The sequence below is a fragment of the Paracidovorax sp. MALMAid1276 genome (assembly GCF_049198005.1).
Taxonomy (GTDB): domain Bacteria; phylum Pseudomonadota; class Gammaproteobacteria; order Burkholderiales; family Burkholderiaceae_C; genus Acidovorax.
In genome coordinates this window covers 1-55,741 of sequence record NZ_JBMIRS010000259.1, presented here as the reverse complement: position 1 = coordinate 55,741, position 55,741 = coordinate 1, and the positions used below count along the sequence as shown (strand labels likewise).

Below are 55,741 nucleotides of genomic sequence, written 5' to 3'. Positions count from 1 at the left end.
ATAGCCCGGCTATTGGCAAGAAAAGCAACGCAGCGGACCGCCCGAGCCCGCGCTATCACGGACCGCAGGGAGTTATGCAGGACATCCCTAGGAGTCTGCGTGGCAGAAGGAGCAGCGGCTGCAACGCATTGCAAACGCATGCAACGGGCGGTGAAAGCCTGCAACGCCCGCCTTGCAAATGCGCCGGTGCGCGCCCACCTGTGCCAGCATCACTGCCCTGCATGCCCATGATCCCACGAGCCCTCGCCTTGCCCATGACCCCCTCTGAACGTCCGATGCACCCTCGCACCGGCAGAGCCCCGACCGCACGCTGGGTTTTGCTGGGAGGGGCGCTGGCGCTGGCCAGCGCCGCCGCCGTGGCCCAGGCGCCCGCAGGCGGCGGCGCCCACCCCTCTGCGGCGCAGGCCCCGGGCACGCCCCCGGCCGTCGCCTCCGGAGAGCCGGGGCTCACCAAGGGCGAGATCAAGGCGCAGCGCGAGTTCAAGATGCTCGACTTCAACAGCGACGGCAAGCTGAGCCGCGCGGAAGTGAAGCTCTTTCCGCGCCTGGCCGCCGCGTTCGACGATGCCGACACCGATGGAGACGGCTATGTGTCGTATGAGGAGGTGCGGGCCTTTGCCGCCAAGTACCGCGCCGAGCGCGACCGACAGAAGGCAGAGCAAGCTGCGGAAGGCACGGGAAGCACGGGACGAAGTGGAAACGCAAGCGTAGGCGCCGCGCCCGCCGCGTCTCGCCAATAGCCAGATGGCCTGGTGTGTCAGCCATCGGGAAGGGCGCTACGAGAACTTGGCCCACCCCCCTGCAGCGCGACGCGCCGTTGAAAATGGGATAAAAAACGCCCTCAGCGCTTATCCATCAACCCCATTTAGCTATCATTTTTGCAGCAATCAAACCGTTTGACCGTTTGATACTGTGCCCCGGCAGGCATGCCGAACTGCGGGCTCACCGGCGCAGCGCAAGCGCCATCACAGGCCGCCCGTGCGCTTGACCTTGGGGTCGGTATAGGTCAAGGGTTCGTTCTTGGCCTGCTGGGCCAGGCGCTCCTGCAGGGTCATCTTGTTGACTTCCTGGGCCGCCTCGATGGCGCTGCCGCTGGCCCGCCACATGGACTGGATGAACTCCAGCAACTGCTTGTACAAGGGCTCTTTCGGGGGTTCCGGCGGCTCTTCCACCGTCTCCTTCTTCTTCACTTCGGTCCAGTCGCGGTTCTGCGTGTCCGGTGCCGAAGGCTTCTCGGGCGTCTTCACGATGGCACCGTCGCCCAGGCGGTCCATGGACTCGACAGGGTTGGCCGCATTGACAGGCCGAACCGGTGGCGCACCCGAGGCGCCAGTGGAATACAAATCAGCGCCCTGAGGACGCCAATTTGGCGATCGATCGACAGGTGGCATTTGCATGGCAGCGGCCCTGTGGGTGGATGAAAGGGGTGGAATGTGGACGCTTTTTCAGCGTCTTCGTACTCCATAACGGCAAAAAGAAGGGGAAATTTAGGTCTTTTTGCGGGATTGGCTGAATTTAAGGGTTTTCACTGACCTTTGGCCAGCAATTCGCCCAGAAAACCACTGTCAGACCGCACCAATTCCGCCTCGACGCGGCCCATTGAACCTGTGGGTGCATTCAAACAACGCCGCGTGGAATGACGCACAACCGCAGAGCTGTGGTTTTCAAGTTGCACCCGCGGCCGCAAATCCGCACAAACGACGGATACCAGCAGCGCCGCGCGCAATGCCGTGCGGGGCGCCGAGCGTCAGAACGCTTAAAGAAAGCGTTCGAGAAGCTTGCGGGACTGGCGGTCCAGCGCCTGGGTGTCGCGCACGCGGAACTGCAGGCCGCCGTCCGCAGCGATCAGCAGATGGGTGCGGCTGCCCAGGCGCCGGATGTCTTCTTCGCCCTTGAGCACGAGGCGCGCCGGGCCCCGGTCGGTCTCCACCTGCCAGGTGCTGGGGGTGGAAAAGCTGGAAACGGCAACGATCTTTTCGATGGCAGGCACGAACTCGCGCGCCTGCAGCTCTTCCTCGATCAGCTGGCGCGCGGGGCCTGCGAGTGCGTCGAGTTGCGGCACCCACAGCAGTTCGTGCCCGTCGGTGCCGACCAGCGAGAGCCCCTCGCCGGGCGCTGCGATGGGAAAGGCGCGCACAGGCGTCACGCCCTCGTGCACCGTGGCGTCAGGCAGCGTCAGCACCAGGCGGCCGTGGGCGTTGCGCTCAAGCTGGAACGAGGATGGAACTGCGGGCGAAGAAGCGGCGTCGGTCATGGCGAAAGCATTCATGGGTTGCCAGCAGGGTGGGCCGGGTGCAGCAGGCTGCTGTCGATGATGACGCCCGCGGCCTGCGCATCTTCTTCGGCGCGGCGCGCCTGGGCTTCATACAGGCGCCAATAGGCACCCTGCTTGTCCATCAGGGCGTCGTGCGGCCCCACTTCCACCACTTCGCCACGGTCCATCACCACCAGCCGGTCGGCCTTGCGCAGGGTGGACAGGCGGTGCGCGATCGCAATCGTCGTGCGGCCCTGCACCAGGTTGTCCAGCGCCTTCTGGATCTCCTTTTCCGTCTCGGTGTCCACGGCCGAGGTGGCCTCGTCCAGGATCAGGATGCGCGGGTCGATCAGCAGCGCGCGCGCAATCGAGATGCGCTGGCGCTCGCCGCCCGAAAGGCCCTGGCCGCGCTCGCCCACCAGCGAGTCATAGCCGTGCGGCAGGCGCAGGATGAACTCGTGGGCGTGCGCGGCGCGGGCCGCCGCGACGATCTCCTCGCGCGTGGCCTCGGGCTTGCCGTAGGCGATGTTCTCAGCAATGGTGCCGAAGAACAGGAAGGGCTCCTGCAGCACCAGGCCAATATGGCGGCGGTAGTCGGCCACGGCAAAGCGGCGGATGTCGATGCCGTCGACCTGGATGGAGCCGTCGCTCACGTCGTAGAAGCGGCTGATCAGGTTGACCAGCGTGCTCTTGCCCGAGCCGCTGTGGCCCACCAGGCCGATCATCTCGCCAGGGCGGATGTCCAGGTCCAGCCGCTTGATCACCGCGCGGCTGCCGTATCGGAACCCCACCCCCTGCATGCTGATGGCGCCTTGCACCTTGTCCACCTGCACGGGCTGGGCGGGGTCGGGCACATTGCTCACATGGTCCAGGATGTCAAAGATGCGCTTGGCGCCGGCCGCGGCCTTCTGCGTGACCGACACGATGCGGCTCATCGAGTCGAGCCGGCCGTAGAACCGCCCGATGTAGGCGATGAAGGCGGTGAGCACGCCCACGGTGATCTGGCTTTGCGACACCAGCCAGATGCCGAAGCCCCACACCACCAGCAGCCCGATTTCGGTGAGCAGCGAGACGGTGGGCGTGAACAGGCTCCAGGTCTTGTTGAGCTTGTCGTTGACTTCCAGGTTGTGCTGGTTGGCGTCGCGGAAGCGCTTGGCTTCGCGCTTCTCCTGCGCGAAGGCCTTCACCACGCGGATGCCCGGGATGGTGTCGGCCAGCACGTTGGTCACCTCGCCCCAGACGCGGTCGATCTTCTCGAACCCGGTGCGCAGGCGGTCGCGCACGGTGTGGATCATCCAGCCGATGAAGGGCAGCGGCACCAGGGTGACCAGCGCCAGCCAGGGGTTGATGGAGAACAGGATGGCCGCCGTCATGACGATCATCAGCACGTCGGTGACGAAGTCGAGCGCATGCAGCGAGAGGAACACGTTGATGCGGTCGGTCTCCGACCCGATGCGCGCCATCAGGTCGCCCGTGCGCTTGCCACCAAAGTAGTCGAGCGACAGCCGCAGCAGGTGCTCATAGGTGGTGGTGCGCAAATCGGCGCCGATGCGCTCGGACACCAGGGCCAGAATGTAGGTGCGCGCCCAGCTCAGCCCCCAGGCCAGCAGGGCTGACAGCAGAAGGCCGCCCAGGTACAGCATCACCAGCGATGGGTCGATCTTCTGCCCGTTCTGGAACGGAATCAGGATGTCGTCCATCAGCGGAATGGTGAGGTAGGGCGGCACCAGCGTGGCGGCGGTGGATGCCAGCGTGAGCGCAAAGCCTGCGGCCAGCTGCTTGCGATACGGCCGGGCAAAGCGCCACAGGCGCAGCAGCACCCAGGTCGACGTCTGCGGGGGCTGCGCGCGCGCGCAGGCAGGGCATTCTTCCGTATCGGGTGGCAGCGGGGTGTGGCAGGCGGGGCACACCGGCTCGTCGTCATCGCTGGCCGCGTTGCCAGCGCCCAGGGCCGTCTGCTGCTCGAAGCGCTGCACAAGCCGCAGTGCTTGCGGATGATGGGCCAGCGTGAAGCGCCACAGCGCCTCCCGCGCCGCGGGGCTGTGCAGTTCCAGCGCCCCGACTCCGCCGTGGTCATGCAGGCGCAGCGCCAGGCCATGGCCCAGGGGCCAGGCGCGCCATGCCGTGGTGCCGGCGTCGCAGGCCAGCAGACGCTCCGAGGTCACCACCACCCAGCCCTCGGCAAACCGCAGTGCGGCGCTCAGGTCAACCTGCAGTGCGGCCAGCACGTTCTCTTGGGGTGCGAGCATGGCCCGCAGATCAGCCCCCTGGGGGCTGGCAAAGACACCCGAGGCGTCCACAGAATGGTGATGTTGCATTATTGGTTGGTTATACCGCCCACAGCGGCGGGTGCCGGCCCGGTCCGCGCAAACGCGAATTCTCCCCGATCCGTCCTGCATCCCATGCCGCAGGGCATCCGCCCCTAACGCCAAAGCCCGGTTTTCGGCTGACATCTGCCGGAACGCCTCCGTCTGGCGCACAATCTCCGGCGACTTCTTCCACGGCATTGGCGCTGACCGGCGCAGGCCACCCTACCGCTGCAATCCATGGCGAAATTCAACGATATCCAACTGCTTCGCATCAATTACCTGCGGGGACCCAACATCTGGACCTACCGCCCCGTGCTGGAAGTCTGGCTTGATCTGGGCGATCTGGAGGACCACCCCTCGCACAGCCTGCCCGGCTTCAACGACCGCCTCACCGCATGGCTGCCCGCCCTCATCGAGCACCACTGCGGCGTGGGCGAGCGCGGCGGCTTCCTGCAGCGGCTGGAAGAAGGCACCTGGTGCGGCCATGTGCTCGAGCACATCGTGATCGAGCTGCTCAACCTGGCCGGCATGCCCACGGGCTTTGGGCAGACGCGCTCTACCTCCCAGCGCGGCGTGTACCGCATGGTGTTCCGTGCGCGCGACGAAAGCGTGGCGCGCGTGGCGCTGGCCCAGGGCCACGCACTCATCATGGCGGCCATCAACGACGAGCCCTTTGACGTGGCCGCTGCCGTGGCCCGCGTGCGCACCGAGGTGGACGACCAGTACCTCGGCCCCAGCACGGCCTGCATCGTCACCGCCGCCACCGACCGGGGCATTCCCCACATCCGCCTGAACGACGGCAACCTGGTGCAGCTGGGCTATGGCGCCAGCCAGCGCCGCATCTGGACGGCCGAGACCGAATACACCAGTGCCATCGCCGAAGGCATCGCCAGCGACAAGGATCTGACCAAGACGCTGCTCAAGTCGTGCGGCGTCCCCATTCCCGAAGGGCAAGTCGTCAACAGTCCGGAAGAAGCCTGGGAAGCCGCACAGGACATTGGCCTGCCCGTGGTGGTCAAGCCCTCCGACGGCAACCACGGCCGCGGCGTGACGCTGGACCTGCGCAAGCAGGAAGACATCGAGGCCGCCTACCACGTGGCCTACCCCGAGGGCAGCGATGTGATGGTCGAGCGCTTCATTCCGGGCGACGAACACCGCCTTCTGGTGGTGGGCGGCAAGGTGGTGGCCGCCGCACGGGGCGAGGTGGTCAGCATCACGGGCAATGGGCGCAACACCGTGAAGGAGCTCATCGACAGCCAGCTCAACGCCGACCCGCGTCGCGGTTATGAGGAGGAGTACCCGCTGGAGATCATCGACATCGCGACCAACTCCAAGGTGCAGCTTGAACTGCAGCGCCAGGACCTTGACGCAGACGCAGTGCCCGCCGCCGGCCGACAGGTCGTCATTGAGCGCAACGGCAACGTGGCCGTGGACTGCACGGACGACGTGCACCCCGAAGTGGCCTACATCGCCCAGCTGGCGGCCAAGGTGGTGGGCCTGGACATCGCCGGCATCGACATGGTGGCGCAGGACATCTCCAAGCCTTTGCACACGCAGGGCGGCGCGATCGTGGAAGTGAACGCCGGCCCCGGCCTGCTCATGCACCTGAAACCCGCCGTGGGCGCTCCCCGCCCCGTGGGCCAGGCGATCGTCGAACACCTGTTCCCCAGCGACGACAGCGACGATGCCGGCCAGGCGGGCCGCATTCCGCTGGTGGGCGTGGCCGGTACGCGCAACACCTCCACCGTCACCCGGCTGGTGGGCTGGCTGCTGCACCTGGGCGGGCACCACACGGGCCTGGCCTGCAGCGAGGGCCTGTTCCTGGACCGCCGCTGCGTGGACACGGCCGACTGTGCGCACTGGGAAGCATCGCACCGCCTGCTGATGAACAAGATGGTGCAGGCCGCCGTCATCGAAAGCAACGCACGCACCATCCTGCGCGACGGCCTGGCCTATGACCGCTGCCTGGTGGGCGTGGTGACCGACATGGACGGCGTGCAGACGCTGGCCGAGTTCGACGTGCACGAGCAGGACCAGATGACCAAGGTCATGCGCACGCAAGTGGACGTGGTGCTGTCGGAAGGCGCCGCCGTGCTCAACGCGGCCATTGCGCAGGTGGCCGACCTGGCCCCGCTGTCGGACGGCGCCGTGGTGCTGTACGCGCAGGACGGTACGCTGCCCGTGATCGCCGAGCACCGCGCCACCGACAACGGCCGCGCCGTGTTCGTGAAGAACGGCCGCGTAGTGCTGGCCACGGGCAGCGCCGAGCACGTGCTGGGCGCGCTGGCCGACCTGACCTTCGGGCGCAACGCCGTGGCGCCCGACACCGATGCGCTGCTGGCCGCCATCGGCGCCGCATGGGCGCTCGACATCGCGCCGGACCTGATCGGCGCCGGCATCAAGACCTTTGAGCCCGACCTGCCCGCCCCCGTGGGGCTGCCCACGTGATCTGCTGCCAACGGAACAAGCCCCGGCACCACGGCACGCACTGAATCGACAGACCGACCCCAGAAAGACACCCATGGATGTATCCCGCACCCGGGCCCTGCGCGGCCCCAACCTGTGGAGCCGCCACATGGCCATCGAGGCCGTTGTGTCCTGCGCTGAATCCGAACGCGCGATGGCGCAGATCGATGGCTTCGAAGCGCGGCTGCGCGCCCTCTTCCCCGCCGTCGGCGTGCTGCACCCCGAGGGCGGCGACACCGACGTCTCGCTGGCCCATGTGCTGCAGGCTGCCGCACTGGCCCTGCAGGCCCAGGCGGGCTGCCCGGTCACGTTTGCCCGCACCGCCGCCACGCGCGACGCAGGCGTGTACCAGGTCATCGTCGAATACAGCGAGGAAACCGTGGGCCGCAAGGCGTTTGAATATGCGCAGCAACTCATCGCCGCCGCGCAGGGCAGCGGCAGCTTCGATGCCGACGCCGTGATCGCCGAGCTGCGCGAGCTGGACGAAGACGAGCGCCTGGGCCCCAGCACCGGCTCCATCGTCGAAGCCGCCGTGGCGCGCGGCATTCCTTACCGCCGCCTCACGCGCGGCAGCCTGGTGCAGTTTGGCTGGGGCTCGCGGCAGCGCCGCATCCAGGCGGCCGAGGTCGACTCCACCAGCGCCGTGGCCGAATCCATCGGCCAGGACAAGGACCTGACCAAACGCCTGCTGCACGCCGCCGGCGTGCCGGTGCCGCTGGGCAAACCCGTGGAGACCGTGGCAGAAGCCTGGAACGTGGCGCTGCAGGTGGGCCTGCCCGTGGTGGTCAAGCCCCAGGACGGCAACCAGGGCAAGGGCGTGACGGTGAACATCACCGACCGCCCCCAGCTCGAAGAAGCCTACCGCAACGCCGCCGAGTACGGCACCGTGATGGTCGAGCGCTTTCTGCCCGGCCATGACTTCCGCCTGCTGGTGGTGGGCGACCAGTTGGTGGCCGCCGCGCGCCGCGAGCCGCCCCAGGTGCTGGGCGACGGCCAGCACACGGTGCGCGAGCTGGTCGAGCTCGTCAACCTCGACCCGCGCCGGGGCGAAGGCCATGCCACGTCCCTCACCAAGATCCGGCTCGACGACATCGCCATCGCCCGCCTGGCCGTGCAAGAACTCACGCCCGACGCCGTGCCCGCCAAGGGCCAGCGCGTCATCCTGCGCAACAACGCCAACCTGTCCACCGGCGGCACCGCCACCGACGTAACCGACGACGTGCACCCCGAAGTGGCCGCGCGCGCCGTGGCCGCGGCCCAGATGGTGGGCCTGCACATCTGCGGCGTGGACATGGTGGCCGAGACCGTGCTGCGCCCGCTGGAAGAGCAAGGCGGCGGCTTTGTCGAAGTGAACGCCGCCCCCGGCCTGCGCATGCACCTGGCACCCAGCTATGGCAAGCCGCGCAACGTGGGCCAGGCCATGGTCGACAAGCTGTATGCCTCGGGCGACGACGGCCGCATCCCCACCGTGGCCGTGACCGGCACCAACGGCAAGACCACCACCGCGCGCCTCATCGCCCACCTGTTCACGGCCCAGGGCCTGCGCGTGGGCATGACCAACACCGACGGCGTGTATGTGAACGGCCGGCAGATCGACAGCGGCGACTGCAGCGGCCCCAAGAGCGCCCGCAACGTGCTGCTGCACCCCGAGGTGGACGCTGCCGTGTTCGAGACCGCGCGCGGCGGCATCCTGCGCGAAGGCCTGGGCTTTGACCGCTGCTCGGTGGCCGTGGTTACCAACATCGGCGCGGGCGACCACCTGGGCATGAACTACATCGACACCGTGGAAGACCTCGCCGTGGTCAAGCGCGTGATCGTGCAGAACGTGGCGCCCACCGGCTATGGCGTGCTCAACGCCGCCGACCCTGTGGTGGCCGCCATGGCGCCGTCCTGCCCGGGCAAGATCATCTACTTTGCGCTGGACCGCCACCACCCCGTGATGGCCACGCACCGCGCCCAGGGCCACCGCACCGTGTATGTGGATGGCGAGACCATCGTGGCGTCCGAAGGCTCGTGGCGCGAGACCATCCAGCTGCGCGACGTGCCGATCACGCGCAACGGCAAGATCGGCTTCCAGGTCGAGAACGTGATGGCCGCCGTGGCTGCCGCCTGGGGCGTGGACATGCCGTGGCAGACCATCCGCCGCGGCCTGTCGGGCTTCGTCAACGACAGCGACAACGCCCCCGGCCGCTTCAACATCATGGACTACCGGGGTGCCACCGTGATCGCCGACTACGGCCACAACCCCGACGCCATGCGCGCCCTGGTGCAGGCCGTGGACGCCCTGCCCGCCAAGCGCCGCAGCGTGGTCATCAGCGGCGCGGGCGACCGCCGCGACGAAGACATCCGCGAGCAGACCGTCATTCTGGGCGCCGCGTTCGACGAGGTCATCCTGTACCAGGACGCCGCCCAGCGTGGCCGCGCCGATGGCGAGGTGATGAACCTGCTGCGCGAGGGCCTGGCCGGTGCGCCGCGCACCACCCATGTCGAGGAAATTCGCGGCGAGTTCATCGCCATCGACACCGCGCTGGCACGCCTGCAGCCCGGCGACCTGTGCCTGGTGCTGGTGGACCAGGTGGAAGAAGCCCTGGCCCACCTGGCCCAGCGCTGCACCGAAGGCGAGGCCACAGCATGACCCGGACCCTGCCACTGCTGCTGCAACGGCCGCTTCGGCCCGCCACCCGTGCGGCCCTGGCGGCCACCCTGGCGCTGACGGGCCTGGCGGCCCACGCCGCCGGCGAAAAGATCGGTTCCGTGGACACCGCCTTCCAGTGGATCGGCCGCGACCACGACATCATCGTGGAGGCCTACGACGACCCCGGGGTGCAGGGCGTGACCTGCTACGTCTCGCGCGCCCGCGTGGGCGGCATCAAGGGCACGCTGGGCCTGGCCGAGGACCGCGCCGAAGCCTCCATCGCCTGCCGCCAGGTGGGGCCCATCAGCTTCCCCGAGCCGCTCAAGAAGCAGGAAGAAGTGTTCAGCGAACGCATGTCCATCCTGTTCAAGCGCCTGCGCATCGTGCGCATGGTCGACCCGGCGCGCAACGCGCTGGTCTACCTCACGTACTCCGAAAAGCTCATCGACGGATCGCCCCAGAACAGCGTGACCGCCGTGCCGGTCGACCGCGCCACGGCCATCCCGCTGCGCAAGTGAACCCTTCAGCGGACGAACGAGCAATCGAACGCACGGACTGGCGCTCGGACGGACGCACGGACTGGCGACGGGCTGACAAGGCCGGGCATCAAAAGCAAAACGGGGCCAAGGCCCCTTTTGTTTTTTGCATGAAAATTGCCTTCAGCGCTTATCCATCAAGCGCCAACAGCTATCAAATTGATAGTATTCAAGCCTGGCTGGCCAACTGCCGCAGCGCCTGCTCGAACACCTCGACGGGCTGCCCGCCCTGGATCAGGTGCCGCTCGTTCACGATGATGGCCGGCACCGAATGGATGCCGTGCTGCAGATAGAACTGCTCCCGCTCACGCACCTCGTCGGCATAGCGGCCCGAGGCCAACACCTCGCGCGCCTCGGCCCCATCCAGCCCCACCTCGCCTGCCACCTGCACCAGCACCTCGTGGTTGCTCGGGTCCTGCCCGTCGGTGAAATAGGCCTTGAACAGCGCTTTCTTCAGCGCGGGCTGCAGGCCCTTTTCTTCGGCCCAGTGCAGCAGCCGGTGGGCGTCAAACGTGTTGTAGATGCGGCTGCGCTTGCCCTTGCCAAAGGTGAAGCCCAACTCGGCGCCGCGCGCTGCAATCGCCTCGCGCGTGCGTTCCAGCTGTTCGGGCGTGGAACCATACTTTTCGTGCAGATGCTCGTTGATCTCCTGCCCCTCCGGGCCCATCTGCGGGTTCAGCTCAAACGGCTGGAAATGCAGGTCCAGCGCGACTTCGCCCTGCAGCCGGTCCGCCGCCTGCTCCAGCGCCTTGAGGCCGATGATGCACCAGGGGCAGGAGACATCGGAGACGAAATCGATTTTGAGGGTGGTGGGCATGGGAGGGTTCCTGCGGGCAAAGACCGCATGGTAGGCGGGGTGGGTTAACCGTGGGGATGGCGGGCTTAATGGTGCAGCGAAGGGGGATTTCGGCCCAACGCGGACATGTTGCCAGAGGCATCCCACGCGGAGTAATGCGCACGGCGACTACAGGAAACAGCTCACGATTGGCCGTCCTGAACCTCTCCGCTACCGGAGTCCATTGGGAGACCCGGATGGTTGTGCCAGTCGCACGCACCGCAGCTGAGAAAGTAATCGCCATCTGGCGGAATGTCGATGTCGAAGAAGGTTCGGATATTTCGTGAGCGACAAGAGGGGCACTCTTCTGCTCCTCCCGTTCTCAGGCGTCCGAGAAGTTGGATGAACGTGCGAAGCGTGGCCTCGCAGCCACCTATCGCAATCTCCGTTGAAACTCGGTCCGCACTCCGTGAGTGCGTTAGCCAGTTCACGAGCTGCCATGTTTCTTTCGCGTGGCTCTTGAGGTACTGGCGTAGACGCTCGTTACTTCCGCCGCCGCAAAGGACATTCAATAGCGCATCCGACCAGGCAACGAAGTTGGCGATTTGCGGAACTTCCACGTCTTGAGGCAAGACAACCCTTCGGTGCACTGCGGTAGTGAGCGAGATCAATCCCTCACGTAGAAGCATTCCGATTGTCTGCAAGTCCTCAACTTCAATTGCGTGCCCAAAACGCTCGCCCGCTTGCTCGAATCTTCTCAAGACCTCGTCGAAGGGTGTCGGGTCGTTCCCATCGGGCGAGCCGGAGCGGCTGCGAACTCTCGCCATCAGTCCAACATGGAACGAAAGGGTGTAGTCCAAGCTTGGAAAGTGCTGCTGCGAATATAGGTTCGTTGGGTTCGTGACGACCCACCACCTGCCTTGGTCAGTAGTCACGTCCCATATCTCATAGGGGTCGCCCATCACGACCTCGCGCTTTACTCGCTCTACATGACTGACGACTTCGTCACGAGCTTGACTATGGACATAGTCGGCAATGTCTTGCTCGGCGAACGGATCGCGCTCGACTGAGTAGCGACGAAGGAGTTCCGCGGGAATCGGATGATCAGGCGGTAGTACGCAGGCATCCTCTGCGTCCAAGAGTGCATTCGGCTTCAAGTTTTCGGCAGTCATCTTGGCTTCCCTAGAGATTGACCATTATGAGTCGGTCGGGCAATGCGTCCTCTTGTACGGGAGCTACTTGCACCGACGCCTGCTTCTGGCCGAAATTAACCGTCCAGTTTAGACGCCACCATCCCCATCCCCCGCAACTCAGTCTTCAACACTTTCCCATAGGCGTTCTTCGGCAGCGCCTCCACCCACCGGTATTCCTTTGGCCGCTTGAACCGCGCAATGTGCTCGAGGCACAGTGCCTCCAGCACCGCATCGCCCACCGCCCCGTCCTCGCCCGCCACCAGGTAGGCCACCACCACCTCGCCCCATTCGGCATCGCGCTGGCCCACCACGGCCGCCTCGCGCACCTGGGGGTGGAGCAGCAGCACCTCTTCCACCTCGCGCGGATAGATGTTGCTGCCGCCGGAGATGATCACGTCCTTGGACCGGTCTTTCAGCGTGAGAAAGCCGTCGGCATCCAGCGCGCCCATATCGCCTGTGCAGAGCCAGCCATCGCGCAGCGTCTGCGCCGTGGCCTCGGGGTGGTTCCAGTAGCCGGGCATCACCGTGTCGCCGCGCACCACCACCTCGCCGGTTTCGCCGGTGGGCACGCTCTGCCCTTGAGCGTCGACCACGCGCACCTCCACCAGCGACTGCGCCACGCCGACGGACGCCATGCGCTCGGCCCAGCGCGGGTGGTTGCGGTCGGCCAGCTGGGCGCGCGACAGGGCGGTGATGGTCATGGGGCTTTCGCCCTGGCCGTAGATCTGCGCAAAACGGTTGCCCATCACGGCCAGGGCGTTGCGCAGATCGTCGGCGTACATGGGGCCGCCGCCGTAGACGATGGTCTTGAAGCCGCTCACATCCGCACCCGTGGCGCGCACGTGGTCCACCAGGCGGTGCACCATGGTGGGTGCGGCAAACAGCGTGAGCTGGCCCACCGATGCCGCCAGCTGCACCAGCTCGGCAGGCTCGAAGCCGCCCGACAGCGGCACCACATGCCGCCCGCCGCGCAGCACCTGGGCGTAGTTGTAGAGGCCTGCGCCGTGCGACATGGGTGCGGCGTAGACCATGGCGTCGCCGGGCAGCACGTCGTCCACATCCGTGAAGTAGCAGGCCGTCATGGCCAGCAGGTTGCGGTGGGTCTGCATCACGCCCTTGGGGCGGCCGGTGGTGCCCGATGTGTAGAACAGCGAGGCCACGTCGTTCGGCGCGCGGTCGCATACGTCGATGGGCGCGTGGGCCACGGCCTGCGCGTAGGCGGGCGAACCCAGCACCAGCAGCGCAGACTCTGGGCCACCGGCCTCGCGTGCGGTGGCGGCCAGCGCCTGGGAGACGAGCACCGTGCGTGCGCCGGAGTTCTCCAGCACGTAGGCCAGCTCCTTGGCGTGCAGCTTGTAGTTGACGGGCACCGACACGCCACCGGCCCAGACGATGGCGTGCAGGGCTTCCAGATATTCGGGCGCGTTGGCGGCGTAGATGGCCACGCGGTCACCGGGGGAGATGCCGCACTGCGTGCGCAGGTAGCCCGCCAGCGCGGCGGTGCGGGTGCCCAGCTGGGCGTAGGTCCACAGCGGCTCGCTGCCGTGCAACACGGCGGGCTGGTGGGCGTGCAGCTGCGCGCTGCGGCGCAGCAGGTGGGCGATGTTCATCGTGCGCGCTCCAGCACGCTCACGTAGTTGGCCACGGCCGAGCCTCCCATGTTGAACACGCCCGCCAGCGCGGCGCCCGGCACCTGCAGGTCGCCCGCCTCGCCCACCAGCTGCATGGCAGACACCACGTGCATGGACACGCCCGTGGCCCCGATGGGGTGGCCCTTGGCCTTGAGCCCGCCCGAGGCGTTGACGGGCAAACGGCCGCCGCGCTGCACCGTGCCGTCGTCCAGCACGCGATGGCCCTGGCCGGCGGGCGCCAGGCCCATGGCCTCGTAGGTCAGCAGTTCGGCAATGGTGAAGCAGTCGTGCACTTCGGCCAGCGAGAGGTCGTGCACCGCGCAGCCGGCCTGCTGCAGCGCCTGCTGCCAGGCGCGCCGGGGGCCTTCAAAGCCGACCACGCGGCGGCGGGCCATGGGCAGGTAGTCGTTGACCTGGGCACGGGCGCGAAAGCGCACGGCGCGCGGAAAATCGCCCGCTGCATCGTCGGCCGCCAGGATTAGCGCCGCAGCGCCGTCGGACACCAGCGAGCAGTCGGTCTTGCGCAGCGGGTCGGCAATCATCGGGTTGCGCTCGGACACGGTGTTGCAGAACTCGAAACCCAGGTCCTTGCGCATATGGGCCCAGGGGTTGAGCGCGCCGTTGGCGTGGTTCTTGGCGGCGATGCGCGCCAGGGTGGCCGAATGGTCGCCGTGCGCCGCGAAGTAGTCGCGGGCAATGGAAGCAAAGATGCCCGGAAAACCGCCGGGCGGGTTGCCCGCCTCGCCCGAATATCCGCAGTCGCCCAGGATGCGCGTGGTCTCTGCGCCAGACACCGCCGTCATCTTCTCGGCACCGATGACGAGGGCCACGCGGGTGCGGCCGGCCTCGATGGCATCACACGCCGCATACACCGCCGCCGAGCCCGACGCGCAGGCGTTCTCCAGCCGCGTGGCGGGCTTCCAGCGCAGGGCGTCGTCGCACTGCAACGCCAGCGACGAGGCGAACACGTCGGGCGTGAAGCCGCCGTTCAGGTTGCCCAGCCACACGCCGTCCACCGCCGTGCCGTCCACGCCGGCATGCTGCATTGCCTCGCGCCCGGCGCGGGTGATGAGGTCTTCCAGGCCGAGCCCGTCCAGCCGGCCAAAGGGCAGATGCGCCCAGCCCACGATCGAAACGCCCATGTTCATGCTCCGCAAAAATTCCTAGCGATGCACGGCACTGTAGGCACGCCGTGCGGAGCCGCACAGTCGCCGAACTACCCAAGGGAAAACCCTGCTCCGCATATCCCTACGGCCTGTGGCGTTGAAAGTGGCTTGCCTAGACTGCACGTGTCCCTGCGCACCGTCATGGCCTCGACCCATGACGCCTCCCTCACTCGATCCCCTCGCGGGCAGCACCCATGACCCTGGACCAGCAAAAATCCATCCTCACCATTGCCCTGTTGGCTGCGTTTGCAGACGGCCACAAGGACGACACCGAGCGCGACGAGATCCGCCGCATTGCGCAGTCTCTGGCCAGCGACGCGGGCATGGCCGACCTGCCGCGCATCTACCAGGACGTGCTGCTCAAACGCACCACGGTGCAGTCGGCCGTGGCCGGCCTGGCCGACCCCATGCACCGCCAGCTGGCTTATGAAATGGCGGTGTGCGTGTGCGACGTGGACGGGCGGCAGAGCCCGGCGGAGCGGGAGTTTCTGACCAACCTTAAATCGGCCCTGCAGTTGGGCGCCCCGCAGACGGCGGCGTTCGAACACGAAGCCGATGCGCTGGTGGACGTGGCGGAAACGGCCGTGCCGGTGGCGGCGCCCGTTGCCCCAATGGCTGGCGCTGGCGTAGCGGTAGCGGCAGCTGCGGCAACGCCCACGGCAGGTGCTTCCGCCTCCAGCGCAGAACTGGACCAATCCATCCTCAACTACGCGTTGCTCAACGGCGCGCTGGAACTGCTGCCGCAGTCCTGGGCATCGATGGCCATCATCCCCATGCAGGTGAAGATGGTGTACAGCATTGGCAAGGCCCACGGCGTGGAACTGGACCAGGGCCACATCAAGGAATTCATCGCCGCTGCTGGCGTGGGCATGACTTCGCAGTACCTGGAGCAGTTTGGCCGCAAGCTGCTGGGCGGCCTGCTGGGCAAGGCGGCGGGCAAGACCATCGGCCGCATAGGCGGTGCGGCCACGGGCATGGCGTTTTCGTTTGCCACCACGTATGCGCTGGGCCAGGTGGCCAAGCGCTACTACGCCGGGGGCCGGGTGATGAGCACCGCGATGCTGCGCGAAACTTTCCAGAACCTGCTGGGCCCTGCCAAGCAGATGCAGACGCAATACCTGCCGCAGATCCAGCAGAAGGCCGCCACGCTGGACGCCGGCCAGATCATGGCCATGGTGCGGGGCAGGTAAGGCCTCAATCGAAAACTATCAATTTGATAGCTGTCAGCGCTTACTGGATAAGCGCTAAAGGTGATTTTTATTAGATTTTTTCTGCTCAGCGGTCAATACGGGGCAGCAGCTTTGCTGCGCGTGAGCAACACAACCGGGCCCGTCTCAGCGCGGCGCTGCTGCGTGACAGAATCGGGCCATGCGCGCCACCACGGACCCTGCAGACTCCCTGATCCCGGCCATGTCGCTGGGCTCCCCTTCCGACACCGCGATGACGGCGCTGTATCGCGTGGCGCTCGGCCCCGTCAACACCGACCGCTACCTGCCCATCTTTGCGCGCTTTGATGCCACCGGCCGCACCACCACCAGCTGGAACTGGGCGGCCTGCCTGTGCACGCTGAACTGGATGGTGTTCCGCCAGCTGTGGAGCGCGGCACTGGTGTATGTGGCCGCCGCCGAGGGCCTGGCGCTGCTGGTGTTTGGCCTGGGCCGCTCGTTTCTGCAGTGGCCGCAGGGCGTGGAATGGGGCGTGCTGGGCGCGTTCGCCCTGCTCGCCTTTGCGGTGCCCGGGCTGTATGGCAACGCGCTGCTGCACGCCGACATCCGAAGGCGCATCGCCCGCGCGCTGGCAGCGTCGCGCACAGTGCCCGAGGCCTGCGCGCTGCTGGACCAGCAGGCCAGCACCCGCAAGCGCCTGACCACGGTGGTGCTGGCCAATGGGGTGCTGGCGGCCGCCGCTGTGCTGGCCTACCTGGTGCTGCCCCAGGCCGGCCTCACCCCGCCCGCGTGGGAACAACGCGCGGTGACGGTGGCCGACGCTGCGTCGGCGGCGTCGGCGCCCGCCTCTGCGTCTTCTTCGGCCGCCGCCACGTCGGATGCAGGGGCCACCGCCTCTGGGTTGGCATCCGCGTCCGTGTCGTCGGCCGCTCCGCCTTCCACTGCGGCCGGCACGGCGTCGGCCCCTGGCGCCGGCCCGCCGCCCGTGGCTGCACCGCCCACACCGGCCCAGGCCCCAGCCTCGCCTGCGCCCAAGGCGGCAGCCTCCGCCGCTGCGGCAAGTCCCCGCCCGGCCGCCGCCGCAGCGCCTGCAGCGTCGCGTGCGCCCGCTCCGTCGGCCACTGCGCCAAGCGCCTCCCAGCAGCGTGCCGCCACGTCTGCGGCGTCCCCGTCCTCGAAGGCATCGGCATCGGCCGCGCCCGCCTCGCCGTCCAAGCGGCCTCCACCGCCCGCAGCGGCAGCGCCGAAGGCCTCGGCAGAAGTCCCGGCCACGGTGGGCAGCACACCGGGCTACTACATCAACGTGGGCCTGTTTGCCGACGAAGCCAACGCCCGCAAGGCGCAGGCGCGGCTGTTGAACGAGGGCCTGCCCGCGTTCCGCCAGGAGCTGAACAGCGCAGGCGGCCGCCGCATCCGCGTGCGCACCGGCCCCTACGACACCCGCGCCCAGGCCGACGCCGCCGCCGCATCCATCCGCGCGATGGGGCTGGACGCGGTGGTTTTCCGGCAGGGGCGCTGAGCCGCCAGGGATGTCCCGCGTATCCCTCGTGAGTCCGCGTTTTCACGGACTGCAGGGGGAGGTGCAGAGCATCCCCAGGCATCAGGGTCGCCCGCGTCCGCCAGCGTCCTACGCGCCACCGCCCGGCGCGCCGACACGCGGCGCGCCCGCATGCGACTACGCTGTCGGGGCGTGCCGCTGCGCTGGTGTTCTCGGAGTTTTTGCCCCGTCTTCGCAGCGCATTCCAACGCGGCACGCTGCACAACCATGCCGCACCGACCCAATCCACCTTCACCCTCACCCGCCTCGTCCCGCCCCCGCGCCAGCACACGCCACCTCGCGCTGGCTGCGGCGCTGGCGGCGGGCGCCCTGCTGACCACGGCCTGCGCGCCGTGGCGCCTGTGGAGCACCGCCGAACTGGCGCGCGACGCCCAGCCCTTCACCGCCCACCCACGCCAGCCCACGCGCCGTGTGCTGGTGGTGGGCGACAGCACGGGGGTGGGCACTGGTGCCACTTCGCCCGCGCAAAGCCTTCCCGGCCTGATGGGCCAGCACCATCCGCAGTGGCACATCGACAACCTCGCCGCCAACGGCGCCAGGTTCGCCGACGTGGTGCAGCAACTGGAGCGGGCCGAGCCCGGCTACGACCTGGTGCTGGTGCTGGCCGGCGGCAATGACGTGATCCGCTTCACGCGGCCCGATACGCTGCGCCCGCAGGTGCAGCGCACGGTGGCTTTGGCCCGCCAGAAGGGCGAGCGTGTGGTGATGATGCCCTGTGGCGACGTGGGCCATGCGCCCTTTTTCGCGCCCCCGCTGTCGTGGGTGATGTCGCACCGCTCCGAAACGCTGCACACCCTGGTGCAGCAGGTGGCTTCAGGCCAGCAGGTGCGCTACGTGCGCTTGCTGCGTCCGCGCAGCGAAGACCCGTTTGTAGCCCGCAGCAAGGAGCTGCACGCGGCCGACGGCCTGCACCCGAGCAGCGCCGGCTACGAGGAGTGGTACCGCGAGCTGGTGGCCCAGGGCGGGCTCGCCGGCATGGGCCACCCCTAGTCCACTGAAGCCGAGAAATCGGCTCCAGTGGACTAGACAATTCACAGCCCCGCTTGCGCCCTTCGCAGGCCGGGAATGCGCCGTGCACACGCACCCACCGGGGCGCTCCAAGGCGTGCCCGGCTCCGCGCAGCCGCATGTTTGCTCGGGCACAGCCTCCGTCAACACAGCACCGCATTGGGTCACGGGGCTCCATGCACATTGGCCCGGGTATTGCTTGAAAGCATGCATCTGAATGCAACACGCACAAGGAACACCATGGCAGCCTTCCCCCTCCCTGCACGCACTTCCAGCATGCCCACGCTGTCGTCTTCCACTCAGACTCCCTCGCGCGACGCGGGCATGTCGCTCGTCAACCTGGCGGCGCGCCAGCGCATGCTGTCGCAGCGCATGGTGCTGCAAACCGTGCTGGCGGCACGCGGCAGCGACCTTCACCTGAAGGCCGCGCGCGGTTCGCTCACGCTGTTCACCGACAGCCAAGCGCGGCTGGTGGACACGCCGCGCCACCTGGATGCCACCAGCGCCGAGATCATCCGCAAGGCCTACCACGGCCCCCAGGGGGTGGGCGCCACCATCGAGGCATTTGCACAGCAGGTGGGCACGGCGCTGGATCTGGCCGAGCGCCAGAGCCCGCGCGTGGAGGACGCACTGGCCCGCCTGGTGGAAACCACCGACGGCGTACTGGACGCCCTCAACACGGCCACCACCGCGTTCGACCAGGTGAGCAAGGCGCAGTCCGAAACCCTGATGAAAGAGCTGGCGGGCATCGTGGCCTCGATCCAGACCGTGGCGCGCGAGGCCAAGGTGGTGAGCTTCAACGCCCAGGTGATGGCCGCGCGCGCCGGTCAGCACGGCCGCGAATTCGCGGTGGTGGCCAACGTGCTGTCCGGCATCACCAACGAGATCGACGGGCTGTCGCTGCAGGCGGTGTCCCTGGCCGGGCGCAGCCGCAGCGCGGCCTGACCTGCGGGCTGCGGGCTGATCAGGGCGCGGCGGTCTCGCGCACTTGCGCAAAGCGTTCGGCCAGTTCCTTGCGCAGGGCCTTGCGCAGCAGGGCGGCCTCCCAGCGGCGGCGCTCGTCGGGGGTAGAGGGCGACAGCGGCGGCACCTGCACGGGCTTGCGCGATTCGTCCACCGCCACCATCGTGAAAAAGCAGCTGTTGACGTGGCGCACCACCTGCGACCGGATGTTCTCGGCCACCACCTTGATGCCGACTTCCATCGACGAGCTGCCCGTGTAGTTGATGCTGGCCAGAAAGGTGACCAGCTCGCCCACATGGATGGGCTGCAGGAACATCACCTGGTCCACACTCAGCGTGACGACATAGCAGGCCGAATAGCGGCTGGCGCACGAATAGGCCACCTGGTCCAGCAACTTCAGGATGGCCCCGCCGTGCACGTTGCCCGAAAAATTGGCCATGTCGGGGGACATCAGCACCGTCATGCTGAGCTGGTGTGAGGGGATGTTCATGCGGGCAATTTTAAGGGCCGCCCACCCCCCAAAATGCCCGCCCCACCCCAGGCCGCAGGCCGCGCCCGCGCTGCCTGGGCGGTGTGCGTGCAGGCCCTGCGCGCAACCCGCAACCTCGGGCAAACCCCTGTCACCGGCTTGACTCGCATTGCGCGTAAACCCCGGCGCCGGACGCTTCACCAGCCTCGTACCATTCGTTACATCCCGGCCCCTCCGGCTGCGGACAGGAGGTGTCGATGAAGTCGCCGGTTGCCCCAGGTATCACCCGTCTTGACCATCCCGCAGGCCCAGGCCGGCGCGCGCTGCTGCTGGCCCTGGCCGCCAGCGCGTGCGCCAGCCGCCACGTGGCCGCGCAGACATCCTCGTCACCCGCAGCTGCCGGGCGGGGCGACATCCTCATCGGCCGCACCACGGCGCTCTCGGGCGGCATGGCCCCTTTTCTCGCCCCCATCCACCTGGGCCAGGACGCAGCCATCGCCGACCTGAATGCCCAGGGCGGCATCGGCGGGCGCAAGGTGCGGTTCGTCACGCTGGACGACGGCTTCGAGGCGGCGCGCGCCATCGCCAACGCGCGCACGCTGGGCGACAAGGAGGGCGTGCTGGCGCTGTTTGGCGTGGCCGGAACTTCGCAGGTGCTGGGCATGCTGCCCTATCTGGCCGAGGCCAAGCTGCCGCTCATCTCGGTGTACACCGGCAGCCCCGCCGTGCGCATGCAGGCCAGCCCCTATCTGTTCACCACGCGGGCCAGCTACGCCGACGAGCTGGTGAAGATCGTGCGCAACCTGGTGGCGGTGCAGAGTGCCCGCATCGGCGTGGCCTATGAGAACAACGACTTCGGCAAGCTGCTGCTGCCGCTGGTGGAGAAAGTGCTGGCCGCCGAAGGCGCCACGCTGGCCGGCACCGCCAGCCTGGAGCCCTCGGGCGCGGGTGCGGACGAGGTCGCGCGCAAGCTGGGCGAGCTCAAGCCCCAGGCGGTGCTGCTGGTCGCCGCCGGGCCGCCCGTGGTGACCTTTGTGCGTGCCAACCGGGCCCATGTGGGGGTGCCGGTGTACACGCTGTCGCTCGGCGCAGGCGCCGCCGTGCTGAAGGCGCTGGGCGAAGATGCCCGCGGCCTGGCCGTGGCGCGCACCGGACCATCACCCACCAAGCCCACGCTGCAGCTCACGCGCGACTTCCAGGCATCGATGAAGCGCCACGGCCACGCCATCGACTACGACCACTTCACCGGCTACATGGACGCCCGCGTGCTCACCGAGGCGCTGCGCGCCGCCGGCCCCGGCGTGACCCGGGCCAGCCTGGTACAGGCCATGCAAGGGCTGGGCACGCTCGATCTGGGCGGCTACACCTACCAGTTCAGCCCGCAGAACCGCCATGGGTCCAGCTTTGTGGATATCGCGGTGGTGGGGTCTGGCGGGGTGTATCGGCAGTAGCGGCGCTGGGCGGCATGGCATCCCTGCAGGCCAGGGGCGCTGGTCCCGCCCTGCGCGGCTGGCGTGCGCGCCTGAGGTCTGACCATCTGGCCACTGACGCCAGGCACACGCCACATGCCACATGCCACATGCCACATGCCAAATGCCAAATGCCACATGCCAAATGCCACATGCCATACGCGATATGCCATATGGCGTGCAGGTTGTTGCCACCCGGCAACGAGTGTCTGGAATCGAAGTGCTCGCAACAGGTTAAATTCAAGAATCATTCTCAGTTGCATTTACAATTTGGTTACACCCAGCCAGCCGTGCTCCGATGAACCAGGTCTCCCTGAAAAGCGCTGCAAGCCAGCCCACCCACGCTTTTCACCAGGAGCCCTGCCATGCCTGCGAGCCGTCGGCCGTTTGCCCATTCACTTCACCCTCTCGCCGTCTCTGCGACCCTGGCCGCCTCCATGGCCGGCACTGCCTGGGCGCAACAGCCGGCTGCGGTCCCTCCCGCCCCAGACACACGCGCAGACACACGCACTGAGCCCGGCACCGACCAGGTCGTGCAGCCCCGGGCACTCGACAGCGTGACCGTGTCCGGCGCGCGCGAAAGCGCCTCCACCCGGCTGCAGCTCACCGCACGCGAAACGCCGCAGTCGGTCAGCACCGTCAACCGCGCACAGATCGAGCGCCAGTCGCTCACCAGCATCGACGCCGTGCTGCGCAACGTCACCGGCATTGCCGTGAGCTTCTACGACACGCAGCGCCCGCTGTACTACGCACGCGGTTTTCAGATCACCGATTTCCAGACCGACGGCCTGCCCAGCTACAGCAGCGGCAGCAACCAGGAGTTCGACACCGCGCTGTACGAGCGCATCGACATCGTGCGCGGCGCCAACGGCATCCAGACGGGCGTGGGCGTGCCGTCGGCCACCATTAACATGGTGCGCAAGCGACCGCAGCGCCAGTTTGCGGCGTCCGTGGCGCTCACGGCCGGGTCGTGGAACCTGTACCGGGGCGAGCTCGATATCAATGCGCCGCTGAACAGCGACGGCAGCGTGCGCAGCCGCCTGGTGATCGCCCCGCAGAAGAAGGACAGCTTCCGCGACCGCTATTCCGAAGACAAGACCGCCCTGCTGGCCGCCGTGGAGGCAGACATCGGCCAGTCCACCGTGGTCGCACTCGGCTACCAGCGGCAATCGAACGTGCCCAAGGCGCCCATCTGGGGCACCATCCCGCGCTTTGCCACCACGGGCGCGCCCATCGACCTGCCCGTGTCCACCAGCTTTTCGCCGCCATGGACGCGCTGGGAGCGCACCTCGGGCACGCTGTACGCCACGCTGGACCACCAGCTGAATGACGACTGGAGCCTGAGGGCCGCGTACAACCACACCGAGGGCGACAACTTCAGCCTGCGCACCTACGGCTACGGCGCCACCACCTCCCGCGCCCCCTTCATCAACCCCGAGACCGGCGCAGGCGCCACGCTGTATGGCGCAGTGGGCGGCGGCAGCGAAAAGCAGGACACGGTGGACGCCTACCTGTCGGGCAAGTTCGCACTGGGTGGCCGCAAGCACGACCTGGTGGTGGGCATGAGCTCCACCCGCACCGCCACGCGCACCGATGGCTACACCTCGCTGGCGGGCTGGAGCTACGTCATCCCCAACATCTACACCTGGGACGGCAATGCGCCCATGCCCACGTATTCAAAGACGGGCGCCTGGCGCACGCAGACCACCCAGCAGACGGGCCTGTTCGCGTCGGCGCGCTGGCGCGTGGCCGATCCGCTGTCGGTGCTGACCGGCGTGCGCCTGACCGACTGGCACCGCCACACCGACACCTACAACACCACCGGCGCCTACGTGGGCCAGTCCGCCATCCAGGACGAGAACCGCAAGATCACCCCCTACATCGGCGCGGTGTACGACATCACGCCCACGCTGTCGGCCTATGCCAGCCACACGCGCATCTTCAACCCCCAGAACTACAAGGACCGCAACAACATGCCGCTGTCGCCCGTGATCGGCAGCAACACCGAAGCCGGCCTGAAGGCCGAGCTGTTCGACCGGCGCATGCAGGCGCACTTTGCGGTCTTCCAGACCAAACAGGACAACTACGGCGTGCGCGACAGCGCCATCACCACCCCACTGCCCGACGGCACCCTGCCCTACGTGGCCGTCAACGGCACCAAGGCCACCGGCTTTGAGATGGAGCTGGCCGGCATGGTGAACAGCCGCTGGCGCGTGAGCGCGGGCCTGACACGCGCCAAGGTCACCCGCGCGGCCACCGACCTGATCTACGCCAACCTGCCCGAATACCTGCTGCAGCTGGGCACCGACTACCAGCTGTCGGGCGCGCTGGCTCCGCTGTCGGTGGGCGGCAGCCTGATGTGGCAGAGCACCATCGAAGGCTTCAACATTCCGCACCCCAGCGGCACCGTCACGGTCAAGGAATCGCCCACCGCCGTGCTGAACCTGCGCGCAACCTGGCGGTTCAACCCCAAGCTCAGCGCCACGCTGGCGGTGAACAACGTCACCAACCAGAAGTACTGGGCCAACCTGGACTACGGCAACTACGCCGACCCGCGCAACGTGAGCCTGACGCTGCGGGCGGCGTTTTAGAAGCGACTTCCTGGGCGCTACAGCGAGCCCAGCTCGTCCTCCAGCGCCTTGAGCTGGTCGCGCAGCTCCAGCGTGCGGGCGTCGCAGGCCGCTTTGGCCTTGCGGGCCGCCGCCGCATTCTCCTGCGCGAACTGGGAGCCCGCGCCCAGGCTGCGGCGCAGCGGGCCCGCCTGGGCCACGGCTTCATCGGGGGGCGCCGCGCATTCCCGCTGGTTGCGCTCCATGGCGGCGCGCGCCTGCGGCACGCCCTGGTTCTGCAGATAGTGCTTGCGCTGCCAGGTCGGGCCAAAGGCGCCCTCCTTGGAAGGCGCTTTGGCCGGGGCTGCGGCAGCAGCAGCAGCAGGTGGCGCGGCGCTGCTGGCCGGGGCTGCGGCCGGCAGCGCCGGCCTCACCTCGATCTTTTCCCCCTCTCCAGCACAGGGCGCGTCCTGGAACGAGATCCTGCCCCGGGCGTCGGTGCATTTGTTGATGGCCCAGGCCGGGGCCAGAAAGCCCAGCGCCAGGGCGCAAGTGGCGAAGCGGATCGTCGGGTTCATGGGGGTGGCCTGCCTGGGATCAAAGGCACATGCTACGCCAGCCCTACAATCCGCCGCTTCCATGACCACCCCATTCTTTGACGCCATCATCATCGGCGCCGGCGCTGCAGGCCTGTTCTGCGCAGGCCAGGCCGGCCAGCGGGGTCTGAAGGTTCTGCTCGTCGACCATGCCGACAAGGTGGCCGAGAAGATCCGCATCTCGGGCGGCGGGCGCTGCAACTTCACCAACCGCGACCTGGACCCGGCCGCGCCGCACAAGCACTTTGTGGGGCAGAACCCGCAGTTCTGCCGCTCGGCGCTGTCGCGCTACACCCCGGCCGACTTCATAGCGCTGGTGGACAAGCACGGCATTCCCCACCACGAGAAGCACAAGGGCCAGCTGTTTGCCGACCGCTCGGCCGAGGACATCATCGCCATGCTGCTGGCCGAGTGCGCGGCCGGCGGGGTGACGCACTGGCAGCCCTGTGGTGTCAAAAATCTGGTCTTTTTGCCATCCAGCGCTTATCCATCAAGCGCTGGCAGCTATCAAATTGATACTGACCGCGGCCCGGTGCAGGCCCGCTCGGTGGTGATTGCCACGGGTGGCCTGTCCATCCCCAAGATCGGCGCGACGGACTTTGGCTATCGGGTGGCACAGCAGTTCGACATCCCGCTCGTCGAGCGCCAACCCGGCCTGGTGCCGTTGACCTTTGACGGCGCCGGCTGGGCACCGTATGCGCAACTGGCGGGGCTGGCGCTGCCCGTGCAAATCAGCACCGGGGCCAAAAAACATCGCATGGCGTTCGACGAAGACCTGCTGTTCACGCACCGGGGCCTGTCGGGGCCTGCGGTGCTGCAGATCTCCAGCTATTGGCAGGAAGGTACGCCGCTGTCCATCAACCTCGCTCCCACGGTGGACCTGCCCGCCGCGCTGGCCCAGGGCAAGGCCCGCTCGCGCAAGCTGATCGCCAACGAGTTGGCCACGCTGGTGCCCAGCCGCCTGGCCGATGCCTGGGCGGGGCGCGAGGCCGACTGGCAGCGCCCGATCAACGAGGCATCGGACAAGGCCCTGGCCCGCCTGGCCGAACAGCTGGCGCGCTGGGAACTGACGCCCACGGGCACCGAGGGCTACAAGAAGGCCGAGGTGACGCTGGGCGGCGTGGACACCCGGGCGCTGTCGCAGCAGACCCTGGAGTGCAAGACGCAACCCGGCCTGTATTTCATTGGCGAGGTGGTGGACGTGACGGGCTGGCTGGGGGGCTACAACTTCCAGTGGGCCTGGGCCAGCGCGCATGCGTGTGCGCAGGCGCTGGCGGTGACACCCCCCTGAGGCCCTGCAGGACGGCGCTTGCCCGGCGTCCCTCGCCGGCGCAGCGCATGTTCGGCGGCCAAGGTTCGGCGGCTAAGCCGCGGCAACCATCCTCACGTGCTGCGCCGTGTGCTGTACAGCCCAGGTCTCCAGCTGGTCCCGCGGCAGCGGGCGGCTGAAGTAGTAGCCCTGCAGTTCCTCGCAGTCCAGCGCGCCCAGCACCTGGGCCGTGGCCATGTCTTCGACGCCTTCGGCCACGATGCGCAGGCCCAGCGTGTGGCCCAGCGCGATGATGGCGCGGGTGATGGCCATGTCGGCGGGGTTGGCCAGCATGTCGCGCACAAAGGACCTGTCCACCTTGAGGCGGTCGATGTCGAAGCGCTTGAGGTAGGCCAGGCTCGAATAGCCGGTGCCGAAATCGTCGATGGACAGCTGCACGCCCAGCGCTTTCAGGGCCGCCAGCTGCTGCTCGGCCATGTGGGCGTTGTCCATGAGCTGCGATTCGGTGATCTCCAGCTCCAGCCGGTGCGCGGGCATGCGGGTGCGGGCCAGCAGTGCCTCGATGTCCGGCACCAGCGCGGGGTCGGCCAGTTGCGCGGCCGAGAGGTTGACTGACACCGACACGTCGGCCAGCGGGTGCGCGCCGCCCTCCTGCGGCCGCGCCTGCCAGCGCACCCACTGCTCGCAGGCCTGCTGCAGCACCCAGCCGCCGATGGCGCGGATCATGCCGCTCTCTTCGGCAATCGGGATGAACTCGCTGGGCGGGATGGCGCCCAGCACCGGGCTGTTCCAGCGCAGCAGCGCCTCCACCCCCAGCAGCTGCGCGCCCTTGGCGGACAGGCGCGGCTGGTAGTGCAGGCTCAGCTCGTTGCGCTCCAGCGCGCGGCGCAGCTGCTGCTCCATGGCCTGGCGCGCGACGGCGCGCTGGTCGGTCTCCATCGAATAGAACAGCGCCATGTCGCGGCCCGTGGTCTTGGCCTCGTACATGGCGGCGTCGGCGCGGCGCATGAGTTCGTCGATGTCGCCGCCGTCCTCGGGGTACACGGCAATGCCCACGCTGCAGGACACATTCAGCTCGTGGCCTTCCACCGGATGGCTTTGGCGGATGAGCGGGATCAGGCGGCGTTCCACCAGCTGCTGCACATCCTCGCGCCCGCCCACGTCGCGCATTACCACCACGAATTCGTCACCGCCCAGGCGGCTCACGGTGTCGCGGCTGCGCACGGCCTGCGTGAGGCGCGCCGCCACCGAGCGCAGCAGCCCGTCGCCGATGTGGTGGCCCAGCGTGTCGTTGATGGACTTGAAGCGGTCCAGGTCGATGAACAGCACGGCCACCTTCTCGCCGGTGATGGGCGCCTGGGCCAGCGCCATCTGCAGGCGCTGCACGCACAGCGATCGGTTGGGCAGCTCGGTCAGCACGTCGTGGTGGGCGAGGAACTGGATGCGCTCCTCGTTGTGCTTGCGGTCGGTGATGTCGATGGCGATGCCGATGTGGTTGGCCACGGCGCCCCCCTTGCCCTCGCGCACGGCCGACACCATGAGCAGGGCCGGGTAGGTCTCGCCCGAGCGGCGGCGAAAGCGCACCTCGCCCTGCCACGATTCCTTGTCCTGCATGGTGCGGCTGATCTGGGTGGACAGCGGCTCGCCCACCTGCTCCTCCAGCAGCAGGCCCAGGTCTTCGCCGATGACCTCGTAGAAGTCGTACTGCGTGCTGCGGCAAAAGGCCTTGTTCACGCTGATGATCTGCTGGTCGGCGTTCATGATGATGATGCCCTCGGACGAGGCCTCGAACACCTTGGCCCACAGCTCCAGGCGCTGCTCCATCACCTTGAGCACGTTGATCGGCGTGAAGGCCGTCAGCACCGCATCGCGGCCCTGGAACTGCAGGCGCCGCGCCGACAGCACGGCCCAGGACGGCTCGGGGCTGCCCTTCCAGCGCACCTCGAACTCGTCGACCGAGCCCTGGTCCGCCAGGCGCTGGAAGAAGCGGGCACGCACGCCCGGCTCCAGCCCCACGGCCCAGGGGTCGGTCTTGCGGCCGCCCAGCCAGTGCGCGGCGGGCGCGTTGGAATGCAGCACCTCGTGCTCGGGCACGGACGTGACCACCATCGGGATGGGAAACGCCTCCACCAGCTCGCGCTGCGCCTCGGCCGCGCGGGCGCTGGCGGCCAGCTCCTGCTGCAGGATGCGGTCGCGGTCGAGCTGGGACAGCATCTCGTTGAACGCCGTGACCAGGCGGCCGATCTCGTCGCGGCTGTTCCAGTGCGCGCGCAGCGTGTGGTCGCCGCTCTTGCGCACCTCGTCGGCCACCCGCGCCAGTTGCTGCAAGGGCTTGGCGATCTGGCGCGCCACCAGCGTGACCAGCGACAGGATGCAGCCCAGCAGCACCAGCGCCGTGCCCAGGTGCAGCCACATGCGCGCAAACAGGCTGTCCACCCGCTGGTTGAGCAGCCGCTCCAGGTCCACGATGCCCACCGACCAGGCATCGCGCAGCGCGCCCAGTACCTGCGCCTGCTGCGCGCCCACCTGAGCCAGGGTCAGGCGCGATTCGCCCGCCGCCAGGCCCTGCAGCAGCGAGCGAAACCCCTCCAGCGCGGCCTTGAGCGCCTCGCGCTCGCCCGCCAGCGCGGCGCGCATCTCGGGCGAACCGGCGTTGAACGCCTGGTTGTAGTCCGACTCGATGCCCCGCGCCACGGCGTCCAGCCGCCCCGCCAGCGTGAGCAGCTCGGACGACCACTGCGGCCCGCGCCCTACGGGCGAGGCCTCCAGAAATACCACCGTGTCATGCACGGCCTGCAGCAGCTCGGGAAAGCGCAGCACCACGAGCGACATCACGTAGTAACTGTCGAGGTCCGGGTCCAAAATCAGGTTGGACTGGTTGCCCACCGTGGTGAGCAGCTCCCGCCCTTCGCGCAGCAGCTGGCTGCGCTGCTGGGTGAGCGAGGGCGCCGCAGCGCCCGCGGCGCCCCGCACCTGCGGCGCCGCCGCAGACAGCTGCGCCAGCGCGTCGCTGAACCGCTGTGCCACATCGGCCGTGCGCAGGTGCGTGTCGTGCGCCTCGCGCACCTCGGCCAGGCGCTCCAGCATGCGGGCCGCCTCGGGCGGCTGCTGCGAGGCGTCCAGAAACTGACCCAGCAGGCCGTCGCGCACCACGGCGGCGTAGGCCGTGCCCACGCTCTCCTTGCGCGTGAAGTCGATGGCCAGGTACTTTTCGTGGATCAGGATGCTGGACACATAGATCACTGCCGTCAGGTCCAGCAGGTAGATGAGCATGAGCTTGCGGCCCACACTGAGCCGGCCCAGCCAACCCGAAACGCGGTGCATGAATGCCATGGTGTTGTGTCCTCGGCGCCGGTGCGCGGGGCGGATGGCCGGGCGCACCCACCGGTGGTTAAGTGAGTGTTACAACACGAAGCAATTTTCAAGCCATGGGCATGGCAGATCGCCCCTCCCGGCGCAGCGCGAGCCGCCAGAGGGGTAGACGGATGCACCATTTCTTCAAAAGAGGGCTATAATGCTCGGCTTTGCTGGCAATCCCCGTCGGCCAATACTAGTTACGGTCTCAAGACCGAGACGGGGAACTCGCCGCACACGGTCTCCAGGCCCGATCTTCCCGGAGACCCTCTGTGGGCACATTTTGGAAACCATTAGCTAATGACCACCATCCGCGTAAAAGAAAACGAACCCTTTGACGTTGCCCTGCGCCGCTTCAAGCGCACCATCGAAAAGCTGGGCCTGCTGACCGACCTGCGTGCCCGCGAGTTCTACGAAAAGCCCACCGCCGAGCGCAAGCGCAAGAAGGCCGCCGCCGTGAAGCGCCACTACAAGCGCGTTCGCAGCATGCAACTGCCCAAGAAGCTGTACTAAGCACAGCCTCCAAGCATGAAACCCGCGCCGGGACGCCAGCGCGGGTTTTTGTTTTTCGGGTCTGCACAAAGCCCCCCTGGCGTCGTTACAACGCCTTGCCGTAGCGGCACTACTGTCTGCGGCGCTGCGCCTAGCCAGAGGGGCGTTGTGCAAACCCTCCGTCCCTGTCTGAAACCCACCAAGGAAGCTGCCATGAGCCTCAAGGACCAGATCACCGAAGACATGAAAACCGCCATGCGCGCCAAGGACAGCGAGCGCCTGGGCACCATCCGCCTGCTGCAGGCGGCGATGAAGCAAAAGGAAGTGGACGAGCGCATCGTGCTGGACGATGCGGCCGTGGTGGCCATCGTGGACAAGCTGATCAAGCAGCGCAAGGACTCGATCACCGCGTTTGAAGGCGCAGGCCGCCAGGACTTGGCTGACAAGGAAAAGTCGGAGATGGCCGTGCTGCAGGCCTACCTGCCCGCGCGCATGTCGGCCGACGAAGTGGCTACCGCCGTGCAGGCCATCGTGGCCGAGCTGGGCGCTGCAGGCCCCGGCGACATGGGCAAGGTGATGGGCGTGGTCAAGACCCGCCTGGCGGGCAAGGCCGACATGGGCCAGGTGTCGGCCGCCGTGAAGGCCGCGCTGGCAGGCTGAGCGGGGCCCTGACCGCATTCGGAGATATTGCTTCTCTTTTGATAGCTGCCAGCGCTTGATAGATAAGCGCTGGCGGCTATTTTTATTCATATTCTCTCGGCATCTGCGTCCCAGGCGCCGTCGCGCGCACCGCGCCGGGCCGACGTCAGAACCGCACCACCACCTTGCCGAACGCGCCGCGCTCCAGGTGCGCAAAGGCGGCGGGCACATCGGCGGCGGTGTATTCGCCCGCGATGACTGGCTTCAGCCCCGCAGCGTCCACCGCGCGCACCAGCTCCTGCAGCGCGCGGCGGTGGCCCACGCTGATGCCCTGCACGGTGGCCCGCGCCCCGATGAAGTCAAAGACCGAGGCGCTCACCGTGTCCCCCGCCAGGGTGCCGATGACCGACACGCGTCCCCCGGCGCGCAGCGCCTGCATGGATCGGCCCAGGTTGGCGCCGCCCACGGTTTCCAGCACCTGGTCGGCGCCGCGCCCGCCGGTCAGTGCCCGCACCTGGGCTGGCCAGTCGGCGTCGCGGGCCAGCGCGTGGGCGGCGCCCAGGGCCAGCACCTGCTCGCGCTTGGCAGCGTCGCCCGAGACGACGATGGGCACCGCACCGTGCAGGCGCGCCAGCTGCACGCCAAACAGGGCCACCCCGCCCGTGCCGTGGATGAGCACCGTCTGCCCCGCGCGCAGGCCGCCGGTTTCCACCAGCGCAAACCACGCCGTGAGGCCCGCGATGGGCAGGGTGCTGGCGGCCACGGCATCCAGCGCCGCCGGAGCCGCCACGGCCCAGTCGGCATCCAGCAGCACGTGCGAGGCCAGCATGCCCGGGCCGGGCGCGCCCAGCGGCATGGCGCTGGCGGGGCGCTCGCCGTCCAGCCAGCCCGCCCAGAAGGTGCTCAGCACCCGGTCGCCGGCCCGCCAGTGCGCAGAGGCCGCGTCGCCCACCGCCACCACGGTGCCCGCCAGGTCCGACGCCGGGGTGAACGGAAAGGCCAGGTCCATGCCCATGCCGTCCCGCGCCATCAGCAGGTCGCGGTAGTTCAGCGCCACCGCCTCGGTGCGCACCAGGATCTGGTGCGAGGCCGGCGTGGGCATGGGGGCCTGCACCTGCTCCAGGTGGTCCAGGCCAAATTGCGGCAGTTGCCAGCGTTGCAGGGTCGGCGCAAGGGTGCTGTCGGTCATGGTGAAACTCCAGAAAAAGGGAAACAAAAAACGAACAGGCCCATGCTATTGACGCGCATGGCTCTCTGGTGGAGCTTGTTTTTCCTTTGACTGGCGAACAAAATTCGCCAATGACCGAACGATTGCAAGGTATCGACGCCTTTGTGGCGGCTGTGGAGGGCGGCAGCTTTGCCCAGGCCGCCATGCGCCTGGGCCGCACCCGGTCGGCCGTGGGCAAAAGCATTGCGCGGCTGGAGCAGCGGCTGGCAGTGCGGCTGTTTCACCGCACCACACGCAGCCAGAGCCTCACCGACGATGGCCAGGCCTACTACGAGCGCTGCCGCCGCGCGATGGACGAACTGGACGCCGCCGATGCCGCCGTGGAGGCCGGGCGCCACGCCCCCACAGGCACGCTGCGCATGAGCATGCCCGCGCTGTTCGGGCGCATGTGCATCGCGCCCCTGCTGCTGGAGCTGGCACGCGACAACGACGGCCTGCGGCTGGACCTGCAGTTCAGCGACCGCCGGGTGGATTTGATCGAGGAACGCATGGACCTCGCGATCCGCAGCGGGGCGCTGCCGGACAGCAGCAGCCTGTCAGCCAGGCTGCTCGGGCACCAGTGGATGGGGCTGTACGCCGCCCCCCACTATCTTGCACGGCATGGCCGGCCCGCGCACTGGCAGGCCCTGGTGGAGACAGCGGGCAGCCACCGCTTCGCCTGCTATGGCCGCGACGAGCTGCGCCCGCCATCGTGGCCTTACCACGACGCCGCGACGGGCGAGCTGCGCGAGTTCGCGGTGCCGCCGCGTGTGCGCTGCGACAGCCTGGAAGTGCTGGCCGCCAGCGCGGAGGCGGGCCTGGGCATCACCCGCATTCCGCAGTGGCTGGCCGCACCCGCCGTGGCGTCCGGCACGCTGGTGCCGCTGTTCGACGAAGCCCGGCCGTTTGGCTATGCCCTGCACGCCGTGTGGCCCAGCGCGCGGGCGCTGCCGCGGCGCACGCGCGCGGTGATCGACACCCTGGCCGCGCGGCTTCCGGCCCTGCTGGCCCACTGAAACCGGGAAATCGGCGGAGGACTCAGGCCGGAGGGCAGGCAGGTCAGCCTGTCAGCGCACAGCCCGATCAGCTCGGCACGTCGCCCGCTGGCGGCAGGCCCAGGCCCGCATCGCCCTGCCGGAACACCTCCTGCAGAAACTCCACACACACGCGCACCTTGGCCGAGCGCTCCAGCCGCGTGGGGTAGACGGCCCACACGTTCGCCTCCTGCTGCCAGTCGGGCAGCACCTGCACCAGCCGCCCGGCGCGCAGGTGCGCGCCCACGTCCCACAGTGAGCGCAGCACGATGCCCCGGCCATCCACGGCCCATTGCACCGCCATCTCGCCGTTGTTGGCCGACAGCGGGCCGCGCACCTTCACCACCGTCTCCACCGCGCCGCTGCGCAGGCGCCACACGCCAAAGGGGTGGTCGCGCTCCTTGATCACCAGGCAGTCGTGGCTGGCCAGGTCGGCCGGCGCGCGCGGCGGGCCGTGGCGCGCCAGGTAGGCCGGTGCGGCGCACAGCACGCGGCGGTTGTCGGCCAGGCGCCGGGCGATGAGGTGCGGCGCAATCTCGTCGCCCACGCGCACATCCAGATCAAACCCCTCGCCCGCCACGTCCACCAGGCGGTCAAACACTTCCAGCCGCACCTGCAGGCCCGGGTGGCGCTCCACCAGGCGCGACAGCGCAGGCGCCACCACGCGGCGGCCAAAGCCGAAGCTGCTGCTCACCCGCAGCAGGCCGCGCGGCTCGCGGCGCGTCACGGCCACCTCCTGCAGCAGCTGCTCCATGTCGTCCAGGATGCGCTGCGCCCAGTGAAACACGCGCTCGCCCTCCTCCGTCACCGCCACGCGGCGGGTGGTGCGGTGCAGCAGCTTCACGCCCAGGTCCTGCTCCAGCAGGCGGATGCGCTTGCTCACATACGCCGGCGAGGTGCCCAGCTCGGTCGCCGCGCCGCCAAAGCTGGACTTGCGCACGACCACGGTGAACACGCGCAGGTCTTCAGGGGCAGGGTTTTTATGCACGATTCGTGAAGAGTGAGGCCACAGCTGGCGGATTGTATTGACCTGTGGCGCTGCCGAAAATCCTGGGCATCTCAATCCTTGTGCCCCGCACAGCGCCCCACCATGACCCAAGCCACCCAGAGTCCCCGCCCATTTCACATCGCCGTATTGCCCGGAGACGGCATCGGCAAGGAAGTCATGCCCGAAGGCCTGCGCGTGGTGCAGGCCGCCGCCGCCCGCTTCGGCCTGGACCTGCAGCTGCACACGTTTGAATGGGCAAGCTGCGACCACTACGCCGCCCACGGAAAAATGATGCCCGACGACTGGAAGGCGCAACTGTCGGGCATGGACGCCATCCTCTTCGGCGCCGTGGGCTGGCCCGCCACGGTGCCCGACCATGTCTCGCTGTGGGGTTCGCTGCTCAAGTTCCGCCGCGAGTTCGATCAGTACATCAACCTGCGCCCCGTGCGCCTGTTTGACGGCGTGCCCTGCCCGCTGGCGGGCCGCAAACCGGGCGACATCGACTACGTCGTGGTGCGCGAGAACACCGAGGGCGAATACACGTCGCTGGGCGGCGTGATGTACGCGGGCACCGACCGCGAAATCGTGATCCAGGAATCGGTCTACTCCCGCCACGGCGCCAACCGCCTGCTGAAATTCGCCTTCGACCTGGCCCAGAGCCGCGCCAAAAAGCACGTCACCCTGGCCACCAAGAGCAACGGTATCGCCATCAGCATGCCCTGGTGGGACCAGCGCGCCGACGACGTGGCCCAAAGCTACCCCGAAGTCACGCTGGACAAGCAGCACATCGACATCCTGACCGCCCGCTTCGTGCTGCAGCCCGGCCGCTTTGATGTGGTGGCAGCGACCAACCTGTTTGGCGACATCCTGAGCGACCTGGGCCCGGCCACCACCGGCACCATTGGCCTGGCCCCCTCGGCCAACCTGAACCCCGAGCGCAACTTCCCCAGCCTGTTCGAACCCGTGCACGGCTCCGCGCCCGACATCTATGGCAAGAACATCGCCAACCCGATTGCCATGATCTGGTCGGGCGCGCTGATGCTGGACTTTTTGACCCAAGGCCAGGGCGCCGGCCGCGCCGCGCACGATGCCATCGTGGCCGCCATCGAAGGCGCCTTGAAGGAAGGCCCACTCACGCCCGACCTGGGCGGCACGGCCAACACCACCGAGCTGGGCCAGGCCATCGCGGCGCGCATCGCCAAGGCCTGAGCTTTCAACTCCGCTTCAGCCGGTGCCCGAACTGGTTGATGAGCATGCCGCACAGCACGGCTGCCGTGCCCGCCCATTGCGCGGGCGCGGGCTGCTCGCCCAGCGCCAGCATGGCGGCCAGCAGGCCCACCACCGGGATCAGCAGCGAGAACGGCGTCACCCGCCCGGCCGGGTGGCGCTGCAACAAGCGCGTCCACAGGCTGTAGGCCAGCAAGGTGGCCAGCAGCGCCAGGTAGAGCACGGCGAACAACGCCTGCCCATTCAAGGCACCCAGTTGCGCCGCCACCGAGGCCGGGCCATCGAGCCACAACGCCAACGCGAAAAAGGGCACGATGGGCACGGTGCTGCTCCACACCACGAAGGGAAACGGCGCGTACTGCCCGCCCACCCGCGCTGCGAAGCGCACCACCAGGTTGGACAGGGCCCACATGAAGGCAGCCCCCAGGGTGAGGATGAAGCCCGCCAGGCTCATCTGCAGCGCCCCCTCGCCATGCGCGCTGGCGATCACCAAGAGGCCCGCGAACGCCACCGCCAGGCCCAGCCACTGCGCCGGGCGCGCGCGCTCGTGCAACAGCGTGACCGCGAGGATCAGCGTGAAGAAGGCCTGGGTCTGCATGACCACGGAGGCCATGCCCGCCGTCATGCCCAGGCGCAGGCCCAGGAACAGCAGGCCGAACTGCCCCACGCCCTGGGCCAGGCCGTAGGCGATGATGAAGCGCCAGGGCAGTTGCGGCCGGCGCACGAAGAGCAGAAAGGGCAGCGACGCCGCGACAAAGCGCAGCGCGCCCAGCAGCATGGGGCTCAGGGTCTGTAGCCCCATCTTCATGACCACGAAGTTCGAGCCCCAGATCAGGATGACCGCGAGCGCGCAGGCCAGGTCGCCCTGCGAGAGCGCACGCGGTGGCGCATCGCCCACGGCAGTCGCCGCGGTGCTCATGCGCCGCTGCCCGCCAGGGTGTCGGCCACGGCCACGGGCCGTCCCTGCCGCTGCCGCGCCGCAATGAAGGCATCGAAGGCCTGCGCACTGGTCTTGCGCGGCATATAGCCCAGTTGCTCCTTGAGCGCGGTGTTGAGCAGCACCGGCCGGTAGCGCAGAAAGTCGAGCTGCTCGGGGCCATAGCGGCTCAGCCCCAGGCGCGATCCCACGAACAGGGCCGCTTGCAACAGCCAGGCCGGCAGGTCGAGCGTGGTCTTGCCCAGGCGCGCAGCGATCTGGTGGATGGTGAGCGCCCCGTCGCCCGCGAGGTTGTAGCAACCCGGTGCCGCGCCATCGAGCGCATGCAGCAGTGCGCCGGTCACGTCTTCGTCCCATATGAAGACGAAGGGGCTGTCGCTGCCGCGGATGGCCAAGAGGCGCGGCTTCTCGAACAGCGCGGTGATCTGGTTGTCCACCCGCTCGCCCAGGATGGTGCCGATGCGCAGCACGGTCTGCGCCAGCGCGGGGTGGTTGTGGCGCCATGCGGCCAGCATCTCCTCGACCAGGCGCTTGTGGTGCGCGTAGGCAAAGGCCTCGTTGCCGCGCAGCGGGTGGTCCTCGGTGATCCAGGGCGCATTGTCGGCGTGGTAGCCATAGGCCGCACCGCTGGACGACACCACCACATGCCGCACGCCCTGCGCCGCACAGGCCTCGAGCACATTGCGTGTGCCGTTCACGTCCACGTCGTATTCAAAAGCGCGGTTCGAGTCACGGCCCGGCGTGACGATGGAGGCCAGGTGCACCACCGTGTCGATGGCATGGCGCTGCAGGGTGGTGGCCAGGGCCGGGTCGCGCACGTCCTGGGCCTGGTAGGTGACGCCCGGTTCACGGCGCTCGACGGGCACCTCGCGCACATCAAGGGCCACCACGGTGCCGGTGTCCGGGCGTCTCGCCAATGCCGCCACCACGCCGCGGCCCAGGAACCCATCGGCCCCGGTGACGAGGACATTGCGGGCGCGCATGGTTGGGGAGCTCATGCGTGCTCCCCCAGGGCCGCTGCGGGCGGGGCCCCCACCGGGTCCCTGCGCCCCCACCAGCTGGCCAGCGCCAGGCCGGCGATGATGTCCCAGAAGCCCCAGACGCCTGCCACCACGGCCATGCCGCCCAGGCCGCCGAAGAAGCTGAAGATCAACACCAGGCCCAGGCCCGCATTGCGGATGCCGACCTCAATGGAGACCGCACGCCGGTCAAAGTCTTGCAGGCCGGTGGCGCGCGCGCACAGGTAGCCGGTGCCGAAGGCCAGCGCATCGTGCAGCACCACGGCCAGCAGCACCAAGCCTACATAGTCGAGGAAGAAGCGCCAGTTGCCCGCGATGGCCCCGAGGATGAAGCCGATGAGCGCCAGGAAGCTCACGATGCGCACGGCCTTCTTCACACGCTGGGTGAATCGCGGCAGCTGGTGCGCGCAGGCCAGGCCCAGCACGAAGGGCAGGCCGATGATGGCGACAATGTGGCCCACCATCTCCAGCGGGTCGAGCGCAATGGCCTTGAGCAGCGGCACGGCCGTGGGGTGCATGCCGCCCCAAAACGCGAAGTTGAGCGGCATGGCCACGATGGCGATGGCGTTGGAGATCGCCGTCATGGACACCGACAGCGCCACATTGCCGCGTGCGCGGTGCGTGAGGATGTTGGACACATTGCCCGGCGGGCAGCAGGCCACCAGGATCATGCCCAGCGCGATGCTGGGCCCCACGCCCAGCAGCAGCGTGAGCGCAAAGGTCACCGCCGGCAGCACGATGAACTGGGCGGCAATGCCCACGGCCATGGCCCAGGGCATCTTGGCCACGCGGCGGAAGTCGGCCACCCGCGTGTCGAGCGCGATGCCGAACATCAGGAAGGCCAGCACCGCGTTGAGCAGCATCAGCGAGGCGGGGTTGAAATTCAGGCGGATCTCGTCCACGGGCAGCATGGGTTGTCTCCTCGGTGCTTTTCTTGTCGCCGATCAGGCCAGCCCGGCCGATGCCTTGCGCACCGCCGCGCGGTAGGTGTCCTTGTGCACGTAATAGGCCATGCGTTCGAGCTGCAGGTACTTGAAGCCGCCCGACAGGTCGGGCGGCGGGCCCTGCACCGCGGCCGTGAAGGCCTGCGCGGCCGGCGAGCCAGCATCGAGCGCCTTGAAATAGCGCGCCACCAGCTCGGCCTGCTCGTAGCGGCCCTGCCAGCCGATGCCGCTGGCCTCGATCATGCCCAGCACGGCCAGGCGGTGCCGGCCGGGCGCAAAGATGTTCAGGTGCAGGCGCGGCGCCATGCCCTGCCAGTTGAGCAGCTCACGCGCGATGAAGGGGTAGTGCAGCGTGTAGCCGGTGGCAGCCAGCACCATGTCGTAGTCCTGCTGCGTGCCGTCCTTGAAGTGCACGGTGGGGCCGTCGAAGCGGGCAATGTCGGGCTTCACATGGATGTCGCCATGGCCCAGGTGGTGCAGGATGAGCGAGTTCACGATGGGGTGCGACTCGTACATCTTGTAGGTGGGCTTGGGAAAGCCAAAGCGTGTGGGGTCGCCCGTGAACCATTTGAGCACCGTGCTGTCCACCTTCTGCTTGAGCCAGGGCGGCAGCGGGCGCTTGCCGCCCAGCGTATCGGCCGGCTTGCCGAACACATACTTGGGCACGAAGTAGTAGCCGCGCCGCACCGAGATGTCCACGCTGTCGGCATAGTGCACCGCATCCACCGCGATGTCGCAGCCCGAGTTGCCCGCGCCCACGATGAGCACGCGTTTGCCCTGGAACTGCTGCGCGTGCTTGTAGGCCGAGGTGTGCAACAACTCGCCGCTGAAATGGCCCTCGAACTTCGGCATGCTGGGCTCGGCCAGCGTGCCGTTGGCGATGACCACGCCCTTGTACTCGGCCGATTCGGTGCCGCCGTCCGCCGTGGCGATGGTCACACGCCACAGGCTGTCTGCGCGCTCATCCAGCGGCTCCACCTTGAGCACGCGCACGCCGAAGCGGAAATGCCGGCGCAGGTCGAAGTGCTCGGCAAAGGCCGCAAAGTAGCGGCACAGCTCGCGGTGGCTGGGGTAGTCGGCCACGCTGTCGGCCATGGGGAACTCGCTGAACTCGGTGGTGCGCTTGCTCGATATCAGGTGGGCCGACTCGTAGACCGTGGAGCGCGGGTTGGCGATGTTCCACAGCCCACCCACATCGGTATAGGCCTCGAAACCCTGGAACGGTATGCCCAGCTTCTGCAGGTTGCGCGCGCCGGCCAGGCCGGAGGGACCGGCGCCGATAAGCGCAATCGCGCCGCGCGTGGCAGGTGTGGTGGTGTCCACGCAGGCCTGCAGGCCGGTGGTGGCGTGGCGGAGATCGTCTTGCATCTGGGGGCGTGCTCGCGGGAGGAGTTCAACGGGGTTCGGAGGGCGCCTGGGCAGAAGCCGGCAGTCCCGGGATGGCGGTGGCACCCGCCTCGCCTACGCGCGGCTTGCGCGGCTGGCCACGCAGCAGACGGTCGTAGGTGGCCGCGGGCAGGCAGGCCAGCAGGCGCGAGAGCCAGCCGATATGGCGCGGCAGCACGATGTGTTCGCGCCCGCGTGCCACGCCCGCCAGCAGCGCACGCGCGGCAGCGTCGGGCTCCATCAGGCCGGGCATGGCGAAGCGGTTGCCCGCGGTGAGCGCCGTGCGCAGGTAGCCCGGGCTCACGGTGTGCACGGACAGGCGCGTACCCCGGCATTCGGCGCGCAGGCTCTCCAGGTAGCGGATCAGGCCGCCCTTGCTCGCGCAGTAGGCGCCGTTGCCGGGCATGCCGCGCCAGCCCGCGATGCTGGCCACGCCCACCAGGGCGCAGCGCGGCCCCTGTACGGCATGTGCACGCAGCGCCTGCACGAAGGGCTGGAAGGTGGTGGCCGGGCCCAGCAGATTGATCTCCAGCATGCGGCGCATGACGACCAGGTCGCCGACCTCGCCGGTATCAAAGCCGCCCGCCACGCCGGCATTGGCCACCACCAGATCGGGCAGGCCCGCACGCGCCATCCAGTCGGCCGCCACCTGCGCCATGGCGGCGGCATCGGCCACGTCGGGCGTGTACACCGCGCAGCGCCCGGGCGCGATGGCCGCCAGCGCATCGAGCACATCGCGCTGCAGGCCCACCAGGGCCACCTGGGCGCCCTGGGCCAGCAACTCGCGCACCAGGGCCTGGCCCAGGCCGCCACAGGCGCCGGTCACGACCGCATTGCGAAACAGGGGGGAAGGTGGGGCCATGGGTGAAAAGGGTTTTCCGGAAAAGGGTTGCGCCCACTGTAGGGCAGGCCTTATAAATCCCGAAATTTTTTCCCATTTCATCTCGAAATCAGAGATTCATGACAGAAAACACGACGACTGCGGTATCCCCCGGCCTGCGCCTCTTCGACCTGCTGGAGCTGCTGGTGCGCGAGGCGCGCCCGCTGACCCTGGCCGAGGCCGTGGCCGCCAGCGGCTGGCCCAAGCCCAGCGTGCACCGGCTGCTGGTGCAGCTGGAAGCCGGCGGCCTGCTGGCACGCGAACCCGATGGCCGGCGCTACGCCCCGGCCCCGCGCCTGCTGCGCCTGGCCGAGGCCACGCTGGCCGGCAGCACGCAGCAGGGTGTGCGCCACGCCGTGCTGCGCCAGCTGGTGGCCGAGGTGGGCGAGAGCTGCAACTTCACGGCCTTGTCGGGCGCGGAGGTGGTGTACCTGGACCGCATCGAGTCGGCCTTTCCGCTGCAGATGAACCTGCGCCCCGGCACACGCGTGCCCGTGCACTGCTCGGCCAGCGGCAAGCTGCTGCTGGCTCACATGGCGGCTGGCCAGCGCAACAAGCTGCTCGACGGCCTGGCGCTGACCCGCCACACCGCCACCACGCTGACCACGCGCGCCGCGCTCGATGCGGAGTTCAAGCGCATCCGCAAGGACGACTATGCGGTCGATGCCGAGGAGTTCGTCGAAGGCCTGGTCTGCGTGGCCGTGCCGGTGCGCGGTGCCGATGGCCACAGCATCCGCTGCGCCGTGGCGCTGCAGGCGCCGGTGGCACGCATGTCGCTGGCCCAGGCGCTGGAGAAGCTGCCGAGGTTGCAGGCTGCGGCCGCCGCCCTTGCCCGCACCTGGGGCTAACCTTTTTGTGCGCGGCTTTCCGCTGGCCGCACAGGGTGATCAGGCCCATGGGAGGCAATTCGATGGGCGCGGCCAGCGCCAACACCCCGCAAATGGGCGAGGCGATTGCCGTGCGGTGGCTGCGGGTTGAGCACACTCGCACGGCATGAAACTATTGAATTGATAGCTGCAAGCCCTTTATGGATAAGCGCTAACGGCCAATTTCATTCACTTTTTTTGACGCGATGCACCTGCTGCGGTGCAGGCCTGCACCAGGGCATCGAGCGCCTGGGGCACGCTCAGCGCGGCGGTGTCCAGCACCAGGCGTTCGCCCTGCCAGGGCGCGTACTCGTGCGACAGCACCGATGCCCATGTGGGCAACACATGGCCCGGCAGATCGGCGCGGCGGCCCTCCACCCGGCGCCGGTGTTCGGCGCGGTCGGGGCACACCACCTCCACCTCGACGAGGGGCGCGCCCGCGCGCCGGGCCACATCCCGCCACGCGGCCCGCGTGACCTCCAGCGGGTTCACGCAGTCCGCGACCACGGCCAGGCCCAGCCGCAGGTTGGACTCCGCCAGCGCATACGCCACCCGATAGCCCTCGGGGCCCGCGGGCGCGCGCCCGCCACCAACGGTGCAGAGCGCCTGTTCGATGGCATCGATGCGCAGGTAGGCCGCCCCCCGCGCGGCGGCCAGGGCTTGGGCCAGCGTGGTCTTGCCGGTGCCTGGAAGGCCGGAGAAAACAATCAGCATGCGGAGGACCGAGACGTTGGAGCGGGGGCGGGACGATGGTGAGACGGCATCGGGCCACAGACTACCAGCCTGGCCCCACCCAACCCACCGGCCCACCCAGGCCGTGCGCGGCACGCCCGATAAAATCGCCGCTTTGCCCCACCTGGTTCCGCCGAATGCGCCTGCACGCCCTGTTGCGCCCCCTGGGCCTGGCGGCCCTGGGCACCCTTGCCGCCTGCGGCAGCCCACCGCCCGCCTCAAGCCCCGCCACCGCCCCGGTGGCAACACCCACCGCCACCGCGCCTGCCGCGCCCGCGCCCATCAAGGTCGGCATTGCGCTGGGTGGCGGCGCGGCCAAGGGCTTTGCGCACATCGGCGTCATCAAGATGCTCGAAGCCAACGGCTTCACGCCCGCCGTGGTGGCCGGCACCAGCGCGGGCAGCGTGGTGGGTGCGCTGTACGCCAGCGGCATGAACGCGTTCGAGCTGCAGGAAAAGGCCGTGGCGCTGGACGAAACCCGCATCCGCGACCTGCAGCTGTCTTCCGGCGGCCTGGTGCTGGGCCAGAAGCTGGAGGACTACGTCAACGAGCAGGTGCGCCGCAAGCCGCTGGAGCAGCTGCCCAAGCCCTTCGTGGCCGTGGCCACGCGGCTGGAGGACGGCCAGCGCACCGTGTTTGCGCGCGGCAACACCGGCCAGGCCGTGCGCGCATCGAGCAGCGTGCCCGGCGTGTTCCAGCCCGTCACCATCGGCAAGTTCCACTTCGTGGACGGCGGCATCGTGAGCCCGGTGCCGGTGGACGCCGCGCGCCAGCTGGGCGCCGACGTGGTGGTGGCCGTCGATATTTCGAACAAGGCGCGCGGCCAGACACCGGGCAACATGCTGGGCGCGCTGAACCAGTCGATCGCCATCATGGGCCAGAAGCTGGGCGAGGCCGAGCTGGCGCGGGCCGACGTGGTGATCCGCCCCCAGGTGCTGGACATCGGCGCGGCCGACTTCACCCAACGCGCCAGTGCCATCCTGGAAGGCGAAAAGGCCGCGCTGGCCGCCATGCCGCAGATCCGCGAGCGCGTGGCCCAGTTGCAGGCCGAGCGCGAGCAGGCCACCCGCCTGGCCCAGCAAAAGGCGGCCGAGGCGCAGCGCCAGGCCTGCCTGGACAACCGCTCGCGCCTGCAGAAGCTGGCGGGCATGGCGGGGCTGGGCGAAGCCTGCGCGGCGCCCTGAGCCTCAGCGCCGCGCCACACCACCACCCGCCGCCACCTCGCGCAGGCATTCCACCAGCAGCTGCGTCACCGGCGTCAGCCGCTGCCCGCGCAGCGTGATGAGGCCCACGGGCGGCAGATCCACCGGCACCGGCAGCGGCAGCACCGCCACCAAACCCTGCGCGGCAAAGTGCCGCGCCACGGTGCGCGCCATGAAGGCCACCGCGCCGCGCTGCTGCACAAAGCTGATCTGCGACAGGAACGACGCCGACTCGACGATGTCCTCCGGCGGGTGCAGCCCGTGGGCAAAGAACTGCTGGGTGAGCTTGACCCGCAGCGACGCCCAGGGCGGCGGCAGCACGCAGGGCGCGGCCGCAAGATCCGCCCACTGGGGCTTGCGCTTCTTTGCCAGCGCGTGCGCCGGGTGCACCACGGCCACCATGGGGTCGTCGTAGAGCGGCTCGGTCTCCAGGTCGGGGGCGGCATAGCCGGGCTCCAGCCGGCCCACGAACAGGTCCAGCTCGCCCAGCCGCAGCCGGGGCAGCAGGCGCGTGAGGTCGCCCTCGTCGATCAGCACCGTGGTGCGCCGCGACACGGCCTTGAGCCGCTCCACCGCCTGCGCCAGCAGCACCGGCGTGGCCACCACCATCGCGCCCACGCTGGTGCGGCCGCTGGCGCCGCTGGCCTCGGCGGCCATCTCGTCGCGCGTGCGCTCATACCCGGCAAGCACCGAGCGCGCAAAGCGCACCACGCTGGCACCGGCCGCCGTGGGCTCGGTGCCGCGCGTGGAGCGCTCGAACAGCGGCAGACCGAACAGGCTCTCGATCTCGGCCAGCGTCTTGGACACGGCGGGCTGCGTGACCGACAGAAACTCCGCCGCGCGCCCCAGGTGGCGAAACTGGTCCAGCGCCACCAGCATCTGCAGGTGGCGCAGCTTGAGGTTGCTGCGCAGGACGCGGTCGATCTGTGCCATCGTGGTGGACTCCGGAGGATGCAAAAACGGGGAATGGAATGCGGAATGGTTTGCCTCATTCATAACTTGATTGACATGAAGCCAGTCGGTATTTTCATTGGATTGTTATGCAGCAAGTTCCAACAATGGCGGCTCTCGATACCGATAACAGGAGACACACCGCATGCAGCATTCCACCCACGATGGACGGCGCCAGTTCGTCCTCGGCGCCCTGGGCGCCGCCACCCTTGCCGCCGCACCCGCGCGCCTGCTGGCCCAGGCCTGGCCCGAGCGGCCCATCACCTTCATCTGCCCCTGGCCGGCCGGTGGCACGGCCGACCAGACCATGCGCGCGCTGTGCACCGTGGCCGGCCGCGTGCTGGGCCAGAGCATTGCGGTGGAGAACCGCGCCGGTGCCTCGGGCATGATCGGCGCCAAGGCCCTGGCCTCGGCCAAGCCCGACGGCTACACCATCGGCCAGATCCCGATTTCCGTGACGCGCTTCTCGCAGCTGGGCACGCTGGCCGCCGACCCGCGCAAGGATTTCACCTTCCTCGCGCGCACCTCGGGCCAGACCTTCGGCATTGCCGTGCCCACCGCCTCGCCGCACAAGACCCTCAAGGACCTGGTGGCCTTTGCCAAGGCCAACCCCGGCAAGGTGACCTATGCCCATGCCGGCGTGGGCGGCGCCACGCATGTGGGCATGGAGGAATTTGCCAGCGCGGCCGGCATCCAGTTCAACCACGTGCCCTTCAAGGGCGGCGCCGAGGCGCTGCAGGGCGTGCTGGGCGGCCATGTGGATGCGCTGGCCGATTCCAGCTCGTGGGCGCCGCATGTGGAGGCCGGCAAGCTGCGCCTGCTGGCCACCTGGGGCGAGCAGCGCACCGCCCGTTTCAAGGACGTGCCCACGCTGCGCGAACTGGGCTATGACGTGGTGGTGGATGCCCCCAACGGCATCGGCGCACCCAAGGGCCTGGACCCGGCCGTGGCCGCCAAGCTGCGCGATGCGTTCAAGCAAGCCGTGGCCAGCGCCGAGTTCAAGGCGGTGATCGACAAGCTCGATGCGCCGCTGCTGTACCTGGACGGGCCGGACTACGAGAAGTATGTGAACGCCGTCTATGCCAAGGAGACGGTGCTGATCGACAAGCTCAAGCTGCGCGAGCTGATGAAGAGCTAACGAGACGCTGACCCGCAGCACCCACCGCGCGCTCCCACCGGAGCGCGCTCCCCATTCGACAACCAAGCCACCCCCATGAACGCCCCCACGGCCCCCGCCCTGCTTGCCAGCCCCTTGCTGCATCTGCACCCCAACGACAACGTGCTGGTGGCCAAAACCGCGCTGGCGCTGGGCCAGGAGATTCCCGAGCTGGGCGTGCGCACCCGCGCCCAGGTGCCTGCCGGCCACAAGATCGCTGCGCGCCGCATTGCGGCGGGCGAGCAGGTGAAGAAGTACGACACCGTGATCGGCGTGGCGGCACGCGACCTGGAGCCGGGTGACTATGTGCACAGCCACAACCTGCAGCTGGCGGACTACTACCGCGACCCGGCCTTCGGCACCGATGTGCGGCCCGTGGACTATGTGCCCGAGGCCGAGCGCGCCACCTTCGAGGGCTATGTGCGGCCGGGCGGCGGCGTGGGCACGCGCAACTTCATCGGCATCCTGTCGTCGGTGAACTGCTCGGCCACGGTCATCAAGCGCATTGCGGCGCACTTCACGCCCGAGCGGCTGGCCGCCTACCCGCATGTGGATGGCGTGGCCGCCTTTGCCCAGACCAGCGGCTGCGGCATGTCGTCACCCAGCGAACACTTCGACGTGCTGCGCCGCACCCTGGCTGGCTACGCACGCCACCCCAACCTGGCCGGCGTGCTCATCGTGGGCCTGGGGTGTGAACGCAACCAGGTCGATGCCCTGGTGGACTCGCAAGGGCTGAAGGAAGGCCAGCTGCTGCGCACCCTGGTCATGCAGGACGTGGGGGGCACCCGCGCCACGATCGAGGCGGGCATCCGCGCGATTGAAGAAATGCTGCCCATTGCCAACGAAGCGCGGCGCTCCACCGTGAGTGCCAGCCACCTCAAGATCGGGCTCGAATGCGGCGGCTCGGACGGCTTCTCGGGCATCACCGCCAACCCGGCGCTGGGCGCGGCCATGGACATCCTGGTGCGCCACGGCGGCACGGCCATCCTGAGCGAGACGCCCGAAATCCACGGCGTGGAGTTCATGCTCACCCGCCGCGCCATCACCCCCGAAGTCGGCCAGAAACTGCTGGACCGCCTGGCCTGGTGGGAGCAATACACCGCAGGCCAGAACGCCCAGTTCAACGGCGTGGTGGGCCACGGCAACCAGGCCGGCGGCCTGGCCAACATCTTTGAAAAATCGCTGGGCAGCGCGATGAAGGGCGGCACCACGCCCCTGCGCGCGGTGTACGAATACGCCGAGCCCATCACCGAGCACGGCTTTGTGTTCATGGACTCGCCGGGCTACGACCCGGTGGCCTCCACCGGCCAGATCGCCAGCGGCGCGCAACTCATCTGCTTTACCACCGGGCGCGGCTCCATGTTTGGCAGCAAGCCCGCGCCCACCATCAAGCTGGCCAGCAACACGCCCATGTTCACCCGGCTGGAGGAAGACATGGACATCAACTGCGGCGTGGTGATCGACGGCGAATGCACCGTGGCCGAGCTGGGCCAGCGCATCTTTGATCAGATCCTGCGGCACGCCAGCGGTGACCAGACCAAGAGCGAACTGCTGGGCCTGGGTGACCATGAGTTCGTGCCGTGGCACCTGGGGATTGTGAGTTGACCCTCGGATTCGCCTGCGACGCATTACTCCCAAAAGCATAGCTACAAATGCATGATGGATAAGCGGTGAAGGCCATTTTTCTTCGAATATTCATGCCCCTGACCCTGACCCGCGCCGACCTAGTTCGCAGCGCCAACTTCATCGCCGGCCAATGGACGCCCGGCCCCGGCGCCCTGCTGGCCGTGACCAACCCCGCCACCGGCACCCCCATCACCTCAGTGCCCGACTCGGGCGCCCACGAAGCCCGCGCTGCACTGGATGCCGCCCACGCCGCCTTCCCTGCCTGGCGCAAGGTGCCGGCCCGGCAGCGCGCCGCCATCCTCAAGCGCTGGAACGACCTGGTGCTGGCCCACCAGGACGACCTGGGCGCGCTGATCTCGATGGAACAGGGCAAGCCGCTGGCCGAAGGCAAGGGCGAAGTGGCCTATGCGGCCAGCTACATCGAATGGTTTGCCGAAGAGGCCACGCGCATGAATGGCGAGCTCATTCCCGCGCCCGTGCCGGGCCGCCGCATGTTCGCGCTGAAAGAGCCCGTGGGCGTGGTGGCCGCGATCACGCCGTGGAATTTTCCGGCCGCGATGATCGCGCGCAAGATCGCGCCCGCGCTGGCCGCAGGCTGCACCGTGGTGTGCAAGCCGGCCGAGGACACGCCGCTGACCTCGCTCGCGCTGGTGCAACTGGCCCACGAGGCCGGCGTGCCAGCGGGCGTGCTCAACATCGTCACCGCCTCGCGCGAGAACACGCCCGCCGTGGTGGACGTGTGGCTGGATGACAGCCGCGTGCGCAAGATCACCTTCACCGGCTCCACCCCCGTGGGCAAGCACCTGGCGCGGCGCAGCGCCGACACGCTGAAAAAGCTGTCGCTGGAGCTGGGCGGCAACGCGCCCTTCATCGTGTTCGAAGACGCCGACGTGGGCGCCGCCGTGCAGGGTTTCATGGCCGCCAAGTTCCGCAATGGCGGCCAGACCTGCGTGTGCCCCAACCGGGTGTTCGTGCACCGCGCGGTGTTCGACGCATTTGCGGGCCAGCTGGCCGCCGCCGTGGCGGCCTTGCAGGTCGGCCCGGCCAGCCACCCGGCCTCGCAGATCGGCCCGATGATCAACGACCGCGCGGTGGAAAAGATCGAGCGCCATGTGCAGGACGCCGTGGCCCGGGGCGCCACGGTGCTCACCGGCGGCCAGCGCCTGCCCCACCTGGGCCCGACCTACTACGCGCCCACCGTGCTCACCGGCGCCACCGCCGCCATGGCCTGCGCCTGCGAGGAGACCTTCGGCCCCGTGGCGCCGCTCACGGTGTTCGACACCGAGGCCGAGGTCATCGCCGCCGCCAACGACACGCCCTTTGGCCTGGCCGCCTACTTCTACAGCCAGGACGTGCGCCGCATCTGGCGCGTGGCCGATGCGCTGGAGACCGGCATCGTCGGCATCAACGAAGGCGCGCTGGCCGCCGAGGCCGCGCCCTTCGGCGGCGTGAAGGAATCCGGCTACGGCCGCGAAGGCTCCACCCACGGCCTGGACGACTACCTGCACACCAAATACGTCTGCCAGGGGCAGCTGGACTGAACCCGAGGAAGCACCATGCCCGCACACAACCCCTTCAAGACGGCCCTGGCCGAACGCCGCCCGCAGGTCGGCCTGTGGCTGTCCATGGCCGACCCGTACCTGGCCGAGGTGTCGGCCACCTGCGGCTATGACTGGCTGCTGATCGATGGCGAGCACGCCCCCAACGACGTGCGCAGCACGCTGGCCGCGCTGCAGGCCGTGGCCCCGCACCCGGCGCAGCCGGTGGTGCGCGTGGTGGAAGGCAGTACGGCCCTCATCAAGCAGATGCTGGACATTGGCGCGAAAACGCTGCTGGTGCCCATGGTGGACACGGCCGAGCAGGCGCGCGCCATCGTCGCCGCCACGCAATACCCGCCGCTGGGTGTGCGCGGCGTGGGCAGCGCCGTGGGCCGCGCCTCGCAGTGGAGCGCCCGCAGCGACTACCTGGGCGTGGCCGACGACGAGGTCTGCCTGCTGGTGCAGGCCGAAACCGTGACGGCGCTGCAGAACCTGGAGGCCATCTGTGCGGTGGACGGCGTGCACGGCGTGTTCATCGGCCCGGCCGACCTGGCGGCCTCCATGGGTCACCGGGGCAACCCCGGCCACCCCGAGGTGCAGGCCGCCATCGAGGCCGCCATGCGCACCATCATCGCCAGCGGCAAGGCCGCCGGCACGCTCACGTCCGACCCGGCGCTGGCACAGCGCTATCTGCAGCTGGGCTGCACCTTTGTGGCGGTGGGGGTGGATGTGCTGCTGTTCGCCCAGGCCGCGCGCACGCTGCGGGGCCGCTTCACCGGCTCTGCCCAGCCGGCCGCGCAGGCCCCGGGCGCCGCCTACTGAGCGAGCGCGGCGCGCGGGCCACGCGCCCGCTGGTGGCCAGGCGCACTCCGTGCCCGTACCATAGGGGCAAAGGGCCACGCCCCCACCAGGGGCAAAGGGCCAAGCCCCAACGCGCATGTCCATCGATCCCCTGTCCCTGCTCCTGGTCGCCGGCAAGAGCTTCCTGCTGGTGCTGGCCACCTTGCTGCCCATCCTGAATCCAGCGGCCACGGCGCCGATCTTCCTCGGGCTGACCGAGGGCGCCAGCGACGACACGCGCCGCCTGCTGGCCCGGCGCATTGCGACCAACATGGTGGTGCTAATCACCGGCGCGATGCTGGTGGGCTCCTATGTACTGGACCTGTTCGGCATCTCGCTGCCCATCGTGCGGGTGGCGGGCGGCTCGCTGATCGCCGCCAACGCCTGGCGCCTGCTGGCCGTGGGCCCCTCCACGCGCGACAGCCGGCAGGCCCTGGCCGATGCCTTCACGCCCGAGATGGCCCGCACCCACGCCTTCTACCCGCTCACCTTCCCGATCAGCTGCGGCCCCGGTTCACTGGCAGCGGCCATCACCATCGGCGTCACGCTGCATGAAGACCAGCTGGCACCGTCGCTGGCCCGCATCGCCGGGGGCTTTGGCGGCCTGGTGGTCATCGGCTGCGTGCTGTTCGTGGCGTTCCGCTACGCCACACAGCTGCTCAAGCCGCTGGGCGAGACCGGCACCACGGTGTTCCTGCGGCTGAGCGCCTTCATCCTGCTGTGCCTGGGCGTGCAGATCGTGTGGGACGGCATCAGCGAGCTGGTGCGCGGCCTGTGACGCCCGGCCGGCCACCCGGTATGCCCGCGCACCCCATGCCTCCTGCACCGGTCAGCACGCGACACGGACACGGGCGCAAGACCGCCGCCTGCGCCAGCACCGGCATCGCGCGGGCCATGGTGGGGGCGGTGGCCAGGCCCGGCTGAAGGGCCGCGCGGGCCCGGCCCCAAAGAAACGCAGGCCACCGGTGCGCGGGGGCCTGGCGGGTGGACCGATCGCGCGGCGGGTGGTTCACGCCGGCGTGTGCGCAGCTCAGCTCCCCGCCACCTTCATCCGGTTGATCAGCACCGATCCCACCGTCTTGGCGCCGTAGTTGTAGGCGTCCGCGCCCACGGCCTCGATGCCCTTGAGCATGTCCTTGAGGTTGCCCGCGATGGTGATCTCGTGCACGGGGAAGGCGATCTTGCCGTTCTCCACCCAGAGGCCGCTCGCGCCGCGCGAATAGTCGCCCGTCACGTAGTTCACGCCCTGGCCCATCAGCTCCACCACAAACAGGCCCGTGCCCAGCTTTTGCAGCATGGCGTCGAGGTTGTCGCTGGCCTGTGTGAGCCGCGAGGTCATCACCAGATTGTGCGAGCCACCCGCGTTGCCCGTGGTCTTCATGCCCAGCTTGCGGGCCGAGTAGCTGCTGAGGAAGTAGCCCTGCACGCGCCCGCCCTGCACCACCTTGCGCGGCGTCACGCGCACGCCCTCTTCGTCAAACGGCGAGCTGCCCTTGCCGCCCAGGATGAAGGGGTCTTCGAGGATGTCGATGTGCTTGGGGAAGACCTGCTTGCCCAGCGAGTCGAGCAGGAATGTGCTCTTGCGATAGAGCGCACCGCCGCTCACGGCCTGCACGAAGCCGCCCAGCAGGCCGGCGGCCAGGGTGGATTCGAACAGCACGGGGCACTGCGTGGTGGGGATCTTGCGGCTGCCCAGGCGGCTCAGCGCGCGCTGTGCGGCGTAGCGGCCCACGGCCTCGGGCGAGGCCAGGTCGGCCGCGTTGCGCATGGAGCTGTACCAGGCGTCGCGCTGCATCTCGGCGTTCTTGCCCGGCAGCGACGCGATGGGAGCGACCGAGAAGCTGTGGCGCGAGCTGGCATAGCCGCCGCGAAAGCCTCGCGTGTGGGCGCTGAAGAAATGGCTTTGCTGGGCCGACACGCCCGCGCCTTCGCTGTTGGTGATGCGCCGGTGCGTCTTGAGCGCGGCGGCCTCGCAGGCCTTGGCCATTTCGGCGGCCGCCTCGCTGGTGATGGCCCAGGGGTGAAAGAGTTGCAGGTCGCGGTGCGTGTCCTCGGGCGCGATGTCGTCGGCGTCGGGCAGACCCGCCACGGGGTCTTCGGCCGTGAAGCGGGCGATGTCATAGGCCGCCTGCACGGTCTGCTCGATGGCCTGGGGCGAAAAATCGGACGTGCTGGCATTGCCCCGGCGGTGGCCGATGTAGACCGTCACGCCCAGGGACTTGTCGCGGTTGCGCTCCACGTTTTCCAGCTCGCCCTTGCGCACGCTGACCGACAGGCCGCAGCCCTCGGACGCCTCGGCGCCTGCATCCGTGGCACCCAATTTCTTGGCATGCGCCAGCGCGCGGTCCACCAGCTCTTCAAAAAACGGGCGGCTGTAGCTGAAGCCGCTGTCGGGGGTGCGCTGGGCGCTGTCGGAGGGTTTGTTCATAGCGGCGGCTATGATACTTGCCGCTGTGGCGCGCTCTGCGCCACTGGTTTTTTCCCCTCCCCATGTCACGCAAACCCAAAAAAGGCTACTTTGTGAAGGGCCACTTCGTTGCCGAGGGCAGCGAACTGGACATTCAGCTCAAGGCCGAACTCAAAGGCACGCCCGACGCCAGCCGCACCGACCTCAAGCGCGAGAGCGATGAACTGCAGGACCTGGGCAAGGAGCTGCTCAGCCTGCGCGCCGACCTGTTCGACGCCGTGGGCCTGCCCGACAAGCTGGTGGACGCGCTGGCCGAAGCCCGGCGCATCACCAATTTCGAAGGCAAGCGCCGCCAGATGCAGTACGTGGGCAAGCTCATGCGCAAGCTCGAACCCGAACTGGTGGACGCCGCCCGACAGGCGCTGGAAGAGCAGCGCAAGGGCTCGGCCACCGAAAAGCTGCAGCTGCACCTGGCCGAACAATGGCGCGACCGCTTGATTGCCGACGACGACACGCTGGCCGCCTGGATGGCCGAGCACCCCACCACCGACACGCAGCAACTGCGTGCCCTGGTGCGCCAGGCGCGCAAGGACGCCCAGCCTGCGGGCAAGGAGGCCAACGTGCAGGCGTCGCAAGGCCTGGCGCCGCGCAAGGGCCGCGCCTACCGCGAGCTGTTCCAGTTGGTGCGCGAGCACCTGGGCGGCACGGGCACGGCAGAGGCCAGCGACACCGACGAGGACCCCAGCGATGAGTGAGCTCCAGCATGACGCGGTGAAGATCGGCATCGTCTCCATCAGCGACCGCGCCAGCAGCGGCGTCTATGAGGACAAGGGCTTGCCCGCACTGCAGGACTGGCTCACGCGCGCGCTGCACAACCCCATCCAGTTCGAGCCGCGCCTGATTCCCGACGAACAGGCCGGCATCAGCGCCACCTTGACCGATCTGTGCGACGTGGCAGGCTGCCACCTGGTGCTGACCACCGGCGGCACCGGCCCCGCGCTGCGCGACGTGACGCCCGAAGCCACGCTGGCCGTGGCGCACAAGGAGATGCCGGGCTTTGGCGAGCAGATGCGCCAGATCAGCCTGAAGTTCGTGCCCACCGCCATCCTCTCGCGCCAGGTGGCGGTGATTCGCGGCCGCAGCCTGATCATCAACCTGCCCGGACAGCCCAAGGCGATTGCCGAGACGCTGGAAGGCCTGAAGGACGCCGCAGGCCAGCAGGTCGTGCCGGGCATCTTTGCCGCCGTGCCCTACTGCATCGACTTGATCGGCGGGCCGTACCTGGAAACGCGTGACGAGGTCTGCAAGGCGTTCCGTCCCAAGACCGCCATCCGCGCGCCGCGCACGGCCTGAGCATCAAAAAATCAAAGAAAAATAGCTGCCAGCGCTTGTGTACCAAGCGCTGGCAGCTATTTTTTTGATAGTGCCGGAAACAGGCGGCCCAGGCCTTACTTGCCCACCAGCTCGTTGAGCTTGCCGGCCTCGAACTGCTCCTTGATGGCGGCGTCACCGGGCACGCAGTCCTTGGCCTGCTGGCTGGTGGCCGAGAGCTTTTCGATGGCCTGCCAGAGCAGCGCAATCTGGTGCTCTTGCGACGAGGCGTTGTCGATCAGGCCGCGCATGGCCTGCGAGAGCGGGTCGTCCTCTTGCGTGATGCCATAGGCCGTGAACTTGCGCGCCTGCTGCGGCTCGGTCACGTCGGCGCTTTCGCCGGCCTTGGACGGGATGATGCGCGCCGGGATGCCCACGGCCGTGGCGCCGGCCGGCACGGGCTTGATGACCACGGCATTGCTGCCGATCTTGGCGCCGTCGCCCACCTCAAAGCCGCCCAGCACCTTGGCGCCCGCGCTCACCACCACATCGCGGCCCAGCGTGGGGTGGCGCTTGGCGCCCTTGTACAGCGAGGTGCCGCCCAGCGTCACGCCCTGGTAGATGGTGCAGCCGTCGCCGATCTCGGCCGTCTCGCCCACCACCACGCCCATGGCGTGGTCGAAGAACACGCGCTCGCCGATCCTGGCGCCGGGGTGGATCTCGATGCCCGTGAACCAGCGCGCAAAGTGCGAGATGAACCGCCCCAGCCATTTGAGGCCATGCGTCCAGCACCAGTGCGCGGGGCGGTGCAGCCAGATCGCGTGCAGGCCCGGATAACAGGTGATCACCTCCCACGTGCTGCGCGCGGCAGGGTCGCGGTCGAGGATGCACTGGATATCGGAGCGCAGGCGGGCGAACATTGGTTGTGGTTATTTGTAAATGGGTGGGACAGTCTATCGTTTCGCCTCGGCCGCCTCGATCATGGCTTTGGCGACACCTCGCAGGATGTGGATTTCCTCGGGGGCCAGCTGCGCGCGGTTGAAAAGCTGGTTAAGGCGGGGCATGAGCTTCTTGGGCGCGGCGGGGTCCAGAAAGCCGATGGCGGCGAGCGCCTGCTCCCAGTGGGCCAGCATGCCGGCCACCTGCGCGGCGTCGGCCTGCGCGCGGGGCGGCGTGGCGCTCTGCACGGCAAAGCCGCCCAGCGCCTGGCGCCATTCGTAGGCAATCACCTGGATGGCCGCGCCCAGGTTGAGCGAGCCGAAGCCCGGGTTGGTGGGAATGGAAAGCGCCACGTGGCAGCGGTACACGTCCTCGTTGGCCATGCCGAAGCGCTCGGACCCGAACAGGAACGCCACGCCCGACGGGGCGGCGGGGCGGTCACCGTCTTGGTCAGAAATTTGACTGTTTTCGGCCTCCAGCGCTTTACCATCCAGCGCAGACAGCTCTCCTTTTAATAGCATCTCGAAATGCTGACGGGGCGCGGCAGCGGGGGGGCCAAAGTCGCGCGGCGTCATCGCCGTGGCGCACAGGTGGCTGATGCCGTCCAGGGCCTCATCCAGCGTGGCCACGATGCGGGCGTTGGCCAGCACATCGAGGGCACCACTCGCGCGCTGGATGGTTTCTTCGCGCCGCAGCACATTGGCCCAGCGGGGCGCCACCAGCACCAGGTCGTCAAAGCCCATGGTCTTCATGGCGCGGGCGGCGGCGCCCACATTGCCGGCGTGGCTGGTGTTGATCAGGACAAAACGGGTCTTCATGGGCGGGACAGGGCTGCGGAACCAGCAGCCGGTTAGGCGAAAAAAGGCACTGCGGGTAAAATCCCGCCCTCCATTGTCGCCGCCCGCATCGCCGGGCCGGGTCCGACCTCCCGCTCATCCTGCTACGCAGACGCGCGCGCCACGCCGGCCGCGCGCTGCCCACCACCACAATTTATGTCGTCCAATCTGCACCCCATGCTCAACGTGGCCATCAAGGCCGCACGCGCCGCCGGCGCCCTCATCAACCGCGCGGCCCTGGACGTGGAATCGGTGCGCATCTCGCAAAAGCAGATCAACGACTTTGTGACCGAGGTGGACCACGCCTCCGAGCAGGCCATCATCGAGACCCTGCTCACGGCCTACCCCGGCCACGGCATCCTGGCCGAAGAGTCGGGCAAGGAATACGGCGCCAAGCATTCCGAGTTTGTCTGGATCATCGACCCGCTGGACGGCACCACCAACTTCATCCACGGCTTTCCCGTCTACTGCGTGAGCATCGCGCTCTCCGTGAAGGGCAAGATCGAACAGGCCGTGGTGTACGACCCCACGCGCAACGACCTCTTCACCGCCACCAAGGGCCGCGGCGCCTTCCTCAACGAGCGCCGCATCCGCGTGAGCAAGCGCACCCAGCTCAAGGACTGCCTGGTCTCCACGGGCTTCCCCTTCCGCCCGGGCGACAACTTCAAGAGCTACATGAACATGATGGGCGACGTGATGCAGCGCACCGCCGGCATCCGCCGCCCCGGCGCCGCGGCGCTGGACCTGGCGTATGTGGCAGCCGGCTTCACGGATGGCTTCTTCGAATCGGGCCTGTCGATCTGGGACGTGGCAGCGGGTTCGCTGCTGGTGACGGAGGCCGGCGGCCTGGTGGGCAACTTCACCGGCGAGGCCGACTTTCTGGAGCAGCGCGAGTGCCTGGCCGGCAACCCGCGCATCTACGGCCAGCTGGTGCCCATCGTGGGCAAGTACAGCAAGTTCGCGAGCGCGGGCGACAAGGCGGCTGTGCGGCAGGCCGCTGCGGCCGATGCGCCTGCGGGCGCGGAGGCTGATGCAGCGGCGGATGCCGAATCCAGCGCGGCCGAAGCCGCACCCCAGGCCGACACCGCCAAGGGCGAAGACGCGCCGTTCTGACGGCTTGCATCCCCATACCCGTTCGTGCTGAGCCTGTCGAAGCCTCGCGCAGCGCTTCGACAAGCTCAGCATGAACGGGTGGAGTGGGCTCGTTCCACCTGGTAA

47 protein-coding genes are annotated in these 55,741 nt (G+C 68.5%); 25 read left to right on the top strand and 22 right to left on the bottom strand.

Annotated elements, in window-relative coordinates:
- Positions 1 to 254 precede the first annotated feature (254 nt).
- Positions 255 to 740 (top strand): EF-hand domain-containing protein, encoded by a 486-nt coding sequence (locus tag ACOQFS_RS22120; protein ID WP_421564957.1) that lies wholly within the window; start codon positions 255 to 257, stop codon positions 738 to 740.
- Between the two features lie 225 nt (positions 741 to 965).
- On the opposite strand, the gene ACOQFS_RS22115 is transcribed toward ACOQFS_RS22120, so the two are convergent.
- The 3 genes from ACOQFS_RS22115 to ACOQFS_RS22105 form a co-directional block, all read right to left on the bottom strand.
- Entirely contained in the window at positions 966 to 1,397 is a 432-nt protein-coding gene (locus tag ACOQFS_RS22115) for a hypothetical protein (protein ID WP_421564956.1), read from the bottom strand.
- Between the two features lie 359 nt (positions 1,398 to 1,756).
- Positions 1,757 to 2,269, bottom strand: a complete 513-nt coding sequence (locus ACOQFS_RS22110; protein WP_421564955.1) for a DUF1854 domain-containing protein — start codon at positions 2,267 to 2,269, stop codon at positions 1,757 to 1,759.
- On the bottom strand, positions 2,266 to 4,572 hold the full coding sequence (locus ACOQFS_RS22105) for an ABC transporter ATP-binding protein (RefSeq protein WP_421564954.1): 2,307 nt from the start codon (positions 4,570 to 4,572) through the stop codon (positions 2,266 to 2,268). Before ACOQFS_RS22105 ends, ACOQFS_RS22110 begins: the two co-directional genes overlap by 4 nt.
- Positions 4,573 to 4,800: 228 nt before the next feature.
- Here ACOQFS_RS22105 and cphA (ACOQFS_RS22100) point away from each other — a divergent pair, with 228 nt between their 5' ends.
- The 3 genes from cphA (ACOQFS_RS22100) to ACOQFS_RS22090 all read left to right on the top strand — a co-directional run bounded on the left by cphA (ACOQFS_RS22100) (position 4,801) and on the right by ACOQFS_RS22090 (position 10,182).
- Positions 4,801 to 7,011, top strand: coding sequence for a cyanophycin synthetase (gene cphA, locus ACOQFS_RS22100; RefSeq protein WP_421564953.1), 2,211 nt, complete (start codon positions 4,801 to 4,803; stop codon positions 7,009 to 7,011).
- A 73-nt stretch (positions 7,012 to 7,084) separates the two neighbouring features.
- Positions 7,085 to 9,664, top strand: a complete 2,580-nt coding sequence (gene cphA, locus ACOQFS_RS22095) for a cyanophycin synthetase (protein WP_421564952.1) — start codon at positions 7,085 to 7,087, stop codon at positions 9,662 to 9,664.
- Entirely contained in the window at positions 9,661 to 10,182 is a 522-nt protein-coding gene (locus ACOQFS_RS22090; RefSeq protein WP_421564951.1) for a CreA family protein, read from the top strand. Before cphA (ACOQFS_RS22095) ends, ACOQFS_RS22090 begins: the two co-directional genes overlap by 4 nt.
- 187 nt (positions 10,183 to 10,369) lie before the next feature.
- Here the strand turns inward: ACOQFS_RS22090 and ACOQFS_RS22085 are convergent, their stop codons facing one another.
- The 4 genes from ACOQFS_RS22085 to ACOQFS_RS22070 all read right to left on the bottom strand — a co-directional run bounded on the left by ACOQFS_RS22085 (position 10,370) and on the right by ACOQFS_RS22070 (position 14,941).
- Positions 10,370 to 11,017 carry a DsbA family oxidoreductase gene (locus ACOQFS_RS22085; RefSeq protein WP_421564950.1) on the bottom strand — a complete coding sequence of 216 codons (648 nt, stop codon included), beginning with the start codon at positions 11,015 to 11,017 and terminating at the stop codon, positions 10,370 to 10,372.
- Positions 11,018 to 11,178: 161 nt separating this feature from the next.
- Entirely contained in the window at positions 11,179 to 12,147 is a 969-nt protein-coding gene (locus tag ACOQFS_RS22080; RefSeq protein WP_421564949.1) for a hypothetical protein, read from the bottom strand.
- 95 nt (positions 12,148 to 12,242) lie between these two features.
- Positions 12,243 to 13,778: an AMP-binding protein gene (locus ACOQFS_RS22075; RefSeq protein ID WP_421564948.1), complete on the bottom strand. Its 1,536-nt coding sequence runs from the start codon at positions 13,776 to 13,778 to the stop codon at positions 12,243 to 12,245.
- Entirely contained in the window at positions 13,775 to 14,941 is a 1,167-nt protein-coding gene (locus ACOQFS_RS22070; protein ID WP_421564947.1) for an acetyl-CoA acetyltransferase, read from the bottom strand. The genes ACOQFS_RS22075 and ACOQFS_RS22070 overlap by 4 nt, the downstream gene beginning before the upstream one ends.
- A gap of 218 nt (positions 14,942 to 15,159) precedes the next feature.
- Here ACOQFS_RS22070 and ACOQFS_RS22065 point away from each other — a divergent pair, with 218 nt between their 5' ends.
- The 4 genes from ACOQFS_RS22065 to ACOQFS_RS22050 all read left to right on the top strand — a co-directional run bounded on the left by ACOQFS_RS22065 (position 15,160) and on the right by ACOQFS_RS22050 (position 19,641).
- Positions 15,160 to 16,155, top strand: coding sequence for a YcjF family protein (locus ACOQFS_RS22065; protein WP_421564946.1), 996 nt, complete (start codon positions 15,160 to 15,162; stop codon positions 16,153 to 16,155).
- A 178-nt stretch (positions 16,156 to 16,333) separates the two neighbouring features.
- The gene (locus tag ACOQFS_RS22060; protein ID WP_421564945.1) at positions 16,334 to 17,650 is read left to right on the top strand and encodes an SPOR domain-containing protein; all 1,317 of its coding nucleotides are present in this window, start codon (positions 16,334 to 16,336) and stop codon (positions 17,648 to 17,650) included.
- Between the two features lie 246 nt (positions 17,651 to 17,896).
- On the top strand, positions 17,897 to 18,679 hold the full coding sequence (locus tag ACOQFS_RS22055) for an SGNH/GDSL hydrolase family protein (protein ID WP_421564944.1): 783 nt from the start codon (positions 17,897 to 17,899) through the stop codon (positions 18,677 to 18,679).
- Positions 18,680 to 18,936: 257 nt separating this feature from the next.
- The gene (locus ACOQFS_RS22050; RefSeq protein ID WP_421564943.1) at positions 18,937 to 19,641 is read left to right on the top strand and encodes a methyl-accepting chemotaxis protein; all 705 of its coding nucleotides are present in this window, start codon (positions 18,937 to 18,939) and stop codon (positions 19,639 to 19,641) included.
- A gap of 19 nt (positions 19,642 to 19,660) precedes the next feature.
- On the opposite strand, the gene ACOQFS_RS22045 is transcribed toward ACOQFS_RS22050, so the two are convergent.
- Positions 19,661 to 20,149, bottom strand: coding sequence for an acyl-CoA thioesterase (locus tag ACOQFS_RS22045; RefSeq protein WP_421564942.1), 489 nt, complete (start codon positions 20,147 to 20,149; stop codon positions 19,661 to 19,663).
- A gap of 236 nt (positions 20,150 to 20,385) precedes the next feature.
- Between ACOQFS_RS22045 and ACOQFS_RS22040 the strand changes: the two genes are divergently transcribed.
- Together ACOQFS_RS22040 and ACOQFS_RS22035 are read left to right on the top strand one after the other, a co-directional pair.
- Positions 20,386 to 21,579 (top strand): ABC transporter substrate-binding protein, encoded by a 1,194-nt coding sequence (locus ACOQFS_RS22040; RefSeq protein ID WP_421564941.1) that lies wholly within the window; start codon positions 20,386 to 20,388, stop codon positions 21,577 to 21,579.
- A 383-nt stretch (positions 21,580 to 21,962) separates the two neighbouring features.
- Positions 21,963 to 24,188 carry a TonB-dependent siderophore receptor gene (locus tag ACOQFS_RS22035; protein ID WP_421564940.1) on the top strand — a complete coding sequence of 742 codons (2,226 nt, stop codon included), beginning with the start codon at positions 21,963 to 21,965 and terminating at the stop codon, positions 24,186 to 24,188.
- Between the two features lie 17 nt (positions 24,189 to 24,205).
- Here ACOQFS_RS22035 and ACOQFS_RS22030 read toward each other — a convergent pair whose 3' ends face one another.
- Positions 24,206 to 24,724 carry a DUF4124 domain-containing protein gene (locus ACOQFS_RS22030; protein ID WP_421564939.1) on the bottom strand — a complete coding sequence of 173 codons (519 nt, stop codon included), beginning with the start codon at positions 24,722 to 24,724 and terminating at the stop codon, positions 24,206 to 24,208.
- Positions 24,725 to 24,785: 61 nt separating this feature from the next.
- Between ACOQFS_RS22030 and ACOQFS_RS22025 the strand changes: the two genes are divergently transcribed.
- A complete protein-coding gene (locus tag ACOQFS_RS22025; protein ID WP_421564938.1) occupies positions 24,786 to 26,033 on the top strand; it encodes an NAD(P)/FAD-dependent oxidoreductase in 1,248 nt (415 codons plus the stop codon).
- A gap of 72 nt (positions 26,034 to 26,105) precedes the next feature.
- Here ACOQFS_RS22025 and ACOQFS_RS22020 read toward each other — a convergent pair whose 3' ends face one another.
- Positions 26,106 to 29,345: an EAL domain-containing protein gene (locus tag ACOQFS_RS22020; protein WP_421564937.1), complete on the bottom strand. Its 3,240-nt coding sequence runs from the start codon at positions 29,343 to 29,345 to the stop codon at positions 26,106 to 26,108.
- A gap of 321 nt (positions 29,346 to 29,666) precedes the next feature.
- Here ACOQFS_RS22020 and rpsU point away from each other — a divergent pair, with 321 nt between their 5' ends.
- On the top strand, positions 29,667 to 29,879 hold the full coding sequence (rpsU, locus tag ACOQFS_RS22015; RefSeq protein ID WP_007833691.1) for a 30S ribosomal protein S21: 213 nt from the start codon (positions 29,667 to 29,669) through the stop codon (positions 29,877 to 29,879).
- 192 nt (positions 29,880 to 30,071) lie between these two features.
- The gene (locus ACOQFS_RS22010) at positions 30,072 to 30,518 is read left to right on the top strand and encodes a GatB/YqeY domain-containing protein (RefSeq protein WP_421564936.1); all 447 of its coding nucleotides are present in this window, start codon (positions 30,072 to 30,074) and stop codon (positions 30,516 to 30,518) included.
- Between the two features lie 145 nt (positions 30,519 to 30,663).
- Here the strand turns inward: ACOQFS_RS22010 and ACOQFS_RS22005 are convergent, their stop codons facing one another.
- Positions 30,664 to 31,686, bottom strand: a complete 1,023-nt coding sequence (locus ACOQFS_RS22005) for a zinc-dependent alcohol dehydrogenase family protein (RefSeq protein WP_421564935.1) — start codon at positions 31,684 to 31,686, stop codon at positions 30,664 to 30,666.
- A 110-nt stretch (positions 31,687 to 31,796) separates the two neighbouring features.
- On the opposite strand from ACOQFS_RS22005, the gene ACOQFS_RS22000 reads away from it, so the two are divergent.
- Positions 31,797 to 32,720: a LysR substrate-binding domain-containing protein gene (locus ACOQFS_RS22000; protein ID WP_421564934.1), complete on the top strand. Its 924-nt coding sequence runs from the start codon at positions 31,797 to 31,799 to the stop codon at positions 32,718 to 32,720.
- 67 nt (positions 32,721 to 32,787) lie between these two features.
- On the opposite strand, the gene ACOQFS_RS21995 is transcribed toward ACOQFS_RS22000, so the two are convergent.
- Positions 32,788 to 33,726, bottom strand: a complete 939-nt coding sequence (locus ACOQFS_RS21995) for a LysR family transcriptional regulator (RefSeq protein WP_421564933.1) — start codon at positions 33,724 to 33,726, stop codon at positions 32,788 to 32,790.
- Positions 33,727 to 33,828: 102 nt separating this feature from the next.
- On the opposite strand from ACOQFS_RS21995, the gene ACOQFS_RS21990 reads away from it, so the two are divergent.
- On the top strand, positions 33,829 to 34,935 hold the full coding sequence (locus tag ACOQFS_RS21990) for a tartrate dehydrogenase (protein WP_421564932.1): 1,107 nt from the start codon (positions 33,829 to 33,831) through the stop codon (positions 34,933 to 34,935).
- 4 nt (positions 34,936 to 34,939) lie between these two features.
- Here ACOQFS_RS21990 and ACOQFS_RS21985 read toward each other — a convergent pair whose 3' ends face one another.
- From ACOQFS_RS21985 to ACOQFS_RS21965, 5 genes are read right to left on the bottom strand one after another with little or no spacing between them, the layout of a single operon-like run.
- Positions 34,940 to 35,872 carry an EamA family transporter gene (locus ACOQFS_RS21985; RefSeq protein WP_421564931.1) on the bottom strand — a complete coding sequence of 311 codons (933 nt, stop codon included), beginning with the start codon at positions 35,870 to 35,872 and terminating at the stop codon, positions 34,940 to 34,942.
- Positions 35,869 to 36,888 (bottom strand): SDR family oxidoreductase, encoded by a 1,020-nt coding sequence (locus ACOQFS_RS21980; RefSeq protein ID WP_421564930.1) that lies wholly within the window; start codon positions 36,886 to 36,888, stop codon positions 35,869 to 35,871. The genes ACOQFS_RS21985 and ACOQFS_RS21980 overlap by 4 nt, the downstream gene beginning before the upstream one ends.
- Positions 36,885 to 37,820 carry a bile acid:sodium symporter family protein gene (locus ACOQFS_RS21975; protein ID WP_421564929.1) on the bottom strand — a complete coding sequence of 312 codons (936 nt, stop codon included), beginning with the start codon at positions 37,818 to 37,820 and terminating at the stop codon, positions 36,885 to 36,887. Before ACOQFS_RS21975 ends, ACOQFS_RS21980 begins: the two co-directional genes overlap by 4 nt.
- A 33-nt stretch (positions 37,821 to 37,853) precedes the next feature.
- Positions 37,854 to 39,221 carry a flavin-containing monooxygenase gene (locus ACOQFS_RS21970; protein WP_421564928.1) on the bottom strand — a complete coding sequence of 456 codons (1,368 nt, stop codon included), beginning with the start codon at positions 39,219 to 39,221 and terminating at the stop codon, positions 37,854 to 37,856.
- Between the two features lie 25 nt (positions 39,222 to 39,246).
- Positions 39,247 to 40,101 (bottom strand): SDR family oxidoreductase, encoded by an 855-nt coding sequence (locus ACOQFS_RS21965; RefSeq protein ID WP_421564927.1) that lies wholly within the window; start codon positions 40,099 to 40,101, stop codon positions 39,247 to 39,249.
- 98 nt (positions 40,102 to 40,199) lie between these two features.
- Here ACOQFS_RS21965 and ACOQFS_RS21960 point away from each other — a divergent pair, with 98 nt between their 5' ends.
- Entirely contained in the window at positions 40,200 to 40,967 is a 768-nt protein-coding gene (locus tag ACOQFS_RS21960; protein ID WP_421564926.1) for an IclR family transcriptional regulator, read from the top strand.
- 207 nt (positions 40,968 to 41,174) lie between these two features.
- Here the strand turns inward: ACOQFS_RS21960 and ACOQFS_RS21955 are convergent, their stop codons facing one another.
- Complete coding sequence (locus tag ACOQFS_RS21955; protein ID WP_421564925.1) at positions 41,175 to 41,699, bottom strand: AAA family ATPase; 525 nt, start codon at positions 41,697 to 41,699, stop codon at positions 41,175 to 41,177.
- 155 nt (positions 41,700 to 41,854) lie between these two features.
- Here ACOQFS_RS21955 and ACOQFS_RS21950 point away from each other — a divergent pair, with 155 nt between their 5' ends.
- Positions 41,855 to 42,901, top strand: coding sequence for a patatin-like phospholipase family protein (locus tag ACOQFS_RS21950; RefSeq protein WP_421564924.1), 1,047 nt, complete (start codon positions 41,855 to 41,857; stop codon positions 42,899 to 42,901).
- A gap of 3 nt (positions 42,902 to 42,904) precedes the next feature.
- Here the strand turns inward: ACOQFS_RS21950 and ACOQFS_RS21945 are convergent, their stop codons facing one another.
- On the bottom strand, positions 42,905 to 43,852 hold the full coding sequence (locus ACOQFS_RS21945) for a LysR substrate-binding domain-containing protein (protein WP_421564923.1): 948 nt from the start codon (positions 43,850 to 43,852) through the stop codon (positions 42,905 to 42,907).
- 163 nt (positions 43,853 to 44,015) lie between these two features.
- On the opposite strand from ACOQFS_RS21945, the gene ACOQFS_RS21940 reads away from it, so the two are divergent.
- From ACOQFS_RS21940 to ACOQFS_RS21920, 5 genes are all read left to right on the top strand, one after another.
- The gene (locus tag ACOQFS_RS21940; RefSeq protein WP_421564922.1) at positions 44,016 to 45,008 is read left to right on the top strand and encodes a tripartite tricarboxylate transporter substrate binding protein; all 993 of its coding nucleotides are present in this window, start codon (positions 44,016 to 44,018) and stop codon (positions 45,006 to 45,008) included.
- 75 nt (positions 45,009 to 45,083) lie between these two features.
- Positions 45,084 to 46,631 carry a UxaA family hydrolase gene (locus ACOQFS_RS21935; protein WP_421564921.1) on the top strand — a complete coding sequence of 516 codons (1,548 nt, stop codon included), beginning with the start codon at positions 45,084 to 45,086 and terminating at the stop codon, positions 46,629 to 46,631.
- 92 nt (positions 46,632 to 46,723) lie between these two features.
- Positions 46,724 to 48,193 (top strand): NAD-dependent succinate-semialdehyde dehydrogenase, encoded by a 1,470-nt coding sequence (locus ACOQFS_RS21930; protein ID WP_421564920.1) that lies wholly within the window; start codon positions 46,724 to 46,726, stop codon positions 48,191 to 48,193.
- A gap of 15 nt (positions 48,194 to 48,208) precedes the next feature.
- Positions 48,209 to 49,012, top strand: coding sequence for a 4-hydroxy-2-oxoheptanedioate aldolase (gene hpaI, locus ACOQFS_RS21925; protein ID WP_421564919.1), 804 nt, complete (start codon positions 48,209 to 48,211; stop codon positions 49,010 to 49,012).
- A 115-nt stretch (positions 49,013 to 49,127) separates the two neighbouring features.
- Positions 49,128 to 49,808 (top strand): MarC family protein, encoded by a 681-nt coding sequence (locus ACOQFS_RS21920; RefSeq protein ID WP_421564918.1) that lies wholly within the window; start codon positions 49,128 to 49,130, stop codon positions 49,806 to 49,808.
- Positions 49,809 to 50,060: 252 nt separating this feature from the next.
- Here ACOQFS_RS21920 and pmbA read toward each other — a convergent pair whose 3' ends face one another.
- Positions 50,061 to 51,458, bottom strand: a complete 1,398-nt coding sequence (pmbA, locus tag ACOQFS_RS21915) for a metalloprotease PmbA (protein WP_421564917.1) — start codon at positions 51,456 to 51,458, stop codon at positions 50,061 to 50,063.
- Positions 51,459 to 51,520: 62 nt separating this feature from the next.
- On the opposite strand from pmbA, the gene yjgA reads away from it, so the two are divergent.
- Both yjgA and mog read left to right on the top strand, forming a co-directional pair.
- Positions 51,521 to 52,192 (top strand): ribosome biogenesis factor YjgA, encoded by a 672-nt coding sequence (yjgA, locus tag ACOQFS_RS21910; RefSeq protein ID WP_421564916.1) that lies wholly within the window; start codon positions 51,521 to 51,523, stop codon positions 52,190 to 52,192.
- Positions 52,185 to 52,790, top strand: coding sequence for a molybdopterin adenylyltransferase (gene mog, locus ACOQFS_RS21905; protein ID WP_421564915.1), 606 nt, complete (start codon positions 52,185 to 52,187; stop codon positions 52,788 to 52,790). Before yjgA ends, mog begins: the two co-directional genes overlap by 8 nt.
- A 95-nt stretch (positions 52,791 to 52,885) precedes the next feature.
- Here mog and cysE read toward each other — a convergent pair whose 3' ends face one another.
- Positions 52,886 to 53,668 carry a serine O-acetyltransferase gene (cysE, locus tag ACOQFS_RS21900; protein ID WP_421564914.1) on the bottom strand — a complete coding sequence of 261 codons (783 nt, stop codon included), beginning with the start codon at positions 53,666 to 53,668 and terminating at the stop codon, positions 52,886 to 52,888.
- Positions 53,669 to 53,701: 33 nt separating this feature from the next.
- Positions 53,702 to 54,505: an RNA methyltransferase gene (locus ACOQFS_RS21895; RefSeq protein WP_421564913.1), complete on the bottom strand. Its 804-nt coding sequence runs from the start codon at positions 54,503 to 54,505 to the stop codon at positions 53,702 to 53,704.
- Between the two features lie 174 nt (positions 54,506 to 54,679).
- Between ACOQFS_RS21895 and ACOQFS_RS21890 the strand changes: the two genes are divergently transcribed.
- On the top strand, positions 54,680 to 55,636 hold the full coding sequence (locus tag ACOQFS_RS21890; protein ID WP_421564912.1) for an inositol monophosphatase family protein: 957 nt from the start codon (positions 54,680 to 54,682) through the stop codon (positions 55,634 to 55,636).
- Positions 55,637 to 55,741: the final 105 nt, after the last annotated feature.

Excerpts from the sequence above, each read along its gene's own strand:
- ACOQFS_RS22120 (WP_421564957.1), top strand. The coding sequence starts at position 255 with ATGACCCCCTCTGAACGTCCGATGCACCCTCGCACCGGCAGAGCCCCG.
- ACOQFS_RS22115 (WP_421564956.1), bottom strand. The coding sequence starts at position 1,397 with ATGCAAATGCCACCTGTCGATCGATCGCCAAATTGGCGTCCTCAGGGC.
- ACOQFS_RS22110 (WP_421564955.1), bottom strand. The coding sequence starts at position 2,269 with ATGAATGCTTTCGCCATGACCGACGCCGCTTCTTCGCCCGCAGTTCCA.
- ACOQFS_RS22105 (WP_421564954.1), bottom strand. The coding sequence starts at position 4,572 with ATGCAACATCACCATTCTGTGGACGCCTCGGGTGTCTTTGCCAGCCCC.
- cphA (WP_421564953.1), top strand. The coding sequence starts at position 4,801 with ATGGCGAAATTCAACGATATCCAACTGCTTCGCATCAATTACCTGCGG.
- cphA (WP_421564952.1), top strand. The coding sequence starts at position 7,085 with ATGGATGTATCCCGCACCCGGGCCCTGCGCGGCCCCAACCTGTGGAGC.
- ACOQFS_RS22090 (WP_421564951.1), top strand. The coding sequence starts at position 9,661 with ATGACCCGGACCCTGCCACTGCTGCTGCAACGGCCGCTTCGGCCCGCC.
- ACOQFS_RS22085 (WP_421564950.1), bottom strand. The coding sequence starts at position 11,017 with ATGCCCACCACCCTCAAAATCGATTTCGTCTCCGATGTCTCCTGCCCC.
- ACOQFS_RS22080 (WP_421564949.1), bottom strand. The coding sequence starts at position 12,147 with ATGACTGCCGAAAACTTGAAGCCGAATGCACTCTTGGACGCAGAGGAT.
- ACOQFS_RS22075 (WP_421564948.1), bottom strand. The coding sequence starts at position 13,778 with ATGAACATCGCCCACCTGCTGCGCCGCAGCGCGCAGCTGCACGCCCAC.
- ACOQFS_RS22070 (WP_421564947.1), bottom strand. The coding sequence starts at position 14,941 with ATGGGCGTTTCGATCGTGGGCTGGGCGCATCTGCCCTTTGGCCGGCTG.
- ACOQFS_RS22065 (WP_421564946.1), top strand. The coding sequence starts at position 15,160 with ATGACCCTGGACCAGCAAAAATCCATCCTCACCATTGCCCTGTTGGCT.
- ACOQFS_RS22060 (WP_421564945.1), top strand. The coding sequence starts at position 16,334 with ATGCGCGCCACCACGGACCCTGCAGACTCCCTGATCCCGGCCATGTCG.
- ACOQFS_RS22055 (WP_421564944.1), top strand. The coding sequence starts at position 17,897 with ATGCCGCACCGACCCAATCCACCTTCACCCTCACCCGCCTCGTCCCGC.
- ACOQFS_RS22050 (WP_421564943.1), top strand. The coding sequence starts at position 18,937 with ATGGCAGCCTTCCCCCTCCCTGCACGCACTTCCAGCATGCCCACGCTG.
- ACOQFS_RS22045 (WP_421564942.1), bottom strand. The coding sequence starts at position 20,149 with ATGAACATCCCCTCACACCAGCTCAGCATGACGGTGCTGATGTCCCCC.
- ACOQFS_RS22040 (WP_421564941.1), top strand. The coding sequence starts at position 20,386 with ATGAAGTCGCCGGTTGCCCCAGGTATCACCCGTCTTGACCATCCCGCA.
- ACOQFS_RS22035 (WP_421564940.1), top strand. The coding sequence starts at position 21,963 with ATGCCTGCGAGCCGTCGGCCGTTTGCCCATTCACTTCACCCTCTCGCC.
- ACOQFS_RS22030 (WP_421564939.1), bottom strand. The coding sequence starts at position 24,724 with ATGAACCCGACGATCCGCTTCGCCACTTGCGCCCTGGCGCTGGGCTTT.
- ACOQFS_RS22025 (WP_421564938.1), top strand. The coding sequence starts at position 24,786 with ATGACCACCCCATTCTTTGACGCCATCATCATCGGCGCCGGCGCTGCA.
- ACOQFS_RS22020 (WP_421564937.1), bottom strand. The coding sequence starts at position 29,345 with ATGGCATTCATGCACCGCGTTTCGGGTTGGCTGGGCCGGCTCAGTGTG.
- rpsU (WP_007833691.1), top strand. The coding sequence starts at position 29,667 with ATGACCACCATCCGCGTAAAAGAAAACGAACCCTTTGACGTTGCCCTG.
- ACOQFS_RS22010 (WP_421564936.1), top strand. The coding sequence starts at position 30,072 with ATGAGCCTCAAGGACCAGATCACCGAAGACATGAAAACCGCCATGCGC.
- ACOQFS_RS22005 (WP_421564935.1), bottom strand. The coding sequence starts at position 31,686 with ATGACCGACAGCACCCTTGCGCCGACCCTGCAACGCTGGCAACTGCCG.
- ACOQFS_RS22000 (WP_421564934.1), top strand. The coding sequence starts at position 31,797 with ATGACCGAACGATTGCAAGGTATCGACGCCTTTGTGGCGGCTGTGGAG.
- ACOQFS_RS21990 (WP_421564932.1), top strand. The coding sequence starts at position 33,829 with ATGACCCAAGCCACCCAGAGTCCCCGCCCATTTCACATCGCCGTATTG.
- ACOQFS_RS21985 (WP_421564931.1), bottom strand. The coding sequence starts at position 35,872 with ATGAGCACCGCGGCGACTGCCGTGGGCGATGCGCCACCGCGTGCGCTC.
- ACOQFS_RS21980 (WP_421564930.1), bottom strand. The coding sequence starts at position 36,888 with ATGAGCTCCCCAACCATGCGCGCCCGCAATGTCCTCGTCACCGGGGCC.
- ACOQFS_RS21975 (WP_421564929.1), bottom strand. The coding sequence starts at position 37,820 with ATGCTGCCCGTGGACGAGATCCGCCTGAATTTCAACCCCGCCTCGCTG.
- ACOQFS_RS21970 (WP_421564928.1), bottom strand. The coding sequence starts at position 39,221 with ATGCAAGACGATCTCCGCCACGCCACCACCGGCCTGCAGGCCTGCGTG.
- ACOQFS_RS21965 (WP_421564927.1), bottom strand. The coding sequence starts at position 40,101 with ATGGCCCCACCTTCCCCCCTGTTTCGCAATGCGGTCGTGACCGGCGCC.
- ACOQFS_RS21960 (WP_421564926.1), top strand. The coding sequence starts at position 40,200 with ATGACAGAAAACACGACGACTGCGGTATCCCCCGGCCTGCGCCTCTTC.
- ACOQFS_RS21955 (WP_421564925.1), bottom strand. The coding sequence starts at position 41,699 with ATGCTGATTGTTTTCTCCGGCCTTCCAGGCACCGGCAAGACCACGCTG.
- ACOQFS_RS21950 (WP_421564924.1), top strand. The coding sequence starts at position 41,855 with ATGCGCCTGCACGCCCTGTTGCGCCCCCTGGGCCTGGCGGCCCTGGGC.
- ACOQFS_RS21945 (WP_421564923.1), bottom strand. The coding sequence starts at position 43,852 with ATGGCACAGATCGACCGCGTCCTGCGCAGCAACCTCAAGCTGCGCCAC.
- ACOQFS_RS21940 (WP_421564922.1), top strand. The coding sequence starts at position 44,016 with ATGCAGCATTCCACCCACGATGGACGGCGCCAGTTCGTCCTCGGCGCC.
- ACOQFS_RS21935 (WP_421564921.1), top strand. The coding sequence starts at position 45,084 with ATGAACGCCCCCACGGCCCCCGCCCTGCTTGCCAGCCCCTTGCTGCAT.
- ACOQFS_RS21930 (WP_421564920.1), top strand. The coding sequence starts at position 46,724 with ATGCCCCTGACCCTGACCCGCGCCGACCTAGTTCGCAGCGCCAACTTC.
- hpaI (WP_421564919.1), top strand. The coding sequence starts at position 48,209 with ATGCCCGCACACAACCCCTTCAAGACGGCCCTGGCCGAACGCCGCCCG.
- ACOQFS_RS21920 (WP_421564918.1), top strand. The coding sequence starts at position 49,128 with ATGTCCATCGATCCCCTGTCCCTGCTCCTGGTCGCCGGCAAGAGCTTC.
- pmbA (WP_421564917.1), bottom strand. The coding sequence starts at position 51,458 with ATGAACAAACCCTCCGACAGCGCCCAGCGCACCCCCGACAGCGGCTTC.
- yjgA (WP_421564916.1), top strand. The coding sequence starts at position 51,521 with ATGTCACGCAAACCCAAAAAAGGCTACTTTGTGAAGGGCCACTTCGTT.
- mog (WP_421564915.1), top strand. The coding sequence starts at position 52,185 with ATGAGTGAGCTCCAGCATGACGCGGTGAAGATCGGCATCGTCTCCATC.
- cysE (WP_421564914.1), bottom strand. The coding sequence starts at position 53,668 with ATGTTCGCCCGCCTGCGCTCCGATATCCAGTGCATCCTCGACCGCGAC.
- ACOQFS_RS21895 (WP_421564913.1), bottom strand. The coding sequence starts at position 54,505 with ATGAAGACCCGTTTTGTCCTGATCAACACCAGCCACGCCGGCAATGTG.
- ACOQFS_RS21890 (WP_421564912.1), top strand. The coding sequence starts at position 54,680 with ATGTCGTCCAATCTGCACCCCATGCTCAACGTGGCCATCAAGGCCGCA.